This window comes from Pseudonocardia sp. N23 (genome assembly GCF_002583555.1).
Lineage (GTDB): Bacteria > Actinomycetota > Actinomycetes > Mycobacteriales > Pseudonocardiaceae > Pseudonocardia.
Genome location: NZ_BEGX01000029.1, coordinates 1 through 57,671 on the forward strand (window position 1 = coordinate 1; position 57,671 = coordinate 57,671).

A 57,671-nucleotide genomic window follows, 5' to 3' on the forward strand; every position below is an offset into this window, starting at 1 on the left:
GACCACGACCGGTCGAGCTGCCACCGGCGCGTCAGCACCGGGGTCAGCGGATCGACGGCAGGGGGCGCGGTGTCCGTGGTTTCGGTCATCACTTCTTCTCCGGAAGCGGCGGCAGCGCGGGGTGCTCGGCGGGCCGGGCGGGTGCCGCCCAGCCGCGCTCGTCGGCCAGCACCGCGCCGCGGACGGTCTCGACCGCGATCGACGGGCCCTCGGCGACGGCAGCCAGGTCGGGGTGGAACCCCGCCAGCTCCAGCTCGACGGTCCGCAGGTCGGTCAGCGGGGCGCCGCGCGTCGGGTGCGGCTTCTCGCCGCGCCGCAGCGCGTCGACGAGCTCCTCGGCCGACTCGACGGACTGGTTGTCGAAGTACTCGTAGTTGACCTGGATGACCGGCGCCAGGTCGCACGCCGCCAGGCACTCCGCGTGCTCGAGGGTGATCGAGCCGGGGCTGCCGGGCTCGCCCACGGTCTCCTCGTGGCCGAGCGGGCGGCCCTCGGTGCCCAGACGCTCCTGCAGCCGGGCGTAGATGGCGTCGCCACCCATTGCGGCGCACAGGGTGTTGGTGCACACGCTCACCAGGTGCTCACCGCACGGGTTGCGCTTGTACATCGTGTAGAAGGTCGCGACCGCCGAGACCTCGGCCGTCGTGATCTCCAGCATCTCCGCGCAGAAGCGGATGCCGTCCTGGCTGACGTGGTTCTCCACCGACTGCACCAGGTGCAGCATCGGCAGCAGCGCCGACCGCGACTGCGGGTAGCGGGCGATGATCTCCTTCGCCTGCTGCCTTGTCACCTCGCCGAACGACGGCGACGCGATCGGCCCGTCGGCGGCCTCGGGGTTCCAGGTCACCTCGTCGGGCCCGGTCACCTCGCGCGCGTTCATCTCCGGGTTGCCCTCGGGGAGCGTCATCGATCAACACCTCCCATGACGGGGTCGATCGACGCGACCGCGGCGATGACGTCGGCGACCATGCCGCCCTCGCTCATGGCGGGCATCGTCTGCAGGTTCACGAAGCTGGGCTCGCGCAGGTGCACGCGCACCGGCCGGGTGCCACCGTCGGACACCAGGTGGACGCCCAGCTCGCCGCGGGGTGACTCGACGCAGGAGTAGACCTGCCCCGCCGGCACGTGGAAGCCCTCGGTGACCAGCTTGAAGTGGTGGATCAGCGACTCCATCGACTGACCCATGATCTTGCGGACGTGCTCGAGCGTGTTGCCCATGCCGTCCGAGCCGATCGACAGCTGCGCGGGCCAGGCGACCTTGCGGTCCTCGACCATCACGGGGCCGGGCTCGAGCCGGTCGGCCGCCTGCTCGATGATCTTGAGCGACTCGTGGATCTCGGCGACCCGCACCAGGTAGCGCGAGTAGCAGTCGGCGCCCGTCTCGGTCGGCACCTCGAAGTCGTACGTGTCGTAGCCCCAGTAGGGCTCGACCTTGCGCTGGTCCCACGCCAGACCGGCCGACCGCAGGATCGGGCCGGTCGCGCCGAGGGCCAGGCAGCCGTCGATCGGGAGGTAGCCGACGCCCTCGAGGCGCTGCTTCCAGATCGGCTGCCCGGTGAGCAGCTTGTCGTAGTCGCCGAGGCGCTCGTGGAAGACCTTGATGAACTCGTCGATCTTCTCGCGCCAGTCGTCCGGGAGGTCCTGGGCGAGCCCGCCCGGCCGGAAGAACGCGTGGTTCATCCGCAGCCCGGTCAGGTACTCCAGCAGGTGGAGCACCTCCTCGCGCTCACGGAAACCGGCCGTCATGCCGGTCAGCGCGCCGAGCTCCATGCCGCCGGTGGCCAGGCACACCAGGTGCGAGCCGATCCGGTTGATCTCCATGAGCATCACGCGGATCGTCTGCGCCCGCTGCGGTGCCTCGATGCCCAGCAGCTTCTCGACGCCCATCACGTACGCGGCCTCGTTGAACAGCGGTGCCAGGTAGTCCGCACGCGTCACGAACGTGACGCCCTGCGTCCACGTCCGGTACTCGCAGTTCTTCTCGATCCCGGTGTGCAGGTAGCCGATCACGGACCGGGCCTGCGTGACGGTCTCGCCCTCGAGCTCCAGCACGAGCCGCAGCACGCCGTGCGTCGACGGATGCTGCGGGCCCATGTTGATGACGATGCGGTCGTCGTGCTCGGAGTCGACGATCGAGTCCCAGTCACCGCCGGTGACGGTGTAGATCGTGCCCTCGGTGGTCTCGCGTTCCGGGGCGTAGGCGTCGGTCTCGGGAGTCGTCACGAGTAGGCCCGCCTCTCATCGGGCGGAGGAATCTCCGCGCCCTTGTACTCCACGGGAATCCCGCCGAGGGGGTAGTCCTTGCGCTGGGGGTGGCCGTCCCAGTCGTCCGGCATGAGGATGCGGGTCAGCGCCGGGTGGCCGTCGAAGACGATCCCGAACATGTCCCAGGTCTCGCGCTCGTGCCAGTCGGCCGTCGGGTAGACCTCGACGACGCTGGGCAGGTGCGGGTTCTCCGCCCCGCCGTCCCAGTCGAGGACGACCTCGAGCCGGACGCGCCGCCGGTAGGTCATCGACAGCAGGTGGTAGACGACGTGCATCCGCTCCGGCACGTCGACCCCGTAGTCGACCGCCGACACCGCCGAGCACAGCTCGTAGCGCAGCGACGGGTCGTCGCGCATCGTCCGGCAGACCTCGAGGATCTTCTCGGCCGCGATGTAGAAGGTGATCTCGCCGCGGTCGATCGTCACCTGCTGGATCGCGCCGCGGGTGCCACGCTCGTCGAGGGCCGCGACGAGGTCGTCGGCCACGTCGTCGAACCAGCCGCCGAAGGGGCGCTCGGCCGGTGCCGGCACGTGGGCGGGCAGCCGCAGGCCGCTGAAGCCGGAGGTGTCGCCGCTGCCGCGGACACCGAACATGCCCTGGCGCGCACGACCCGCAGGGGCCGAGCGGGTGCCGCCCTCGACGGCCTGGTCGCCCAGCCCCGCGAGCTCGGTCGTCCCGGCCTCGGGCTCGGTGCCGCCGTTGGCGACGTGCGCCTCCTCGTCGGTACCGCTGCGGTCGGCCGACGACTGCTCGCCGCCGGTCGGTTCCGCACCGCCCTTGTCGTCCTTGGAGGTGCCGGCGGTTCCGCCGGGACCCGTACGTTCGGTCATCGCCGGCTCACTTCTTCTTCGTCGTCGCGTACTTGATCGACGACGGGATCATCGGGGTCTTGTACCCACTGGCGGCCAGCTCTGCGGCACGCTTCGGGCCGAGGGGCTCGTCCATGATCTTCGCGTGGATCTTGAGGATCGCATCCATGAGCATCTCCGGGCGCGGCGGGCAGCCCGGCAGGTACATGTCGACGGGCACGACGTGGTCGACGCCCTGCACGATCGCGTAGTTGTTGAACATCCCGCCCGACGACGCGCACACGCCCATCGCCAGCACCCAGCGGGGCTCGGGCATCTGGTCGTAGATCTGGCGCAGCACCGGCGCCATCTTGTTGCTGACGCGACCCGCGACGATCATCAGGTCGGCCTGTCGCGGGGAGGCCCGGAAGACCTCCATGCCGAAGCGCGCCAGGTCGTAGCGGGGCGCGCCGGTGGTCATCATCTCGATCGCGCAGCACGCCAGCCCGAAGGTGGCGGGCCACAGCGACGACTTGCGCGTCCAGTTGACGAGCTTCTCGACGCTGGTGAGCAGTACCCCGCTGGGCAGCTTCTCCTCGAGTCCCATGTGTTTCGCCTCAGTTCCAGTCCAGGCCGCCGCGTCGCCACACGTACACGTAGGCGAAGCCGACCGTGACGATGAACAGCACGATCTCCACCAGCCCGAACAGGCCGAGCAGGTCGGCGCTGACGGCGAACGGGTAGAGGAAGACCATTTCGATGTCGAAGAGGATGAACAGCATCGCCGTCAGGTAGTACGCGACGGGCATCCGGCCGGCCCCGACCACGGGCTGGGGCGACGGCTCGATCCCGCACTCGTACCCGTCGAGCTTGGCGCGGTTGTAGCGCCGGGGGCCGATGAGCGGAGCGGAGGCGACGGATCCGACCGCGAACGCGCCGGCCAGCACGGCCAGCAACACGATCGGGAGATAGGGATCGAGCATCGGTAACACCCTCGCCGTTGGTGATGCGGTGACTTTTGCGTGGTGGGAGATCTACGTCTTCGGGATCGATACCGCCGCCCGGACCTTATGGTGCGGTGGATCACCCCTCAGAAGTCAGGACAGCCTTACTTCAAGGTCCCGACCACCTGTTCCTCGTGGTCGCGGGCCGGTCGACACGGCCGCTCCCGGACGGAGTCCTCGTCCCGTCCCGCCGCCGTGTCCTGTCGATCTCACGGACCGCCGCCGCAACGGATCGGGGGGACCAGAACCCGGCCGGAGCCGGTCGACGTGCTCCCGCCGCCCCCGCGCACGCGCCATCCGCACCCGGGCGGGCGACTGCGCCGGCACCGGGCGCTCCTCGCCGCGCCGAGGCGCGAGTGGTGGGGCCGAGGGCGACCATGTGGCTCCTTGTGAACGGATTCACGAAGTCCGGACGAGAGTCTATGCTCCGCGTCCAGCCCTGGACGCGGCACCATGGCCAATGGGTGGCCGAGTGCTCGGACGACCGTCGAAAGTCACGCCAGCGTGCCCGCTCCGGCCCCGACCGGCCTCCCCCGCTGAGGGGGGAGAAGCGGTCATAACGAAACGGTGTCGCGGAGCCCTCGCGCTGCTACGACCAGGGCTGAACCCCGTTCGACCGGCCCGGGGGCGGCGTGCGGCGGGTCCCCCGGGCGGGGGGACCGCGTCAGACGCGGCGGGCGCGGTGCAGCGCGACCGCACCGAGAGCGAGATCACGCCACGCCACGTCGGTCCAGCCGGCACCGGCGATGATCCGCGCCAGATCGGGCTGCGCGGGCCAGTCCCGGATCGACTCCGCGAGGTAGGTGTAGGCCTCCGGGTTCGACGACACCCGCCGCGCCACCGCCGGCAGCACCGCAGCCAGCACCACGTCGTGATAGGCCACCCGGAACGGCCTCCACGTCGGCGTACCGAACTCGCACACCACCAGGCGGCCGCCCGGCCGCGTCACCCGGGCCATCTCCCGCAGGGCCGCCGCGGTGTCGACGATGTTGCGCAGCCCGAACGAGATCGTCACCGCGTCGAAGACGCCGTCACCGAACGGGAGGCGCATCCCGTCGGCCGCGACCTTCGGCACGTCGCGGCCGGCGCCGGCGCGCAGCATCCCCAGCGAGAAGTCGGCCGCGACGCACCAGGCGCCCGAGCGGGCCAGCGACACCGTCGAGACGGCGGTGCCCGCGGCGAGGTCGAGGACCTTCTCCCCCGGGCGGGGGTCGAGCGCGGCGCGGGTGAGGTCGCGCCAGCGGCGGTCCTGCCCGCCCGTCAGCACCGTGTTGGTCAGGTCGTAGCGCTTCGCCACGCCGTCGAACATCGCCGCGACGTCGTCGGGTCGCTTGTCCAGGTCCGCACGTGCCACACCGGAAACGCTACGCGGCGACGGAACCGACGGCACCGAGGGTCGCGAGCATCGACGTCACCGACGCGGGCCAGCCGTACTCCTCCGCCCTCTCGCGCGCCGCGCAACGCCCGGCCTCGGCGTCCGCATCGAGCAGGTCCGCGACGGCTGCGGCGAACGCGCCCGCGTCATCGGCCGCCGCCGCCCCGGCCGGCCCGGCCACGATCTCCGGCAGCGCCGACGACGCCGACACCACCACCCGGGTGCCGCTGGCCAGCGCCTCCAGGGCCGAGAGCCCGAACGTCTCGTGCGGTCCCGGTGCCAACGACACGTCGGCCGACGCCAGCAGCGTCGCCAGCCGGGACCGGTCGGGCACGAAGCCGAGGAACGTCACCGGCAGGCCCGCCGCCCGCCGCGCCATCGCCGCACGCCGCGGCCCGTCGCCCGCCACCACGAGCCGCGCGTCCACCCCGTCACGACGCAGCGCGGCGACGGTGTCGACGCTGCGCTCCGGGTGCTTCTCCGGCGACAGCCGTCCGCAGTGGACGACCAGGGCCTCCGCGTCCCCACCGAGACGGTGGCGCAGGCCGCGGTCGTGCCGGTGCGGGGTGAACGTCGTCAGGTCCACGCCCAGCGGCACCTGCGCCACGTTGCACGCCCCGATGCGGTCGAACTCCGCGCGCGCGAACGCGGTCGTGCACACGACAGTGTCGTAGGCCGCCGCCATTCGCGCGTTCGCCGCGTCGGCCACCGCGACCGCTGCCCGGCCGGGCAGCAGGAACTGCCCCAGCAGCCGGTCCAGCCGCTCGTGGGAGACGACGACGCTCGGGACCCCGCGCCGCGACGCCCACTCCCCCAGACCGCGCAGGGTCAGCCGGTCCGACACCTCGATCGCGTCCGGGTCCAGCCGGTCCAGCAGCCGGCGCACCCGCCACGGGTCCACCGCCCGGTAGCCGCCCGTGCCCGGCAGCTGCGGTGCCGCGACCGTCACCCGCCGCACACCCGACGGGAGCAGCTCGTCGGCCGCCGCGGGACCCGGCACGACCAGCACCACCTCGTGACCCCGCGCCACGTAGCCCGCGCCCAGGTGGTGCAGCGCCGTGCGCAGCCCACCCGAGCGCGGCCCGTAGAAGTTGGCCAGCTGGGCGATCCGCACGTCAGGCCGCCCGCCGGTCCGCCGCCGCCCCGACGACGTCGGAGTAGTGGACCAGCAGCTCGTCGCACACCGTCGTCCAGGTGCGGCGCAGCACCGACCGCCGCGCCGCGGCGCCGTACACCGCCCGCAGCCGCGGGTCGCACAACGCCTCGACGGCCGCCCGCAGCTGCGCGTCCGCCTCGTCGGCGGACGGGTCGCCCACGTCGGTGCCGTCGGGGCGCGGCGGCACCAGCATCCCCGTCCGCCCGGGGAGCACCAGGTCACGCGGGCCGCCCGCGTCGGGCGCGACCACCGGCAGCCCCGAGGACAGCGCCTCCTGCACCGCCTGGCAGAACGTCTCCGACGGGCCGGTGTGCACGAACACGTCCAGCGACGCGTAGATCGCGGCGAGCTCGTCGCCACCACGGAACCCGAGCATCGCCGCGCCCGGCAACGTCGACCGCAACCGCTCCTCGCTCGGCCCCGACCCCACCACCACGACCCGCACCCCGGGCATCCCGGCCAGCGTCGCGAGCCGCTCCACCTGCTTCTCCGGGGCCAGCCTGCCGACGTAGCCGACGAGGATCTCCCCGTCCGGCGCCAGCTCGTCGCGCCACCGCTGTGACCGTTTCGACGGGGTGAACCGGCTGGTGTCGACGCCACGCGCCCACTGGTGCACCCGAGGCACCCCGCGCTCGCGCAACGCCTCCGTCGCCCAGCTCGACGGCGCCAGCGTCCGGTCGGCCTGCGAGTGCAGCCGGCACGTCCACCGCCACGCCGCCCGGGCCGTCAGCCCCAGCCCGTACGACGAGGCGAACCCCGCCACGTCCGTCTGGTAGACCGCGACCGTCGGGATGTCGAGCCGCCGCGCCGCCGCCAGCCCGCGCGCACCCACGACGAACGGCGCCGCCAGGTGCACCACGTCCGGGGCGAACCGGCGCAGCGCCGTGAGGATGCGCCTGCTCGGCACCCCCACGGGCATCGAGTTGACGACGGGCAGGTCCACCGCGGGCACCCGCACGACCTCCACGTCGCCGTGCCGGCCGGACTCCCCGGTCCCGGGGGCGATGACGAGAGCCTCGTGCCCGCCCTCGGCCAGGTGCTCGAGCACCCTCAGCACCGAGTTCGTGACACCGTTGACGACCGGCAGGAAACACTCGGAGACGATCGCGACGCGCACCCCCCGACGGTGTCGCAGCCGGTCCCCCGCAGCCCGACGCCCGCGCGTCGCGCCACGGAACACCCGCCGAACACCCGGTGCGCCCGCTCGACCTCGCGGGACCGCCCGACCGGAGCGGACACGATTGGCCGGGTGCTCCACGTCACGTCATCCGCACGTCGCGCCCGGGACACCCTGATCCACGACCCTCCGGTGGCATGACCGTCGTCGACCGAGACCACCTCCCCCGGGCGAAGATCCAGATGCCAGTCCCGGCACCCGCCGATCCCGGGCTGCTGTCCCGGGCGCTGGACGTCGCCGGCCGGCTCGCCAACGACGCCGCCGAGGTCATCGCGGCGACGTCCGGGCGCTCCGCCGGCGGAGTCCCGCCCGGCGCGACCGGCAAGGCCAACCCGTTCGACTGGGTGACCGACACCGACCGCACCCTCGAACGGCACACCCGCCGCGTGCTCGCCGCCGAGTTCCCCGGCGTCCCCGTCGTCGGCGAGGAGTACGGCGCCGACGCCGGGGCCGAGCACGCGCCGCTGCGCTGGGTCGTCGACCCCGTCGACGGCACGGCCAACTACGTCGCCGGGTTCCCCTGGTGCGCCTACAGCCTCGCCCTCGTCGACGCCGACGGCCCCGTCGTCGGCGTCGTCGCCGACCCCAGCCGCGCCCACCTCTACGCCGCCGCCCGCGGCCGCGGGGTCCGCGCCAACGGGACCGTCGTGCGCGTCGCCGACCGCGACGACGCCGCCGGTGGCCTCGTCTGCGCCGAACCCGCCACCGAGCCGCTGCTGCGCGCCGCCCGGGCCGGGCACGCCGGCGTCCGCGTCCTCGGCTCGTCCGCGCTCGCGATCACCCAGGTCGCGACGGGCCGGGCCGTCGCCGCCGTCCTCGAGGGCTACCAGGTGTGGGACGTCGCCGGCGCCCTCGCCCTCGCCCTCGGCGCCGGCGCCGTCGTCCTCGACCGGTCCGGGCGACCGGACCCGATGCCCACCGGGGCCATGCTCGTCGCCGCACCCGGTGTCGCCGACCAGGTCATGAGCTGGTGGACCGGCTGACGTAGCGTCGCGGCATCGCCGCCACGTCCCTCGCGGTCCGGGCCACCCCGTTCCTGTTCGTCCTCATCTGGTCGTCCGGGTTCGTCGTCGCCCGGCTCGCCGCCCCGCACGCCGACCCGCTGACGTTCCTCGTCGTCCGTTATGTCGGCGTCGTCGTCCTGATGCTCGTGCTCGCGCTCCTCGCCAGGGCCGCGTGGCCGTCGTGGCGCCGCGCGGGACACCTCGCCGTCGCCGGGATCGGCATCCAGGCCGGCTACCTCGGCGGCGTCTGGGTGGCGGTCGCGCAGGGGATGCCGTCGTCGGTCACCGCGCTCGTCGTCAACCTGCAGCCCGTGCTCACCGCGCTCGCCGGCTGGGCCGCGGGCGAACGGATGGGGCCGCGCCGCGCCGCGGGGCTGGTCCTCGGCTTCCTCGGCGTGACACTCGTCGTCGCCGAGAAGCTCACGACCTCCGGCATCACCACGGTCACCCTCGCCCTGTCCGGCGGGGCGCTGCTCGCCATCACCGCGGGCACCCTCTACCAGAAACGCTTCTGCCCCGACTTCGACCTGCGCACCGGGCAGGTCGTGCAGTTCGTCGCCTCGATCGTCGTGACCGCGCCGTTCGCGCTCGCCTTCGAGGACCTCCGCATCGACTGGACGCCCGCCGTGATCGGGGCGCTCGTCTGGTCGGTCGTCGTCCTCACCGGCGGCGGCATCTCACTGCTGTTCCTCATGCTCCGCCGCGGTGCGGCATCCCAGGTGACGACGTACTTCTACCTCGTCCCCGCCATCACCGCGGTCATGGCGTTCCTGATGTTCGGCGAACGGCCCGGCTGGGTCGCCGTCGCCGGCATGGCGGTCACCGTCATCGGGGTCGCGCTGGCCGCACGGTCACCGGTCCGCACGCGCGACGCACCGCCCGGCTGACCCGTCAGACCCGCGCCGCGTCGACCGGCCGGCCGGCGTCGGCCGCGGCGACGTCGCGCTCGGCCCGGCGCCTGCGCAACCACCACGCCCACGCCCCGAACACCACCCACACCCCGGCCGCCGTCCCGAGCAGCACCGGCAGCCGGTCGAGCGCGCTGCGGCCTGCGACCCGCACCAGCGACGGCTTCTCCGTCGAGTACTCGACGATGATCGTCGACCCCGGCTCCAGCCCCCGCGGGTACATGACGCCGCGCTCCGGGACCACCGCCTGCCCGTCGGGCAGCGTGAACCGCACCAGGGTGCGGCTGAAGTTCGAGCCGTCGAGCACCGTCGCGGCGGTGAACGCCCGGTTCGACGCGATCGCCCGATCGTCCAGCAAGGCCCCCACGAACGCCAGCGCCACCAGCACCGTGACCAGCACCGCGAACCCCGTGACGCACTCCGGCTTGTGCCTGCGCAGCCACGCCCCGGCGGCACGGAGCGTCGATCCGACCGCTTCGATCAGCTCGCTCCCGCTGCCCGACACGAGAGCCGAGTCTAGGTCGATCCGCGCGTGTGGCGTCCCCCGCACCTGCCGGGGCCCGCGCGCATCACCGCCACGAGCCGCCTACCCTCGGGTGATGTGACCGTCGCACCGTCCCCGTCGCCGCTGCGAGTGCGGACCCGCCCGGTGGACGACGTGGGCCGCCTCCTCGACCTGCTGCCCGACGACCGCCCCCTCTCCTGGGTGCGAGACGGCGAGGGGCTCGTCGGGTGGGGTGAGGTCGCCCGCTTCACCGGCACCGGCGCGGGCCGGTTCGCCGAGGCCGACGCGTGGTGGCGCTCCTTCGCCGCACGTCTCGACGTCCACGACGACCTGGAGATCCCCGGCACCGGCGCGGTCGCCTTCGCCAGCTTCACCTTCGCCGACCGCTCCCCCGGGTCCGTGCTGATCGTGCCCCGGGTCGTCGTCGGCCGCCGCGACGGACAGACCTGGATCACCGAGTTCGCGGGCGACGGTGTGCCCGCCGCCATGCGCCGCGCCATGCCCGTCCGCGCCGGCGGCGCCCTGCGCTACGACGACGGCAACATGACCGTCGCCCGCTACCGGCGTGCCGTCGCCGAGGCCGTCTCCCGGATGCGGGCCGGCGAGCTCGACAAGGCGGCGCTGGCCCACGACCTGCTCGCCGTCGCCGACGAGCCGCTCGACCCCCGCTACCTCCTCGCAGGCCTCGCCCACCACTACCCGACCTGCTGGGCCTACTCCGTCGACGGGCTCGTCGGCGCCACCCCCGAGCTGCTGCTGCGCCGCGAGGGCGACGTCGTCTCCTCCCGGGTGCTGGCGGGCACGATCTGGCCGGGCTCGCAGGACGGCGCCGACATCGGGGCCACCCTGCTGGCGTCGGCGAAGGACCAGCGCGAGCACGCCTTCGCCGTCGACTCCCTCGCCGCGACACTGCGCCCGCACTGCACGACCCTCGACGTCCCCGACGAACCCTCGATCCTGGCGCTGCACAACGTGTCGCACCTGTCGTCGGACGTGCGCGGCGAGCTGCGCGACGGCGCCTCGCTGCTGACGCTGGCCGCCGACGTGCACCCCACCGCCGCCGTCGGCGGCACCCCCCGCGCCGCCGCGCTGCGGGTCATCGCCGAGCTGGAGCGGATGGACCGTGGCCGCTACGCGGGTCCCGTCGGCTGGCTCGACGCGGCGGGCGACGGCGAGCTGGGCATCGCCCTGCGCTGCGCCCAGCTCGACGGCCGCACCGCCCGGCTCTTCGCCGGCTGCGGGATCGTGGCCGACTCCGACCCCGACACCGAGGTCAGCGAGGCCGCCGCCAAGCTCGTCGCCGTCCGCGAGGCCCTGGAGGGCAGCGTCACCGACTGACGCCGGACCCGGGCGCCCCGCGCGACCGAGGCTGCGACCCCACAGCCGCGCGCAACCTCACTGGCGCCGGCGTCGTTCTCCGAGGTCGCCACGGTCGACCCACGTGCGCGCCGGTGGGACGCCGGCACCGAACGCGGCCGGGGTACCGGTTCGTTCCTGATCCTGGGGACGTCGGGCGACGACACGGTCGTCGGTTCCGGGCGCGGTGGCTGCATCGCGGGCGGCGCCGGCGACGACACGGTGTCCGGCGGCGCGGGTGCCGACCGGCTGCGCGGCGGCGCGGCGCGGACCGGTTGCCCGGAGGTCCGGGTTGCGGCGACCCGTCGGCGGTGACGGGTGTGGGTCAGAGGGCGGTCAGGGCCTCGTCGACGACGGCGCGGAGGCGGGCGTGGCCCGCGCGCAGGCCGGCGCGTTCGGCGCGCACCTCGACCAGCATCCGGCCCGCGGGCTCGCCCAGGACCTCGGGAAGCTTTGCGGGGTCGTCGACGGCGGTGTGGGCGATGCCGACCGCCGCGCAGAGCGCCGCGACGTCGACGGTGTGCGGGGTCCCGAAGACCCGCTCGAACGACGCCGAGTGCGCGGGGGCACCCTGCTCCAGCAGGCTGAAGATGCCGCCGCCACGGTCGTTGAGCACCACGAAGGTCAGGTCGGGGTCCGGTTCGCCGGGGCCGAGGACGAGGCCGGTGGTGTCGTGCAGCAGCGTCAGGTCGCCGAGCAGCGCGAAGGTCGGGCCGCCGTGGGCCAGCGCGACACCGGTCGCAGTGGACACGGTGCCGTCGATCCCCGCGACCCCCCGGTTGGAGACGACGGTCGTCCCCGCCCGTGGGATGGCCGCCAATGCCATGTCGCGCACCGGGTTCGACGAGCCCAGGACGAGCGCGGACCCGTCGGGGACGGCGGCGGCCAGCGCGCGGGCGAGCCGCAGGCCGGTGGGGGCGTCGTGGTCGTCGAGGGCGGCGTCGAGGGCGGCGGAGGCGATGCGGTCGGCGACCCGCCACCGGTCGAGCCACCCGGGCACCGGGGTCGTCGCCGGCAGCGAGCCGATGCCGCGCACGGTGGCGGCGACGTCGGTCCAGGGGGTGCCGTCGTCGATCGCGTACACGGCGACGTCCGGGTCGGCGAGCAGGCGCTGGACGGGCCGGTGCAGCGTCGGCCGGCCGGCCACGACGACCTGCGCGGGCCGCAGGCCCGCGTCCCCGACGAGCCAGGGCCCGGCGCGCAGCCCGGCGTCCCAGTAGCCCGACGACGGTTCGGCGACGACGGGCAGGCCGTCGAGCCGTAGCCCCTGTGGCGCACCGGGTCCGGCAACGACGAGCGTCGGCGCTGCGGGGTCGAGCGGCAGCGGTTCGGCGACGGCGGGCACCCGCGCGGGCATCGCCGTCCAGGGGCGGGCGCCGGGGCGGCCCTCGAGGGTCTCCGCCCAGCCGGGATCGCCGTCGGGCACGAGGGGTTCGGCGAAGGGCACGTTGAGGTGCACGGGCCCGGGACGGACGCCGACGGCCGCGGCGACGGCTCTGTCGACGGCGGAGCGCCACCGCGCCTGCTGGCCCTCCTCGGCCCGGGCGACGGCGACGACGGCGGAGTGCCGCACCGCCGTCCCGAACACCCCGTCCTGGACGACGGTCTGGCTGGCGCCGGTGCCGACGAGCTCGGGCGGGCGATCGGCGGTGAGCGCGACGAGCGGCACCCCCGAGTAGGAGGCCTCGAGGATCGCGGGGTGCAGGTTGGCGACGGCGGTGCCCGACGTCGTGCAGACGGGGACCGGACGTCCGGAGCGCAGCGCGAGGCCGAGGGCGAGGAAGGCCGCGGTGCGTTCGTCGATGCGGACGTGGAGCCGCAGCGTTCCGGCGGCGTCGGCCTGCTGGAGGGCGATCGCGAGGGCGGCGTTGCGCGAACCCGGGCACAGCACGGCGTCGACGACGCCGCACCTCACCAGCTCGTCGACGATCACCCGTGCCTGGGCCGTCGAAGGGTTCACCGGGTCCATTCTACGAACGGACGAATCCCGGACGCCTGCCCGCCGCCTACTGTCGAGAGCCGGATCACCTGGGCGGAGGCGCGCATGGGCACGGACGGGTTCTGGGACGACGCCGAGCGGCACCTGGTCCGCTACGGGGGCGCGTTCGCCCCGGTGGTGGTGGAACGGGCGGCGGGATCGTTCGTGTACGACTCCGCGGGACGGGCGATCCTCGACTTCACGTCGGGCCAGATGAGCGCGGTGCTGGGGCACTCGCACCCCGACGTCGTCGCGACGGTCCGGGAGTCGATCGGCACGCTCGACCACCTGTTCAGCGGCATGCTGTCGCGGCCCGTCGTCGACCTGGCCCGTGAGCTCGCCGCGAGCCTGCCGGACCCGCTGGAACGGTCGCTGCTGCTCACCACGGGCGCGGAGTCCAACGAGGCCGCGCTGAAGATGGCGAAGCTCGCCACGGGCGGCTGGGAGATCGTGAGCTTCGCGCAGTCGTGGCACGGGATGACGGGCGGTGCGGCGTCGGCGACCTACAGCGCGGGTCGTCGCGGCTACGGCCCGCCGATCCCCGGCAACCTCGCGATCCCGGCGCCGTACCCGTACCGGAGCGTGTTCGGCGACGACTGGCGCACCGAGCTCGACGTGGCCTGGGACCTCGTGGACCGGCAGTCGGCCGGGGCGTTGGCGGCGTGCCTCGTGGAGCCGATCCTGTCGTCGGGCGGAGTGCTGGAGCTGCCCCCGGGCTACCTCGCCGCGTTGCGCGCCAAGTGCGACGAGCGCGGCATGCTGCTGATCCTCGACGAGGCGCAGACCGGCATCGCCCGCACCGGCACGATGTACGCCTTCGAACGCGACGGCGTCGTCCCCGACATCCTGACCCTGTCGAAGACGCTCGGCGCGGGCCTGCCGCTGGCCGCGGTGGTGACGTCGGCGGACATCGAGCAACGCTGCCACGAACGCGGCTTCCTCTTCTTCACGACGCACGTCTCCGACCCGCTGCCCGCCGCCGTCGGGCTCACGGTGCTCGACGTCGTCCGCCGCGAAGGTCTCGTCTCGCGGGCCGCGGAGCTGGGCGGACGCCTGCGCACCGGCCTGACCGAACTCGCGAGCCGGCACGACTGCATCGGCGAGGTCCGCGGCCGCGGCCTGCTGCAGGGCATCGAGCTCGTCACCGACCGGACCACGAAGGACCCCGCCGACGACCTGGGCCGCGCCGTCACCACGGAGTGCCTGGACCTGGGCCTGCACATGAACGTCGTGCAGCTGCCGGGGATGGGCGGGGTGTTCCGGATCGCGCCCCCGCTGACCGTGTCGGACGCCGAGGTCGGCCTCGGGCTGGAGATCCTGGACCAGGCTCTGACGAAAGCCGTTGCCCCGTGACGTAGTTTCGGCGTCGTCATGAGCGCCACCATGCAGGCCACCGATCTCGCCGCCGGCCACGGCGCCCGCGTCCTGTTCTCCGGACTCGACCTCGTCGTCGCACCCGGCGACGTCGTCGGACTCGTCGGAGCCAACGGCGCCGGCAAGTCGACGTTGCTGCGCCTGCTGGCGGGTGAGGACCGGCCCGAGGAGGGCACGGTCGCGCTCAGCCCACCGGACGCCACCGTCGGACACCTGCCGCAGGAGCCCGAACGGCGGGCGGGCGAGACCGTCGCCGCGTTCCTGGCCCGGCGCACCGGCGTCACCAGCGCCCAGGAGCTGATGGACGCCGCCGCCGCGGCGCTGTCCGACGGCACCGCCGGGGCCGACGACCTCTACGCCGGCGCGCTCGACCGCTGGCTCGCCCTCGGCGGCGCCGACCTCGACGAGCGCTCCGGCGCCGTGTGCGCGGAGGTCGGCCTCGGCGTCGACCTCGACACCGCGATGACCGCGCTGTCGGGCGGCCAGGCCGCGCGGGCCGGCCTCGCCGCGCTGCTGCTGTCGCGCTACGACGTGCTGCTGCTCGACGAGCCCACCAACGACCTCGACCTCGACGGTCTGGAGCGGCTCGAACGGTTCGTGACCGGCCTTCGCTCGCCTGCCGTGATCGTCTCCCACGACCGGGAGTTCCTGGCGCGCACCGTGACCCGCGTCGTCGAGCTCGACCTCGTCCAGCAGCAGGTCGGCGTCTACGACGGTGGCTACGACGCCTACCTCGCCGAGCGTGAGGTCGCCCGCCGGCACGCCCGCGAGGCCTACGACGAGTACGCCGACACCGTCGGCGGGCTCAAGGACCGCGCCCAGATGCAGCGCAACTGGATGGCCCAAGGCGTGCGCAACGCCCGCCGCAAGTCCACCGACAACGACAAGATCGGCCGCAACAAGCGCGCCGAGACGTCGGAGAAGCAGGCCGCGAAGGCCCGGCAGACGCAGAAGATGATCGAGCGGCTCGACGTCGTCGAGGAGCCCCGCAAGGAGTGGGAGCTGCGCATGACGATCGCCGCCGCGCCCCGCTCGGGCACCGTCGCCGCCTTCGCGGACTCCGCCGTCGTGCAGCGTGGGTCGTTCACGCTCGGGCCCGTCACCGTGCAGGTCGACTGGGCGGACCGGGTCGTCGTCACAGGGGCCAACGGCTCGGGCAAGTCGACGCTGCTCGCCGCGCTGCTGGGCAAGCTGCGCGTCGACTCGGGCGTCGCCGGGCTGGGCTCGGGGGTGCGGGTCGGGGAGGTCGACCAGGCCCGCGGGCTGTTCCTCGGCGACGCGTCGCTCGTGCGGGCGTTCGGCGAAGCCGTCCCCGACTGGGCCGACGCCGACGTCCGGACCCTGCTCGCCAAGTTCGGCCTCACCCGCGAGCACGTGCCGCGGCCCGCGTCGTCGCTCTCACCCGGTGAGCGGACCCGTGCGGCGCTCGCGCTGCTGCAGGCCCGCGAGGTCAACCTGCTGGTGCTCGACGAGCCCACCAACCACCTCGACCTGCCCGCCATCGAGCAGCTCGAGGAGGCCGTCGAGAACTTCCCCGGGACCGTGCTGCTCGTGACGCACGACCGCCGGATGCTCGGCACCGTCCGCGCGACGCGGCGCTGGCACGTCGAGGCCGGTCGGGTCACCGAGACGTAGAACGGCGCCGACCCGGAGGCCGGCGCCGTTCGTCGTGTGGTCGGTGGTCAGGACTCCGGGGTCGGTTCGGCCTGCGGGCCGATGGCGAAGCGCAGCTCCTCCCCCTGCGGGGTCTCGACGGGCTGCACGTCCAGGACCTTGTCGTCGAGCACCTGCGCGGCGGCTGTCTCCAGGAACACCGTCACGCCGTCGCCTGTCAGGACCGTGTCGCTCTCGATCGGCTGAGCCGCCAGCGAGAGCTCCAGGCCCTGGTCCTCCTCGGTGGACGCGATGCGCAGACCACCGCCGTCGGGGAGTTCGGCATCAGCCGTCAAGGACTTGATGGCCTCTGCCGCTGTCTCGGTGATTGCCAACATTCGACCCACAGTAGGCACGTCCCCGCGACCACGCACCCCTGCTGCGCGGCCGGTCACGTCGATTCAGCCGAACCGGTCCGGGTCCGGCCCCAGGCGCGTGCCACTGTCCAGGGCGCTCACGGCAGCCATCTCCTCGTCGGACAGGGTGAAGTCGAAGACGTCGATGTTCTCCCGGATCCGCGACGGCGTCACCGACTTCGGGAACACCACGTTGCCGAGCTGCACGTGCCAGCGCAGCACCACCTGGGCGGGCGACTTCCCGTGCGCGCGCCCGATCTCGACGAGCCCCGCGTCCGACAGCAGCTCCCCACCCTTCGCGATCGGGGCCCACGCCTCGGTGACGATGCCGTGGTCGGAGTGGTAGGCGCGCAACGCTTCCTGGTTGAGCAGCGGGTGCAGCTCGATCTGGTTGACCGCGGGCACGGTGCCCGTCTCGGCCGCGAGGCGCTCCAGGTGCGGGACCTGGAAGTTGGAGACGCCGATCGCCCGCGCCGTGCCGTCCTTCGCGCAGCCCTCCATGCCCTCCCAGGTCTCGACGTAGACGTCGGCCTGCGGGCGCGGCCAGTGCACGAGATAGAGGTCGACGAAGTCCAGTCCCAGCTTCTCCAGGCTCTCCCCCAGCGCGCTCGCCGCCGAGTCGCGGCCCTGCCGGTCGTTGGCGAGCTTGGTGGTGACGAAGACCTCGTCGCGGGGCAGGCCCGAGTCGGCGATCGCCCGTCCCACCTCGGCCTCGTTGCCGTAGGCCTGTGCGGTGTCGATGTGCCGGTAGCCGGCGTCGAAGGCCTGACGGACGGACTCGACCGTCTCGCCGGGGCCGACCTGGAAGACGCCGAAGCCGAACTGCGGGATCACGACGCCGTTGTTCAGGGTCAGGTTCGGGACAGAGCTCATGCCCCGGTTCTACCCCCGCCCCCCGGGACCCGCAGTCGCGAGTGTGCGGGATCGCCGGACGATCCGCCGCGCTCCGCCCGCGCGATCAGCGATCAGCTCGGGTCGCCGCTACGAGCCGACCCCCTCCCGCCGCGACGGCGACGGCACGTCCCGCCGGGTGAGCGGCCCGGGCGGCGGGCCCGTCCGGGGCTCGACGTAGGGTCCGAACCGTGAGCGACGCCGTCTCCGAGCTGTTCGATCCCGAGGCCTGGACGGCCGTCCCGGGGTTCGACTTCACCGACATCACCTACCACCGCGCCGTGTCGACGGGCGCCGTGCGGATCGCGTTCGACCGGCCGGAGGTGCGCAACGCGTTCCGCCCGGGCACCGTCGACGAGCTCTACACCGCGCTCGACCACGCCCGGCAGAGCTCCGACGTCGGCTGTGTGCTGCTCACCGGCAACGGCCCGTCCCCGCGCGACGGGGGCCGGGCGTTCTGCTCCGGCGGTGACCAGCGCATCCGCGGCCGCAGCGGCTACCAGTACGCCTCGGGCGAGACGGCCGAGACCGTCGAGCCGGGTCGCGCCGGGCGGCTGCACATCCTGGAGTGCCAGCGGCTCATCAGGTTCATGCCCAAGGTCGTCATCGCCGTCGTCAACGGCTGGGCCGCGGGCGGCGGGCACTCGCTGCACGCGGTCGCCGACCTGACGCTGGCCAGCGAGGAGCACGCCCGCTTCAAGCAGACCGACGCCGACGTCGGCTCCTTCGACGGCGGCTACGGCTCGGCCTACCTCGCCAAGCAGGTGGGCCAGAAGTTCGCCCGCGAGATCTTCTTCCTCGGCCAGCCCTACACCGCCGAGCAGATGCACCGGATGGGTGCGGTCAACCGGGTCGTTCCGCACGCCGACCTGGAGAAGGTCGCGCTGGAGTGGGCGACGCTGGTCAACGGCAAGTCCCCGCAGGCGCAGCGGATGCTCAAGTACGCCTTCAACCTCACCGACGACGGGCTCGTCGGCCAGCAGCTGTTCGCCGGCGAGGCGACGCGCATGGCCTACATGACCGACGAGGCCGTCGAGGGCCGGGACTCGTTCCTGGAGAAGCGCGACCCCGACTGGTCGCCCTACCCCTGGCACTACTGACCGGTCCGGCAGCCGTCGGGACCAGGCTGGTGTCGGCTCGGCGGTGGGGCGGGGTCAGCAGGTCGGGGCGGGTCAGCAGGTCGGGGCGGTGCCGCCGGCGCGGATCGTGTCGAGGTCGGAGACAGCATCGGTCAGCCGCTCGACCTTCACCAGCGTGATGCCCTCGGGTGCCGACTCGCGGGCCTCCGTGCAGTTGGCGGCGGGGACCAGGAAGACGGTGGCGCCGGCGTCCTTCGCGGCGATCAGCTTGAGCGGGATGCCGGCGATGGCACCGACCTCGCCCGTCGCGGCGATCTCGCCGGTGCCCGCGATGAAGGTGCCGCCGGTCAGCTCGCCGGGGGTGAGCCGGTCGACGACGGCCAGGGAGAACATCAGCCCCGCCGACGGCCCGCCGACACCGGTCAGCGAGATCGTGATCTTCTCGTCGCCTGCCGGGCGGGCGACGGGGGCGATGCCGAGGCCGCCCTGGGTGTTGCCGCCGCCGAGCTGGATGAGGGTGACGGTGACGGCCTGCACGGGGCCGTCGTCACGGACGATCTCGACAGGGATCTGCTGGCCGGGGGTGGTGCCGGCCAGCGCGGCGCGGATGTCGCCGATGCGCCCGATCTCCTTGCCCTGCACCGACACGATGCGGTCGCCGGGGCGGAGGACCGGGTTGACGGGCAGCCCGGCGATGTCGGGGCCGACGACGACCTGCGAGGGCAGGTCGAGGTAGGTCAGCGCCGCCGAGACCGCGGAGGTCTCGGATCCGGAGAAGTCGGCGTCGTTCTTGGCGTCGATCTGCTGCTGGGTCTGCCCGGCCGGGAAGACGGCGTTGCGGGGCACGACCTGCTGGTCGGGGTCGAGCCAGGCGCGCAGCACCTGGAACGTCGTCAGGCCGTCGGTGACCGACACCGTCGTCATGTTGAGGTGCCCCGACGTGGCGTAGGTCGGCAGCCCGGTGACGTCGACGACCGGCTTGCCGTCCTGGTCGTCGAGGGTGTTGAAGGTGGGGCCGGGGCCGAGGGTGACCAGCGGGACCGGCACGGTGGCGGCGAGGACGCACACGGCGAGCAGCCCGACGACGGCCAGGACGAGGCGCATCGTGGCGGGCGAGGGGCGACGCGGGCGCGGCGGCGCGCTCGTCTCTGTCTCGCCGGTCGTCTCTGTCTCGCCGGTCGTCCCCGTCATCGGGGACCGCCGAGGTGGGCAGCCGTGGTGTCACCGTGCACGTGCGAACTCCCTGGGTGCATGCGTTCCGGCGGCGCCCCCGACCGCCTGATCACCCCGGACGATACGACGCGAACCTGTGCGCGCCCGCGCAGGCCTCAGGTGCGGCGGCGCGGGCCCCGGGACGGGGTGGCGGTGAGCGGGTCGGCGGGCCAGTCGTGCTTGGGGTAGCGGCCGCGCAGCTCGGCGCGGACGTGAGGGTAGCCGTTGGCCCAGAACGACGCGAGGTCCGCGGTGACGGCGGCGGGCCGCCCGGCGGGCGAGAGCAGGTGCAGCAGCACCGGGAGCCGGCCGTCGGCGACCGTGGGGCTCGCGGTCCAGCCCAGGACCTCCTGCAGCCGGACGGCGAGGACGGGCTGGTCGCCGGACCAGTCGAGGGTGATGCGTGAGCCCGTCGGCACCTCGATGCGTTCGGGGGCGAGCGCGTCGAGACGGTGGGCGACCGACGGGTCGAGCAGCCCGCGGAGGATCTGCCCGGCGTCCACACGGGCCAGGTCGGAGCGGCGCCGGGCGCGGTCGAGCGGGCCCGTCCACCAGCGGTCGGGGTCGGTGAGCAGGGCCTCGTCGGACACGTCGGGCCACCGGTCACCGAGGACGCGGTGCAGGGTGGCGACGCGGTCGCGCAGCGCGCGGGCGTGCGGGGTCCAGTGCAGCAGGCCGAGGCCCTCGGACCGCAGCCCGTCGAGGAGCGCGGCCCGGACGGCAGCCGGGTCGGGGTTCCGCAGCAGGCGCTCGTCGAGGACGATCGCGCCGAGCCGGTGCACGCGGGTGGCGCGCACGTCGCCCTCGGCCCAGGCGATCTCGTCGGCGACGGCGAGCAGCGGGGCGCCGACGCGTTCGGCCAGCTCCTGGTCCGCGGCCGCGGCGAGCCGGACCCGTCCGTGCTGCGCGCCGGGGGCGCGGTCGGCGACCGCGACGGCGAGCCACTCGTGGGCGGCGAGCCCGTCACCCGCCGACAGCTCGACGGCGGTTCCGCCCGCCATCAGGAAGACGGGTCCACCGCCGGGGCGGCGCCGGGCGAGCCGTTCCGGGTGGGCGAGCGCGACGACCTCCGCGGCTCCCGCCCTCCCCTTCCCCCGCGCGACGAGGCGTTCGAGCCTGCGCACCTCGGCCTTCCACCGGCCGGTGCCGGGCGCGGTGCCCGACCGCAGGGTGCGCAGCACGTCGTCGACGTCGGTGCCGGCACCGAGGGTGTCGTCGTCGAGGAGGGCGACGGTCTCGGCGGCGACGCGGGTCCCGGCGGCGGGGGCGCCGTCGAGCAGCGCGCGGGCGAGCCGCGGGTGCAGGCCGAGCCCGGCCATGGCCCGGCCGCGGGCGGTGATCGCGCCGCCGGCGTCGACGGCCCCCAGCGCGCGCAGCACGGAACGCCCGGCGGCGAGCGGGCCCTCGGGCGGCGGGTCCCACCAGGTGAGGCCGGTGCCGTCGGGGGTGCCCCAGTCGGCGAGGTCGAGGGCGAGACGGGTGAGGTCGGCGGTACGGATCTCGGGCTCGGGGAAACGGTTGAGCACCTCACCGGCGGGCCAGCAGCGCACGGCCCGGCCCGGTGCCTCGCGGCCCGCGCGGCCGGCGCGCTGCTCGGCGACCGCCGCCGACACCCGCACCGTGACGAGCCCGGCCATCCCGCGGCGGTGGTCGACGCGCGGGACCCGGGCGAGCCCGGCGTCGACCACCGCGCGCACCCCGGGGACGGTGAGGCTGGACTCGGCGACGGCCGTCGACAGCACGACGCGCCGCCGCGGTCCGGGGGTGAGCGCGCGGTCCTGCTCGGCGGCGGACAGGCGCCCGTGCAGGGGCAGGACGTCGGCGTCGACGCCACCGAGGGCCGTGGCGGTGCGGCGGATCTCGGCGACGCCGGGCAGGAACGCGAGCACGTCGCCGTCCGCCGGCAACGTCCGCACGGCGCGGGCGACGCACGCCTCGATCCGCTCACCCCGCGTGGGTGGGGCGTACGTGACGTCGACGGGGAACGTGCGCGCCTCGATCGACCGCACCGGCGCGCCGCCCAGCACGTCGGCCAGCCGGGTGGCGGCCACGGTCGCCGACGTGGCGAGCAGCCGCAGGTCCGGCCGCAGCCCGGCGCGGGCGTCGAGCAGCAGGGCGAGCAGGAGATCGGCGTCGAGACGGCGTTCGTGGCACTCGTCGAGGACGACGGTCGTGACGCCGGCCAGCTCCGGATCGGCCGCGAGCCGGCGCAGCAGCAGCCCCGAGGTCACGACCTCGATCCGGGTCGCCGCCGACCCCTTCCGGTCCCCGCGCACCGAGTACCCGACGGTCCCGCCGACCTGCTCGCCCAGCAGCGACGCCATCCGCGCCGCGGCCGCCCGGGTGGCCAGCCGGCGCGGTTCGGCCACGACGACGCGGCCCTGCGATGCCGCGGCGAGCGCGAGCGGGACGAGCGTCGTCTTGCCCGTCCCCGGCGGGGCGACGAGCACCGCGGTCCCGTGCGCGGCCAGGGTCGCGACGACGTCGTCGAGGTGGTCGCGGACCGGGAGGTCGGGGAGCTCTGGCAGGCGCATCACCGCGGAGTCTGCCCGGAGACACCCGCGCCGCGCGTGACAGGCTGGCGCTGCCCGGCCCCGAACGGAGAGAACCCATGCCGTCCCTGCGCACCGTTCCCGTCGACGGCTCCCCCGAGTCGGTCGCCGACCTGGCCGACGCGCTGGCCGCGGCGATCGACGGGACCGGCCCCGCGGTGCGCCCCGTCGCCGCCGCCGGCCCGCCCTCGCCCGACCCCGAGGGCACGCTCCCCGACGGCGCGGCCGTGGTGGTCTCGACGTCGGGTTCCACGGGCGAGCCCAAGCACGTCGTACTGACCGCCGCGGCGCTGGTGGCCTCGGCCCGGGCCACCGAGGCACGGCTCGGCGGGCCTGCGCGCTGGGTGCTCCCGCTGCCGGCGGAGCACGTCGCCGGGGTGCAGGTGATCGTGCGGGCGCTGCTCGCGGGGACGCCGCCGCAGGTCCAGGACATCCGCGACGGGTTCCGTCCCGCCGGGTTCGCCCGCGCGACCGCGCGGCTGCCGCACGGTGCCCCACGCTGCACGAGCCTGGTACCGACCCAGCTGCTGCGCATCCTCGACGCCGGCAGCGCCCCGCTCGCGGCCCTGCAGGGGTACGCGGCGGTGCTGATCGGCGGGGCGGCCCTCGATCCCGCGCTGCACCAGCGCGCGCTGACGGCAGGCGTCCGCGTCCGCACCACCTACGGGATGAGCGAGACCGCGGGCGGCTGCGTCTACGACGGCGTCCCGCTCGACGGGGTGACCGTCGAGATCGACGACGACGACCGCGTCCTGCTCGGCGGCCCGACCATCGCGGAGGGCTACCTGGGTGACGCCGCCGCGACGGCGGAGGCCTTCCGCGACGGCTGGTTCCGCACCGGCGACCTGGGCCGGCTCGACGACGGCAGGCTCACCGTCCTGGGCCGTGCCGACGACGTCGTCGTCACCGGCGGGAAGAAGGTCGCGCCCGTCGCGGTCGAACGGGTCCTCGCCGCGCAGCCGGGGGTCTCGGACGCGTGCGTCGTCGGGCTGCCCGACCCGGAGTGGGGCGCTGTCGTGGCGGCGGCGGTCGTCGTCGACCGGGACCTCGGGCCCGAATGCGACCGGCTCGCGGCAGCGGTGCGCGCCGAGCTCGGCCGGGCCGCGGTCCCCCGCCGGTGGCTCGCGGTCGACGCGGTTCCGTTGCGCGGCATCGGGAAACCCGATCGCACCGAGGTCCGGCGGCTGCTCAGCGCGACCACGTTCACGGAGGACACGTCCCCGATCCGGTGACGATCTCCGCCACACCTTCGGTTGTCGTCACTCTCCGTCGGTTGACCCGGTCCCGTTCATCCGGTCTGCTTCGCCTCGAACGACACACGCACACCGGCCGTCACATCAGTCACACGACTGGCAGACGTCGGCAACGGGTTCGGGGGACGCGGAATGCGAACGGGACTGCGGGCAGCGGTGCTGGCCACTGTGACGGCGGCACTCGTCGCCGGAACCGTGACACCGGCGGGGGCGGCCGAGTCGTCGTCAGCGGCGGCCACGACCAACCGGTCCTGGATCGCCGACCTCGCCTCGGGCGACGGCACCGGCGTCGACACCACCTCCGACGGCGTGACGCTCGACGCGAGCGCCGCCCACGATGCCCCGCGCGACGCCCAGACCCCGCGCGGCACCGAAGGTGGCGCCGACGCACCCGGCACCGGCTTCCTGACACTCGCGCCCCGCACCCTCGACCGGCCCACCGACCAGGTCGACTCCACCCTCACCGCCGACGTGCCCGACGGCGGTGACGTCACCGTCGACGTCCGCGGCCGAAGCGCCAACGGCGGCTGGACCGAGTGGATCCCCAGCACCGCGACCTCCCCCACCGGGAGCAGCGCCCAGCTGCCCGAGGCGACGTCGGTCGTGCAGAGCAGGCTCGTCCTCACCGGCACCCCGGGCGCGGAGCCCGCCGTCACCGGCCTGGAGCAGGAGGCCCGCCCCACCGCACTGCCCGAGGGCGCGGAGGACGCCACCACCGAGACGGCCCCGCTGAGCTACTCCGTGTTCGCCACCCGCGAGGGACTCGTCGGCGGCACCACCGCCAACGGCCACGTCATCGTCGACCGCGACCACTTCGTCGCCCTGCCGTCGCGGCGCGCCCTCTCACCCCGCAACACCAACGACTACTCGGTGAAGGTCTGCGCCTCCAACGGCCGCTGCTCCTTCGCCCCTGTCTGGGACATCGGCCCCTGGAACACCCGCGACGACTACTGGAACCCTGGCAACATCCGGCAGAACTGGGGCGACCTGCCCCAGGGCGTCCCACAGGCCCAGGCCGCCTACCGCGACGGCTACAACGGCGGCAACGACCAGTTCGGCCGCAAGGCCCTCAACCCCGCCGGCATCGACCTCGCCGACGGAGTCTTCTGGGACGACCTCGGCCTCAAGGACAACGCCACCGTGACCGTCGACTACCTGTGGACCGGCTCGACGAAGCTGTCCGAGGTCGACGCCACCGCCGCCGCGGGCGACGCCGAGGCGAGTGCCGGATCGGTGCGCGTCCACTCCGCCCCGAGTGCCGACGCCACCGTCGTGGGCGGGGCCGCAGACGGAGCCGCCGTCCCCGTGATGTGCGCCACCGGGACCGGCTGGCTGCAGATCGGCGCCGGCCAGTTCCTGCCCGTCGCCGCGGTCCCGGGAGCCAGGGCTGCGAGCACCTGCACGAGCGCCGGATAGGTTTCACGGCGTGGCGACAGCAGCGCAGTGGATCGAGGGAGCCCGTCCACGGACTCTCCCGACGGCGGTCTCCCCGGTCCTCGTCGGCACCGGTGCCGCGCTCGGCGCAGGCGTCGTCACTCCCGGGCGTGCCGTCCTCGCCCTGGTCGTGGCGGTCAGCCTCGTCATCGCGGTGAACTTCGCCAACGACTACTCCGACGGCATCCGCGGCACCGACGACGAGCGCGTCGGCCCACTGCGGCTCGTCGGGTCGAAGGCCGCGGCGCCGGCCCAGGTGAAGCGGGCCGCGTTCATCGGGTTCGGAGTCGCCGCCGTCGCCGGGCTGACGCTCGTGGCGATCAGCGGGCAGTGGTGGCTCCTCGGCGTCGGCGCCGTCTGCATCCTGGGCGCCTGGTTCTACACCGGCGGCTCGAAGCCCTACGGCTATGCGGGCCTCGGCGAGGTCGCGGTCTTCGTGTTCTTCGGTCCTGTCGCCGTGCTCGGCACCGTCGTCACCCAGAGCGGTGCGCCGAGCCCGCTCGCGATCGTCGCGACGGTCGGCGTCGGCCTGCTGACGTGCGCGGTACTCGTCGCCAACAACCTGCGCGACATCCCCACCGACGCCCGCACCGGCAAGCGGACCCTCGCCGTCGCACTCGGCGACGCCGACACCCGCAAGCTCTACGCCGGGCTGATCCTGGTCCCGCTCGTGCTCTCGATCGGCGCCGGGACGCGTAGCTGGCCGATGCTCCTCGGGCTGCTGGCGGCGCCGCTGGCCGTGCCGCCGGTGCGCCGCGTGCTACAGGGCGCCGACGGGCGCAAGCTCATCAAGGTCCTGCAGGAGACGGGCGTGGTGCTGCTCGTCTGGTCAGTCGCGACGGCCGTCGGTCTCGCCCTGGGCCGCGTCGTCTGAGCTCTCCGCGCGCGGAGCCGCCGCGCCGCCGTCGACCTCGTCGCCGCGCAGATGGGCGCGGACGTCGGCACGCCGGACGCGGGAGGCCTCCACGGCCGCGTCGAGACGCGTACGCAGGCCGCGGAACAGCACCATCGACAGTGGCAGCGCCACCACGAGACCGATGAGCAGCGCCAGCAGGAACGGCACCCCTGCGAGGGCGAGCAGCGCCGTCACGACGGCGACCACTGCGATTCTCGCCACAGCGTAAAGAGCGATGGTGCCGGCGAGGCCGGGACCGTCGCCCGGAGTGCCTGCCTCCGGGGGCGTGGGCGCGGGCGTCGACATGCCGCGAGCCTACGACGCCCGGAAGCTGCCCGCGCACACCAGCGCCGACCTGCGGAAACGCAGCCGACTCCGGCAGGGAACTCGACGACGTCCCCGAACGTTGACCTGACAGCTCCTTGACGAGGCCGGGCCGTAACGTCCGATTAGTCCTTTAAGAGCCCTTTACCTCCCGAGAACCGTTCGAGTACCCGGTATCCCAGGTGTCACGATGGCCCGGTAATCGACGAATGTGGGAGGTACGAATGTCCACCCCGACTCAAGGCCAGAGCGAGCGGTTGCTGACCCCTGGCGAGGTCGCAACCCTGTTCCGTGTCGATCCGAAGACCGTGACCCGTTGGGCGTCCGCCGGTCGTATCGGCTCGATCCGGACCCCCGGCGGCCACCGCCGCTTCCGCGAGTCCGAGGTCCGCGGAATGCTCGCCGACCTCACCAGCGAGGCCACCGTTCCGCACTGAGTCGCCGTCCGACCGGCCGTGCGAGGCGATGCCCGATCGAGCGTCGCCTCGCACGGCCGGTCGCCCGGCCGACTCACCGGATTCTCACGAGGTCTTCGCCCGTCCTCCGCTAGTCTCGGAGGAGGAGGTGGTTGTGGTGCTGGTCTTTCTCGTCGCGTTCGTCGGTGCCGCGGTGATCGCGCTGCTGATGTGGCGGGCGATGAACACCGAGCGGACCTCCGATCGTGCCGGAGTGCCCGGCCCGACCCGGTCGGCTCCCGTACGTCCGGCGCAGCGCCGGGCCACCGGCCCCGACGACGATCCCGACTTCCTCCGCAAGCTCGACGAGGCCGTCAAGCGCCGTGAGGACCCACCGCGCGGCGACCAGCAGAGCTGAGCCGCCCCGCCCCAACGGGCGCGAGGCGGTCAGGACGGGAAGCCGTCCGCCACCGACGCCGCGAGTTCCAGCAGGCTCATCTTCGTCGCCGGCTGCAGCCGGTCGAGATCGATCTCCGCGCCCTCCTCGAGGTGCCCGTCGAACGGGATGCGCACCACGGCCCGGCAGCGCAGCGCGAAGTGCTCGGCCACCCGGTCCAGGTCGACACCACCCGACGACCGGTGCACACAGTTGATCACCGCCACCGCGTTGGCGACGAGGTCCGTGTGCCCGTGGGCGTCGAGCCAGTCCATCGTCGCCGAGGCACTCCGGGCGCCGTCGATCGAACCCGACGACACGATGATCAGCTGGTCGGCCATCCCCAGCACCCCGTACATCGCGGAGTGCATCAGTCCGGTACCGCAGTCGGTCAGGACGATGTTGTAGAAGTGCTCCAGCAGGTTCACCGTGCGCCGGTAGTCGTCCTCGCTGAACGCCTCCGACACCGCCGGGTCCTGCTCGCTGGCCAGGACCTCCAGCCGTGACGTCCCCTGCGACGTGTACGCGCGCACGTCCGTGTAGCGGCGCACCCGCTGCGCGTCACGCAGCAGGTGACGCACCGTCGCCGTCGTCTCCAGCGGAATCTTCTGGCTCAGCGTCCCGCGGTCCGGGTTCGCGTCGACGGCCACCACGCGGTCGCCGCGCAGCGACGCGAACGTCGACCCCAGCGTCGCCGTGACCGTCGTCTTGCCGACGCCGCCCTTGAGGCTGAGCATCGCGATCTTGTAGCAGCCGAGCAGCGGCTGGTTGACCCGCGCCGTGAGCTCACGACGGCGGACGTCCATCGGGCTCTCGCCCGGGTTGATCAGCTTCCCCGACAGCATGTAGACGGCGCGGCGCCAGCCCGACTGCGGCGGCCGCTTGCTCGGACGCAACAGACGTGCCGACGACAGGTCGCCGCCGCCCAGGTCCATCTGCTCCCCCATGCGGGCGCGCTGCGCCTCCTGCGCCGCAACGGCGCCCGGCTCGGTCCAGCCGACCGGCCGACGCGGGTTGTCCTCCCGTGGGGGCCGCGGCCACGACGGAGGCGGCGGGGGCGGCGGCCACGGCTCCTCGACGCGCGACCCACCCGTCCGGGCACCGGTGCCGCGCGCATCGGCGCCGCGCGCATCGGTGCTGTGGAGGTCGGTGCTGTGGAGGTCGGTGCTGTGGAGGTCGGTGCTGTGGAGGTCGGTGCCGCGGGGGGCGGTGCCGGGTGCCGGGATCGGGCCGGTGCGGGGCCTGCCGGGGTCGGTGTGCGGACCCGCGGGCGTGTCCGGGCCCTCGTGCTCCGCCGACGTGCGCAGGTCGGGACCGGTGCGGGGGTCGTGACCTGTGCCCGGGTCCAGGGGGCCGCGGGCGGACGCCGGGTCGGCGGGTCGGCGGACCGCAGCCGCCCCGGCCGCCACTGCTCCTGCCGCTGCTCCGGCGGCCGCTGCTCCGGCCGGGTGTGCGGGGTCGTCCGGGCGGCCCGCGGTGCCTGTCGTCGGGTCGGCTGCCGCGGCGCCGCGGGGCGGGGTCAACGGGTGCCGGCGGGCCGCGCCGTCCGGCATGTCCTCCCCCGCCGGTCGGCGGTTGCCGCGGGCGGGGGTCGTGGGCAGGCCGTCCGCATCCGGGGTGCCGGCCACCGGCGTCCGCGGCGCGCGAGCTGCCGTGCTGTCCGACCGCGCGACGTCGGCCGAGCGGGCGCCGGCAGGTCCGGCCGGATCACGCCGATCGGGACCCCGCTGTTCGGGACCATGCTGCTCGGGGTCACGCTGCGCGGGACCATGCTGCTCGGGGTCACGCTGCGCGGGATCGGATGCGCGGTCGGGTGCGTCGCGGGCCGAACCTCGCGACTCTGCGGTCGCCGGGTCCTGCGTGGGCGGAGCGGATCCTGCGACGGCAGGTTCTGAGCGGGGTGCGGTCGTGCGGTCGGCGCGGCGCGAGCCGGTCGGGATCGCGGTCGACGCGGGCTCGGAGCCGCTCGCGGGGGTGCGGTCTCGGTTCGTGGCAGGCTCGGCGTCCACCTCCGCCGTGCCGCCCGCCGGGGTGTCCGGATCGGCCGTGCCGCGGGCTCCGCGCCGATCGACGGGTCGACGTTCGTCCTCCGTGGCACGGTTCCATGCCGCGGCGGCACGCTGGGCCGCGGTCGTCTGGGCTGCTGTGTTCTGGGCTGCTGTGTTCTGGGCTGCTGTGTTCTGGGCTGCCGTGTCCTGGGCTGCCGTGTCCTGGGCTGCTGCGCCCTGAGGCCCGGCGGTCCGGGTGTGGGTCGGGCGGTCCGGTGGTCCGTCCGCGGCACCGACGCGCTCGGCCGTCGGGTCGGCGCCTCGACGGTCGGTTCGCCCGTCGCCCGCGGGGTCGCGCGGGGCCGTCACGCCGGGCGGTGCCGGCGCAGGAGCCGTCGGACCAGGAGCCGTCGAGCTTCCGGTCGTCGGGTCGGGGGCCGGCGGGTCGACGGTCGTGGAGCCGGCGGTCGTCGAGGCGGCAGCCGGGCCCGGGGGCGGCGACGCCGGGGCCCGGCGCCCAGCGGCGTCGCCGATGTCCGGTCGCCGGCCGACGGCTCGGGCGACGGCGGCGTCGATCGCGGGGTCGTCGCCTCGGCGCGTACTGCCACCGCCCGTGTCGGCGGCAGCAGGAGCGTCGGTGTCCCGGGCCGCGCGACCGGCAGCGGCGGCGCGAGCGTCGGCGGCGCTGCGGGCGACTTCGGCAGCACGCGCCGCGGCAGCGACCCGGTCGGCACCCGCCTCGGTCCTGACATCGGCCCGGTCCGTCACCGACCGGTCCGCGTCCGGGCGCTCTGCGGCGGCGGAGTCCGGGGTCCGCCCGGGTGTGGTCCCTCCGAACGTGCGGGACGTGCGGGTGTCGCCGCTCTGCAACGTCGATGCGGGTGGGCGCCGGGTCGAGGCCAGCCGTGCGGCCTCGGCGGCGCGGCGGGCCGCCGCGACCCGGGCCGCGGCGGCGTCACGGTCGGTCCCGCCGTGCGTCGGCGCCGCCCTGAGGTGCGAGGCGGCCCCGCCGGCGGAGGTCCGTCCGACGTCCCCGGCCCCGGACCCGGACCGGTCGACGTCACGGCGGTCGACGTCACGGCGGTCGGGGCGTGGGGTGTCGTCGGGCCTGCTGGTCGTGTCACCGGCCCCGAGGCTCGGCAGGCCGTGCCCCGGCGTCGCGGGGTCGATCTCGGACTCGAGGTCCTCGTCGGGGAGGTCGGGGATCGCGCTCCCCCAGGTCCCCGGCGCGCTGTGCCCCGTTGCATGTGTGGGCACGTCGGTCCCGCGGGCCGTGGCACCCGCCGATGTCCCGTGCGTGCCCGTCCCGGGGACGTCGGACGCGGACGGTCCTGGCTGCGCCGGTTCCGCGCGACTGCCCCACGTGTCGCGGCCGCTCTCGCGCCGGACGGGCTGCTGCGGCTCGGCGGGCGCACGATCCGCGGCTCCCCACGTGTCCTGGGTGCCGCGCGTGACGTCGCCACGCGCGGCATCGCCGGCACGGGACACGGTCGCGGCCTCGCGCCGGACGGACCCGGCGGCATCCGTCGCGGGCTCGGGGTCGTGCCTCGCAGGCTCGGGGTCACGGGTGTCCGGGTCGGCCCCACGTCCGGTGGGAACGGCTGCAGCGGGCCCCGCAGGGTCAGGCACGGCCTGGTCCTCGGCCGGGGCCTCCTCGTCGGGGCCGGCGGCGTGCTGCCCTCCGCCGGATGCGATCTTTCCCCAGCGCTCCTGGACATAGCGGCCCACGGAACCGTCCGGGTACTCCGACGCTGCCTTGCTCACGCGCACCGACGGTAGTCGCGCGTACGTCCCTGGTCGAGGTGACGTAGAGGGACGTGCTCAGCCCAGCCCGGCATACGAGTGAAGCCCGGCCACGACCATGTTGATGAAGAAGAGGTTGAACACGATCGTCGCGAAGCCGACGACGTTGATCCACGGGGCGCCGGTGGTCCGCCAGCCCGAGGTGGCGCGGGCGTGCAGGTAGGCGGCGTAGACGACCCAGGCGACGAAGGCGACGGTCTCCTTGGGGTCCCAGCCCCAGAAGCGCCCCCAGGCGGACTCGGCCCAGATCGCGCCGGCGATGACGGCGAAGGTGTAGATCGGGAACCCGACGACGGTGACGCGGTAGGCGAGCCGGTCGAGGGCCTCGGCGTCGGGGAGCTTGGCGGTGAGCTTGCCCGCCTTGCCGGCCTTGACCAGCAGGTACAGGATGCTGGCGACGCCGGCGACCATGAGCAGGCCGGACGCGACGGTGACGGTCGTCACGTGGATGGCGAGCCAGTACGACTGCAGCGCGGGCACCACGGGCGCGGCGTCGGCGTAGAGGACCGTGCCACCCAGGAACATCAGGATCAGGACCGGTGTCAGCACGAACGCGCCGACGGGCCGCAGCGCGGGAGAGCGCCGCAGCACGACGAGCCAGCACACGACCGCTGCGAGGCAGATGGCCGAGGTGAACTCGTACATGTTGCCCAGCGGCCAGCGCTCGGTGGCGAAGCCCCGCAGCACGATCGCACCGACGTGGACGGCCAGGCCGACGATGGTGACGGCGACGGCCATCCGGCCGAACCTGTCCGACCGGGTCCGGCCGGTCGGGGCGGCGGGGACGTCCGCGCCGGAGGAGGCGACGTCGTCGCCGGTCGTCGCGACCAGGGACTTGACCCGCACCGGCTTCCGCGACCCGACGAACTCGAACGCGTGCAGGAACATCGCCAGCACGTAGACGGCGACGGCCCCGATGTAGAAGTCGTCGCTGTACGCGGCGAGGACCGGGTCGATGGGCATCAGGTGTCTCCCCTGTCGGTGGCGCCGGTCGGGTCGCCGGTTCCCGGCGTTCCGGACGATTCTGGCTGGTGGTGCGGGTCGGACGGCTCCGAGGGCGGGTCGGCGACGCCGAGGATCGCGGCGCGTAGCCGGTCGAACTCCTCGCCGTAGCCGGCCTGGTCGGTGCGGGCCAGGCCGCCGAGGCGGACCTCGGTGCGGCCGTCGGCCGCGGGGACGAGCCGGACCCAGAACCGGCGACGCTTCACGGCGAGCGAGGTGCCGAGCCCGGCGAGCAGCAGGATCGCGAAGACGAGGACGGTGTCCTGCCCGGGGTCGTGACTGACCTGCAGCGACACCCAGGGGGTGACGTCGTCGAAGCGGACCCGGGTGCCGTCGTCGAGGGTGACGGACTCGCCGGGCAGCAGGTTGGAGCGGGCGACGCGGGTGAGCGCGCCGGAGTCGATCTGGGTCTGGTCGACGCTGAAGATCGACTGGCCGCGGCCGTCGTCGAGGCCGAGGTCGCCGCGCAGGACGTCGACGGCGACCTGCGGGTTGCGCAGGTCCGGATAGACCGAGGTGATGACCTGCCCGCCGGAGCTGGTGGGCGCGAACAGCCCGGTGACGGCGATCTGGCTGGTCTGGCGCTGCGCGGGGTCGGTGACGCCGGGGCGTTCGAACTTGGTGGCGCCCTCGGACAGCATCGTCGTCATGTCGACGGGCCGCCACTGGATCTGACCGGTGCGCTGCTGCCCGTCGGGCCAGGTGACGGTGAAGCGCGGCGCGTAGCCGTGCCCGAGCAGGTATACCCGGGCGCCGTCGACGCGCAGAGGGTGGTTGACCTGCAGGTCGTAGGGGGTCCAGCGAGTGGTGTCGCCGGCCTCGACGTCCTCGGCGGTCTGGTACCCCAGCTGCGCGCGGAAGGACTCGGGCTGGCCGTTGGGCAGGTAGTCGGCGGTGAAGTCGTCGACGCGGACGCAGAACGGCTCGAGCTGGGTGCCGTCGACGCGCAGCCCGGCACGGAAGGAGTCGTAGCCCAGGATCGAGGAGTTGCAGAACTGGCTGCCGCCGGACAGGACGATGACCTGGCCCTCGTAGCCGAACAGCTTGCCGACGGCGAGGCCGACGAGCAGACCGACGAGGCTGAGGTGGAACACCAGGTTCCCGGCCTCGCGCAGCCGTCCCTTCTCCGCCGACACGGTCCGGACGCCGCCGGCCTCGTCGCGTTCGGCGCGTTGCCAGGCCCGCAGCCGGTTGCCGCCGAGCAGGCCGCGGACGCGGGCGAGGACGGCGTCGGCGTCCTCGTCGAGGGTCGCGGTGGCGTGGTGGGGCAGCCGGGCGAGGTTGCGGGGCGTGGCAACGGGGTCGCTGCGCACGGCGCGGACGAAGTCGAGGTTGCGCGGCACCAGGCAGCCGATGAGCGAGATCATCAGCAGCAGGTAGATGGCCGCGAACCAGGGGGTGGCGAAGACGTCGAAGAAGCCGCCCTTGTCGAGGATGGGCGCGAGCGTCGGGTAGTCGGTGAAGTACTGGTCGACGAGCTGCTGGTTGAGCGAGCGCTGCGGCAGCAGGGCGCCGGGCAGTGCAGCGAGCGCCAGCAGGAACAGCAGGATGAGCGCTGTCCGCATGCTCGTGAGGCCGCGCCAGGTGTTGCGCAGCAACGCCAGCACCCGCAGTGGTGCGGACGGCCCCGGCGGCCTGCCCTCGGGCTCGGCGACGGGGGCCTGCGGCGGCGCGGTCGGCGGGGAGGAGGACATCACAGCGCCGGGGTGAATCCGGCGACGGTGGTCTGCAGGCCGACGAGCAGCCCGTTCCAGACGCCGGTGAGCAGCAGCACCCCGACGACGACGAGCAGCGCACCGCCCGCGATCTGGATGCCGCGGGTGTGGCGGCGCAGCCAGCCCAGTGCCCGCACGGCCGAGGACGCGCCGAGCGCGATGAGCACGAACGGCAGCCCGAGACCGGCGCAGTAGGCGAGGGTGAGGACGACCCCGCGCAGCGACCCGCCGCCCGTTCCCGCCGCGACGGCGACGACCCCGGCGAGTGTCGGCCCGATGCACGGCACCCAGCCCAGCCCGAAGACCGCACCCAGCATTGGCGCGCCCCAGAGGCCTGCGCGCGGCACCCAGTGCACGCGACGCTCACGTTGCAGCACCGGCACGAGCCCGACGAACGCGAGCCCCATGACGATCATGACGACGCCGCCGATGCGTTGCAGCAGCTCCATGTTGCGCACGAGCGCGTCGGACAGCCAGACGACGCCGACGAGGATCGCGCCGAACACGACTGTGAAGCCGGCGACGAACAGTGCCGCCGCCCCGGCGACGCGCACCCTGCCGCGGCGGTCGCCCGCGTCGGCGGGGGTGACGGCCGGGGTGTCGGCGCCGACCAGGCCCGCGAGGTAGGCGAGGTAGCCGGGGACGAGCGGGACCACGCACGGGGACGCGAAGCTGACCGCTCCGGCGAGCACGGCGACCGCCGCTGCGACCAGCAGCGGTCCCGATATCGCGAGGGCGGTAGACGCGTCCATCACCGATCAGGGTAAGTCTGCGGGTGCCCGGCTGCCCCACCGGGTTCTACAGCGTGTAGTGCGTGTGTGGCGGCGCCCACCGGTCAGGCCGGCGGTTCGGCTGCGACCCGCAGGAGCAGCGGGATCAGGTCGCTGGGCTGCACGCGCGTCAGGAACACCGCGGCGACCCTGTGCTGCCGGTCGAGCACGATCGTCGACGGGACCGTGTTGCGCGGGTAGCCCGAGAGCGCGGCGAGGGTCCTGCCGGGCGGATCGAAGATCGACTGGTACTTCAGTCCCCGGTCGGTGACGAAGTCGGTGGCCGCGGCTCGGTCGTCGCGCACGTCGATGCCGAGCATGTCGACGCCCTGCGGACCGGTCTGCTCCAGCGCGAACTCCAGGTCAGGCGCCTCCGCGCGGCACGGCCCGCACCACGACCCCCAGATGTTGACGACGAGCACCTTGCCCTCGTAGTCGTCGGTGCCGATCGTCGTGCCCGGCTTGAGCAGGCTGTCGCCGTTCAGCGGGGGCAGCGCACTGCGGGAGGACGGCGGGTCGTAGAGGATCGTCGTCTTCCCGCCGGGCGCCACGAACTGGAACTCCTGGCCGGTGACGACGGCGTCCTTGCCGGTGGTGCCGCAACCGGCGAGGACGAGGACCGCGAGCAGCGCCGCGACCGCGGGGAGGAGCCGTCTCATGCGCCGGTCACGGTGGGGTCGCTCGACCCGGCGGGCTCGCTGTAGTGCAGGCCGCTGAGCTCCTGGCCGGTGAACTCCAGCGTCGTCAGCGACGCGAGCGCACACTGCCGGCGACGCGGGTCGTGCCAGAGCCGCTTGCCCTGCAGGTAGCGGCGCAACGTCCAGATGGGCAGCTGATGGGACACGCACACCGCCTCGCGGCCCTCGGCGAGCTCGCGGGCGTGGTGCGCCGCGCCGAGCATGCGGTGCGCGATGCGCAGGTACGGCTCGCCCCACGACGGGGTGAAGGGGTCGCGCATCAGCGGCCAGTTCGCGGGCCGGCGCAGCGCCCCGTCGCCGACGCCGAACGTCGTGCCCTCGAACCGGTTCTCCGACTCGATGAGCCCGTCCTCGGTGACGATCTCGACCCCGTGCGCCGCGGCGATCGGCGCCGCAGTCTCCTGCGCCCGCAGCAGCGGGGAGGCGACGACGACGGCGATGTCGTTGTCCACCAGCGTCTTCGCGACGGTCTCGGCCTGCTCACGACCGCGCTCGGACAGGTGGTAGCCGGGGAGCCGCCCGTAGAGGATCCCCTCGGGGTTGTGCACCTCGCCGTGGCGCAGCATGTGCACGAGCGTCCGCACCCCGGTGGTCATGCGGCGGCCGCCGCCGCGGCCGCGGCGGGCAGGGCGTCGGCGATGACGGCGAACGCGTCGTCGTCGAGGGCCGCGGAGACGAACCAGGCCTCGAACGCGCTCGGCGGCGGGTAGACGCCGCGTTCGAGCAGGGCGTGGAAGAACGGCGCGAACCGGTGGGTCTGCGCGGCCTTGGCGCCGGCGTAGTCGATGACGAGGTCCTCGCTGAAGAACACCGACAGCAGGTTGCCCGCGTACTGCACGCGGTGGGTGACCCCGGCGGCGGCGAGCGCGTCGGTGATCAGGCCGCCGAGGCGGCGGGAGTTGGCGTCGAGCGCGCGGTAGACGTCGGCGTCGGCGAGCCGCAGCGTCGCCAGCCCGGCCGCGACGGCCACCGGGTTCCCCGACAGGGTGCCCGCCTGGTACACCGGCCCGGCGGGGGCGAGGTGGGACATGTGCTCGCGGGAGCCGCCGAACGCCGCCGCGGGCAGCCCGCCCGACATGACCTTGCCGAACGTGTACAGGTCGCCCGCGACGCCGTCGATGCCGTGCCAGCCCGACGCGCTCACCCGGAAACCCGTCATGACCTCGTCCATGATCAGCAGCGCGCCGTGCTCGCGGGTGATCTCACGCAGGCCCTCGTTGAACCCGGCGACCGGCGCGACCGCGCCCATGTTGCCCGCGGCGGGCTCGGTGATCACGCACGCGATCTCGGGCCCGCGGGCGGCGAACACCGCGCGGACCGCATCGATGTCGTTGTAGGGCACGACGACCGTGTCGGCCGCCTGCGCACCGGTGACGCCCGGGCTCGTCGGCAGGCCGAGCGTCGCGACGCCGGAGCCCGCTTCGGCGAGCAGCGCGTCGACATGGCCGTGGTAGCAGCCCGCGAACTTGACGATCACCGTGCGGCCGGTGATGCCCCGGGCCAGCCGGATGGCGCTCATCGTGGCCTCGGTGCCGGAGTTGACCAGCCGCACCTGCTCGACGGGGCCGACCCGTCCGATGATCTCCTCGGCCAGCTCGATCTCGGCCGGCGTGGGCGCGCCGAACGACAGCCCGCCCGCCGCCGCGGCCTGCACGGCGTCGACGACCTGCGGGTGCGCGTGGCCCAGGATCATCGGACCCCACGACGACACGAGGTCGACGTAGCGGTTGCCGTCGGCGTCGGTCAGCCAGGGGCCGGTGGCGGAGACCATGAACCGCGGGGTCCCGCCGACCGCGTTGAACGCCCGCACCGGCGAGTTGACCCCGCCGGGGATGGCGGCGCCCGCCCGCTCGAACAGCTGGGCCGAGACCTCGGATACCTGCGCGGCGTGCGTCGACGAGCTCACGACCTCCAGTCTGGCAGCCGCCCGCGTCCCGTGCGGGCGGCCCCCTCCCGGATCAGCGTCGTCGTGACCGGTACCACGCCGACGCGTTGCCGACGAACAGCAGGATCACCCCGATGATCGAGAGCACGAGCGGGCCGAAGCCGATCAGCAGCGACAGCGGGTCGGACGAGACGGTGAGGCTCACGTTCTGGCTGCCCGCCCCCACGAACAGGACCACGAGCCCACCGACCACGACCAGCGTGTACAGCACGACGAGCGCCGTGATCGAGATCCGGCCACCGTTCTTCCCGAGGAAAGCGGCGACGGCCAGCGCGATGTGGATCAGCGCGAACACGATGAACACGACGCCCACGACCAGCGCGATCTGGGCGAGATTGATCCCGACCTGCTGCAGCTTCGCGAGGTCGTCGGTCGAGATCCGCGACGTGATCTGGTTGCTCGCCACCGCGATGACGACGCCGCCCGCCAGGTAGGGCAGCGCGCTGATCACGAGCAGGATCATCCCGATCCACACCGGCACGGGACGCTTCACGTCACGCGCCGGCTCCTCGCCCCCGCCGCCGTAGGCCGGTCCGGCGTCGGCGTACGGGTTGTAGATGTTGTAGCCCTGCTGCTGCCCGTACTGCGGCTGGCCGCCGTAGGGCTGCTGGCCGTACTGCTCGCTGTACCGGGGCGGCTGCTGGCCGTACTGGCCGTACTGCTGCTGCTCCTGGCCCGGCGGCGTCCACGGCTGCGGCTGGCCGTACTGCGGCTGCCCGCCGTAGGGCTGCTGGGGGTACTGCGGCTGCGGGTACTGCTGCCCGACGTACTGCTGCTGGTCCCAGCCGCCCGCCGCGTGCCGGCCGCCGCCCTCGTGGGTCGGGCCGGGCGCGGGACGGTCGTCGGCCCCGGAGTCGCCGTCCTTGCGCAGGTCGGGGCCGGGCTCCTGGTCGTTCTGACGCTGGTAGCTGCCCGGGAGGTAGCCCGTCGGCTTGTCCTCGCCGCGGTCGGGCGGAGTGCTCACATCGCCCACCGTATGACCGACCGGGAACGCTGTCCACGAACCCCCCGCCCCGGACGGTGCCGGGGCGGGGACGCGGACACGGAAGCGCGGACGCTCACGGCCAGCGGCGGTGGTGGATGTCCTCGGACATGCGCACGACCGCGTAGTAGAACTCCAGGGTCACCCGGAACAGGATCAGGTAGAACAGCGCGACGACGGCACCCAGCACCAGGGCGAGGATGCCGCCCAGCAGGCCGTTGCCGATGAAGCCGGTGACGATCGCCGCCAGCCAACCGAGCCCGATCACCACCATGCCGATGATGTAGAGCACCTTCACCACGACCGGCGTCGCGAAGAAGTTGAAGTCGAAGTCGAACAGGGCGCCGACGAAGTTCTTGCCCGGGGGCAGCCCTGCCGACGGGCCTGCCGGTCCGCCAGGTCCACCGGGGCCGCCGTACCCGGGAGGCGGGCCGCCGTAGCCCGGCGGCGGGCCGGTGGGTGCGCCGTAGCCGGGGCCGCCGGCCGGCGGCTGCTGGGCCTGCTGGCCCCAGTTCTGGGCGGCGCTGGAACCGGTGCCGTAGTCCGGGGCGGCGTTGTACTGGGTGGGCTGGTCCTGCCAGCTCTCCGGGGGCGGAGGCTGCTGGCCCTGGTTCTCGGGGTGGCCCGGGTCCTGGCTCATGTGGCTCCCATCACGAACGGATTCGTCGGATCGGTGCCTGATCATGCCGCCATCACGTGCGTCCGGCCGGATGAAACGGACGCCCGCCCGGGTGACGCGAGCGCCCCGGTCCGCCGACGACCAACCCCCCGGACGTGTCACCGGCGCGACCGGCCCGCGCTCGTCACACGTTCACGACCGCCCCCGACGGCGAACGTGTCGCGGCGCGGGCCCGCTGCGCTCGTCACACGCTCGGCGCGGAGCGCGTTCGGGCTCGTCCGGACACGACACGGCCCCTGCACCGTGAGGGTGCCGGGGCCGCGAGGCAGGAGCGGACGGGCCTACTGGGACTTGATGACGATCGTGTTGGCCCACTTGTCGTGCAGCGCCCGGCGCAGCGGCACCTCGGTGATGACGAAGATGCCGTCGATGAGCGTGAAGATGCCGACGGCCAGCGAGATGATCGTGTAGCTGCCGACGTCGAGGAACGCCAGCAGACCCGTCAGCGCGAAGACACCCGGGTAGATGGCGGACCGCTTCATCAGCGTCGCCTGGGTGGGCTTGCTGCCGTCGGGCGCGACCAGGCGGGTCTTCATGACCATCTTGCCGAGGGTCTGACCGTTGCGGGAGTGCATCAGGAAGTCGTAGACCGCGTAGAGCAGACCCGAGAGGACCCCGGCGATGACGACGATGATGACCGCGCCGCCGTAGCTGTACGAGCCACCGATGCTCGCGCTCGAGATCGCACTGGAGATCGCGATCGAGACGGCGATGCTCATGATGATGCCGGCGACGACGCCATAGATGATGTTGTCGATGATGCGGCCGACGAGCCGCTCCCACCACTCGGGGATGGGTCCGGGCGCACCCGGCGGCACCGGCTTCTGCTGCCCGTAGCCGGGCTGCGCGCCGTAGGGCTGCTGACCGTACGGTTGCTGTCCGTAACCGGGCTGACCGTAACCAGGCTGGCCGTAGCCGGGCTGGCCGTAGGGCTGCTGCGGCTGCTGCGGGTACCCGGGCTGCTGGTAGGGCTGCTGCTGGTAGCCGCCCTGCTGGGGGTAGCCCGGCTGTTGGTAGCCGGGAGGCGGGTAGCCACCCTGCTGCGGATCCCCCTGACCGGGGGGGCGGACCGTAGCCCGGGGCGGGCTGACCCTGCCACTGAGGGTCGGAGGGTGACGTCATGCGCCGAAAGGTATGCAGACGCCCGATCCCTGTCCAGATGCCTGCACGAACCGTGACGTCGAACGTCAGTTCTCACCCAGCCGAGCGGCGATTTCCGTCGCCCAGTACGTGAGGACGATGTCGGCGCCCGCTCGTCGTATTCCGGTGACGGTTTCGAGGACGGCGCGGTCGCGGTCGATCCAGCCGTTGGCGGCGGCGGCCTCGATCATCGCGTACTCCCCCGACACCTGGTAGGCCGCGACGGGGACGTCGGCGACATCGGCGACCGACCGCAGGACGTCGAGGTAGGCCATGGCGGGCTTGACCATCACCATGTCGGCGCCCTCCTCGAGGTCGAGGGCGAGCTCGCGCATCGCCTCGCGGAGGTTGGCGCCGTCCTGCTGGTAGGTCTTGCGGTCGCCCTTGAGCTGGGAGTCGACGGCCTCGCGGAACGGGCCGTAGAACGCCGAGGCGTACTTGGCGGTGTAGGCGAGGATGCCGGTGTCGGCGAACCCGGCGTCGTCGAGCGCCTCGCGCAGGACGCCGACCTGGCCGTCCATCATCCCGCTGGGTCCGAGCAGGTCGGCGCCGGACCCGGCCTGGGCGACACCCATCTCGGCGTAGACGGCGAGGGTGGCGTCGTTGTCGACGCGGCCGCTGTCGTCGAGGACGCCGCAGTGGCCGTGGTCGGTGAACTCGTCGAGGCAGGTGTCGGCCATCAGCACCGTGTCGTCGCCGACCTCGGCCTTCACCTCGCGCAGGGCGACGTTGAGGACGCCGTCGGGGTCGGTCCCGGCGCTCCCGCGGGCGTCGCGGACCGCGGGCACGCCGAACAGCATCAGCCCGCCGACGCCCGCCGCCACGGCCTCGGCGGCGGCCTTGCGCAGCGAGTCGCGGGTGTGCTGGACGACCCCGGGCATCGACGCGATCGGCACCGGCTCGGTCGCGTCCTCCTTGACGAACATCGGGAGGACGAGGTGGCGCGGGGTGAGGTCGGTCTCGGCGACGAGCCGGCGCATCGCGGGGGTCGTGCGGAGCCGGCGCGGACGCTGCGCGGGGAAACCCATCACCCGAGCCTACGACCGCCCGCAGACGCCCGAGCACGCCCCCGACCCGGCCCGGCACACGCGGGCCCCTGCTCGCTGAACCCCACGTGCGCGGACCCCGGGACACCGGGCAGGACGCCCCGGGAACGACCGCGGGCGGCCACCCCCGGAGGGAGTGGCCGCCCGCGGACGGTGACGACGGGTCAGCGCCTGCGCGCCTTGGCCTTCTTCGGCGGCGGCAGGGCACCCTCGGCGCGCAGCTTGGCGGCGTGCGCGGCCAGGGCGTCGACCAGCGACGGGACCAGCGCGTGCTCGGGCTGCACGTCGACACGCAGTCCGAACTCGCGGGCGGTCTCGGCGGTGGCCGGGCCGATGCAGGCCACCAGCGTGCGGGCGTGTGGCTTGCCCGCGATGCCCACCAGGTTCCGGACGGTCGACGACGAGGTGAAACACACCGCGTCGAAGCCGCCGGTCTTGATGGCCTCGCGGATCGGCGCGGGCGGCGGGGCCGCCCGGACGGTCCGGTAGGCGGTGACGTCGTCGATCTCCCAGCCGCGGTCGCGCAGACCGGCGGCGAGGGTCTCGGTGGCGATGTCGGCCCGCGGGAGCAGGACCCGGTCGACCGGGTCGAGCACGTCGTCGTACGGCGGGAAGATCTCCAGCAGGCCCTCGGAGGTGGACTGCTGGGACTCGTCGATGTCCGGCACGATCTCCGGGACGATGCCGAACGCGCGGACCTTTGCCGCGGTCGCGGCGCCGACGCAGGCGATCTTGACGCCGGAGAACGCGCGGGCGTCGAGACCGAACTCGGCGAACTTCTCCCAGACCGCACGCACCGCGTTGGTCGAGGTGAAGACGACCCACTGGTAGCGGCCGTCGACGAGGCCCTTGACGGCGCGCTCCATCTGGGTGGGCGAGCGGGGAGGCTCCACCGCGATGGTGGGGACCTCCTCCGGGATCGCACCGTGCACGCGCAGCCGGTCGCTCATGGCGCCCGCCTGGTCCTTCGTGCGCGGGACGAGGACGCGCCACCCGTAGAGGGCGCGCGACTCCCACCACGACAGCTCGGCGCGCTCGGCGGCCTCCACCCCGATCGACAGCACCAGCGGGCCCTCGAGGTCGCCGGCCTCGCCCGCCATGGCGGCGAGCGTGGAGTCGACGGTCCGCTGGGTGTTGCGCGTGCCACCGGCGGTGACGGCGACGCGGGTGTCGGCGGGCACGCCCTGGTCGGTCAGCCCGACGGCGACCTCGGACAGGTGCGCGGCCGTGGCGTGCAGCACGAGCGGTCCGGGGACCGACGCGATGCGCGCCCAGTCGACGCCCGCACGCACGTCGGCCTCGACGTGGCCGGAGCCGAGCGGGACACCCGCGTAGGCGGGGACCGCGGTGCCGGCGGGGACGCCGGGCACGACGTCGAAGGGGATGCCGGCGTCGGCGACGGCCCTGGCTTCGGCGATGACCGCGTCGGTGGTCAGCGGGTCCCCGCTGACCAGCCGGATCACGGCCCGGCCCGCGCCCGCCTCGGTGACGAGGTCGGCCGCGACGTCGGCGGGCTGGCCGACGGCGGGACGCACCTCCGCACCGTCGGCGATGAGTGCGGTGATCTCCTCCGGCACGTCGGGGTCGGCGACGACGAGCGGCGCCGCCGCGATGGCGTCACGCGCCCGTACGGTCAGCAGCCCGGGGTCGCCCGGGCCGCTGCCCACGAAAGCGATCCGGCCGGGGGTTGGTGTGGCCTTTGTCATTCGGAACTCCCGATCCAGCGGTTCTCCTGGCGCCCGGCCGTTCCCGGCAACGTGTCGGCGCCCATGTCGAGCAGCTCGGCGGCGAGTGCCGCACCGAGCTTCTCGGCGTCGTCGATCTCTCCCTGGACGGAGGCGCGCAGGAGCTCGCCGTCCGCCGTGCCGACCACCGCTCGGAGCGACAGCCGGTCCACCACCCGTCCTGCGTCATCGATGTCGGAGACGACGTCGGCCAGCGCACCGATCGGTGCGCTGCAGCCGGCCTCGAGGGTTGCGAGGACGGCGCGCTCGGCGGTGACGGCCGCACGGGCGGCCGGGTCGTCGAGCAGTGCGGTGAGCATGGTTGCGAGCTCGTGCTCGGTACTGCCGAGCTCGCCGGCCCGGCATTCCACCGCCAGCGCGCCCTGGGCGGGCGCGGGCAGCATCTGCACGGGTTCGAGCAGTTCGGTGGCCTCGTCGATGCGACCGAGGCGGCGCAGTCCGGCGGCGGCGACGACGACGCCGTCGAGCTCGCCGGAGCGGACCTTGCCGATCCGGGTGTCGACGTTGCCGCGGATCGCGACGACCTCCAGGCCGAGGCCGAGGGCGTCGAGCTGGACGGTGCGGCGCGGGGACCCGGTGCCGATGCGCGATCCGGACGACAGCTCACCGAGGACCTTGCCGTCGCGGGCAACGAGGGCGTCGCGGGGGTCCTCGCGGCCGGGGACGGCGACGAGGACGAGCCGGGGGTCGGGCGCGGTCGGCAGGTCCTTGTAGGAGTGGATCGCGATGTCGACCTCGCCCGTGGCGACTGCGTCGCGCACGGCGGAGACGAACACCCCGACGCCCAGCTCGGCGACGGGAGCGCTGGAGCGGTCGCCCGGTGTGGACACGGGGACGAGCTCGACGGTGTGCCCGGCGGCCCGCAGCCGGTCGGCGATCAGTCCGGACTGGGCCATCGCGAGCGCGCTGGGCCGGGTGCCGATGCGCAGCACCCCGGAGGTGGCGGCGGTCATCGGGTCGCCTCCTCGTCGGCGCGGGGCTCGCGGAGCTCGACGCCGAGCGCGGCGACGACGTCGTCGCCCGGGCGGGCGGACGTGCCGGTCACGCCGGGGGTGGCGACGGCCGCGGTGGTCTGCGGGTCGAGCTCGAACAGCAGCCGCAGCGCCTGGGCGTAGCTGTCGCCGTCGGGGCCTTCCGCGAGGCGCTTGACCTGCACCGTCGGCGTGTGGAGGAGCTTGTCGACGACGCGGCGCACCGAGCGGACGAACTCGTCGCGGACGGCGGGGTCGATGTCGGGCAGCCGGGAGTCCAGGCGCAGCAGCTCGGCGTCGACGACCTCGGAGGCGCGGCGGCGCAGTGCGGTGACGGTCGGGGTGACCTCGGCGGAGCGCTGCGAGGCGAGGTAGGACTGCGCCTCGTCGGCGACGATGGTGCGGGCCGCGGCCACGACGTCGGCGTCGGCGGTGTCGACCCGGTCGGTGAGGCGGCGCTGCAGCGTCTCCAGGTCGACGACGGTGACGCCGGGGACGTCGACGACGGCCGGGTCGACGTCGCGGGGCAGCCCGAGGTCGCAGACGACGAGTGGCGCACCGGTGGTGGCGCGGGCGGCGGCGACGGGTTCGCGGCCGACGACGATGCCGACGGAGCCGGTGCAGGTGACGAGGACGTCGGCGTCGGCCAGCTCGACGGGCAGCAGGTCGAGGGTGCCCGCGCGGGCGGGGGTGCCGGCCTCGGAGGTCTTGGCGGCCAAGCGTTCGGCGCGATCCACCGAGCGGTTGAGGACGACGACCTCGCCGGCCCCGGCGCGGCGCAGGTGCGCAGCGGCCAGCGCTCCCATGGCACCGGCGCCGACGACGACGGCCTTGGTCCCGTGGAGGTCCCCGGGTTCGCGGCCGAGACTGCGGGAGGCGTCGGCGAGGGCCTCGGAGACGACCGAGGCTCCTGCGGCGTCGATCCCGGTGCTCGCGTGGACCCGCTTGCCGACGCGCAGCGCCTGCTGCGACAGCTCGTGCAGGACGCGGCCGACGGACCCGGTCTCGTCGGCGACCGCGTAGGCGGACCGCAGCTGGCCGAGGATCTGGGACTCGCCGACGACCATCGAGTCGAGCCCGGCCGACACCGAGAACAGGTGCTGCACGGCCGACGCCGCGTAGTGCACGTAGAGGTGGTCGGTGAGGTCGGTCAGCGGGAGCCCGGAGTGGCGGGCGAGGACACCGGAGACGTCGGTGAGGCCGCCGTGGAAGGCGTCGACGACGGCGTAGATCTCGATCCGGTTGCACGTGGTGAGCAGCACGACCTCGCTGACGTGCTCGGCACGCAGCATCTCGTCGAGCAGCTTGGGCACGTCGTCGGGCCCGACCGTCGCCTCTTCGAGGAGGGCGACGGGCGCGGTCCGGTGGGACATACCCACGACCAGCACACTCACCTCTATGACACCGCCGATCCGTTGACCGCCCCGTGGCCGTTGGTGGCCACCGGGCTGTTCGGGACGGCCGCGAGGTGACCGGCGGCCGCTCCGTCGAGCGAGGCCCGTACCGTGTCCTCGGCCGTACGGCGCCGGGCGACGTGGAAGGCCAGGACCTGCAGCTCGACGGCCAGGTCGACCTTGCGTACCTCGACCTGCGGCGGGACCTGCAGGACCACGGGGGCGAAGTTGAGGATGCACCGCACGCCGGCGGAGACCAGCTGGTCGCACACCGACTGCGCGGCAGGGCCGGGCGTCGCCACCAGGCCGATCGTCACACCTCGCTCGATGCACACCCGCGCGATGTCGCGGACGTGGTCGACGAGGATGCCGTTGATGTGGATCCCGACGAGGTCGGGGTCGATGTCGAACAACGCGGTGACGGGGAAGCCGCGGCCGCCGAAGCCGCCGTACCCGGCGAGCGCGTGGCCGAGGTTGCCGATACCGACGACCGCGACGGTCTGCGGCTCGTCGAGCCCGAGGGTGCGTTCGATCTGGTGGTGCAGGGAGCGGACCTCGTAGCCGACGCCACGGATGCCGTAGGAGCCGATGTAGGAGAGGTCCTTGCGCAGCTTCGCCGAGTTGACCCCGCTCGCGGTGGCCAGCTCCTCGCTCGACACGGTGTCCGCGCCCTGTTCGGCGAGCTCGCCGAGCATGCGCAGGTACACCGCGAGCCGGGCGACGGTGGCCTCCGGGATGGCGCGCACGACGGGTGCGGCGGCCGCGGGGGCGGCGCCGTCGACAGGGCCCGTGCCGTTCGCACCGGACTGTGGGTCACCGGCGTGCGGCGGCAACGTCACGCTGGGTTCTCCTCGAATTCACCCGGTCCCACGTTCGGCGACCGGCTCCGGCTCGCCGAGCCCAGCACGGGAGACCCGGATTCCCGGGACCGGCGGGCGGCGATGTCGACACGGTAGCCGCTTGTGAAGGCCCGCACAAAGTTGCGATCTTGGTCGATGACGTGCTCATCCGTGCGGTTCACGGGACCGACCGGTGGGCGTGCCTGGAGCGCCGCTCACCGCCCGTGTCCGGGTCGTTCCGCTGTGGGGGACGACCCGACGTGACCTGGCTCGCACCGGCCGACGACGATCGGCGCGACCGCGACGGGCGGCGTCACGACGCGGGCGTCAGCACCTTGTCGATCACGAAGACGGTGGCGTTGGCGGTGGGGATGTTCCCGCAGAGGACGGTGGCGACGTCCCCCTTGCCGTCGGTGACGGTCGGGTCCTGCGGGGTGCCGCCGATCGTCAGCACGCCACCCGTGAGCTCGCCGCTGGTGCGGGCCGCGACGAGCGTCGCGGCGTCGTGACGGGTGCCGGCGACGTGGTACTGCAGCAACGCACCGAGCTTGTTCGGGTCGGCCAGCAGGGCGTCGTACGCGGCCGCGCCCAGCTGCCCCCGCAACGCGACGAACGCGGTGTCGGCCGGCGCGAACACCGTCAGGCCCGGCTGGGCGTCGAGGCTGTCGCCGAGCCCGGGGACCGTGCCGATGGCGGCGGCCAGCGTGGTGAGCAGCGGGTTGGTCGCCGCCGCCGCGACGACGCGCAGCGGACCCATGGCGGTCGGCGACCCGGGGGCGCTGCCCTGCGGCAGCTGCGAGCACCCCGGGCCGAAGACGTCGGCGGTCGTGGTGACGCCGTCGCTCACCGGCGCGGGCACCGAGCTGGGGGCCGCCGTCGAGGACGCGGGCGGCGGACCCGTCCCGGTCGAGGGGGACGTGCCGGTGCAGGCGGCGAGCGCGACCGTCAGGGTGGCCGTGACGGCGACGGCGGCGATCCGGGTGGGCGTGCGCACCGGGACCATTCTCCCCGGCCGTCCGGAGGCCGCGTCCGCCGCGGGGCCTCAGCGCACCGTGAAGATCGTCGCCGGCCAGCCGGTGGCCCCGTCGGGGACCGGGTCGGCGCGCCGCTCCACCTGGGTCTCGCCGTCGGCGTCGGTGGCCCGGCACTGCACGGTGTGGCTGCCCGCGGCCAGGTCGAAGGTCGTCCGCCACATCCGCCACGTGCTGCCCGACACCTCGGTGGCCAGCTCCGCGACCTGCCACGGGCCGCCGTCGACGTGCACCTCGACCTTCGAGACACCGCGCGGCTGCGACCACGCGAGCCCCGCGACGGTCACCCGGCCGGCGGGGACCGTGCCGCGGGGCAGGTCGATGCGCGCCTCGGTCTTGATCGGGGCCTCCTGCGCCCAGCCGTTGCGCAGCCAGTAGGACTGTCGCGCGGAGAACGTCGTCAGCTCCATGTCGGTGATCCACTTGGTGGCCGAGACGAAGCCGTAGAGCCCCGGCACTACCATCCGCACGGGGAAGCCGTGCTCCGGAGGCAGCGGCTCGCCGTTCATCGCGATCGCGAGCATGGCGTCGCGGTCGGCCTCCATGACCACCTCGGTCGGGGTGCCCGCGGTCCAGCCGTCGTTGCTCGTCGTGAAGATCTGCTCGGCGCCGCGCGCGACACCCGTCTCGGCGAGCAGGTCACGCAGCGGCACCCCGACGAACGTGGCCGTCGAGATCAGGGAGCCGCCGACCTCGTTGGAGACGCACGCCAGCGTGACGGTCTTCTCGATCATCGGCCGGGCCAGCAGGTCGTCGAAACGCAGCGTCCGCTCGGCGCCGACCATCCCGTGGATGCGCAGCGACCAGTCCGCGGCCCGTTGCGCGGGGATCCGCAGCGCCGTGTCGATCCGGTAGAAGTCGCGGTTCGAGGTGAGGAACGGTGTCGTCCCCAGCTCGGCGGCCCAGTCGACCCCGGGCGGGACGGCAGGCGCGCGGCGCACCACGTCCAGCCCGGCCAGCCGGGCGGCGACCTGTGCCCGCGACTCCTCGATGCCGCCCGACAGGGCGATCCCGCCGGCGCCGGCCGCGAGCGCGCCCAGCCCGACCGCGGCCGAGGTGCCGACCAGCACGTGCCGCCGCGACACCCGGCCCGGGGGCGTCCCCGGCACCGGCCGCGCCGGGGCGGCCGCGGCCAGGGCGAGCTCGTGCAGCGTGCGGAAGACCAGCACGCCCGCAGCGACCGACACGGCCGGCGCGACGATGTCCAGCGGCGAGAAGGTCGGCGCCACCGTGACGGCGGCCAGGCCCAGCACGCCCAGGACCACGATCGTCACGACGCCCGCGCGCGGTGTCCGGCGCGACGCCAGGCCCGCGGCGACAGCGGCGACCACCAGCACGACGGCCATCCCCGCGAGCAGGACCGGCTTGTCGGAGGTGCCGAACGCCGACTTCGCGAACTCGACGACCGGCTGCGGCGACAGCCGGATCGCCACGTCGCCGACCGCCACGTACGGCGACGACGCCGGCGACACGAGACCGGCGACGAGGTGCCCGGCCCCGACGGCGGCGCCGACGGACAGCACGCCCAGCAGCGCCGCGAGCGCCCGCGGGATCACCGTCGGCGCTGTCGTCGTCACGACAGGTCGTCCGGGCGCGGGGTGACCCGCGGTTCGACGCGCCGGGACCGCCCCATGCCGGTCAGCCGAGCGCGGCGCGCAGCGCGGGCTCGTCGACCTTCCACGTCGTGTGCTCGGCGCCGTCGACCATGACCACCGGGATGCGGTCGCCGAACTCGGCACGCAGCTCCGCGTCCCCGTCGACGTCGACGGCCGACCAGGCGACGCCGAGCTCGTCGCAGATCCGCGCGACGTCGGCCTCGGCCCGCTCGCACGCCGAGCAGTTCACCCGCGTCAGCACCGTCACCCGCGCGTCGGTCATCAGTGCACCTTCTCCATGTAGGGGTGGGAGTCGCGCGCGGTGGTCCGCGCGCCCGGATCAGAGTCTGCGCCGGGCGACCTTGCCGGTCGGTGTCCGGGGCAGGGCGTCGACGAACTCCACGACGGCGGGCACCTTGAACCGGGCGAGCCGCGCCCGGCAGTGCGCGACGACGTCGTCCTCGGTGAGCTCCGCGTCCCCGGCCCGGACGACGACGGCCTTGACCGCCTCGCCGCTGCGGTCGTCGGGGACGCCGACGACCGCAGCCTCCGCCACCGTGTCCAGCTCGGCGAGGACCTGCTCGACCTCACGCGGGTAGACGTTGAAGCCGTTGACGATCACCAGGTCCGACGAGCGGTCGACGAGATGGAGGTCGCCGTCGGCGTCGAGGTAACCGACGTCGGCGGTGCGGAACCACCCGTCGGCGTCGGGGCCGCCGTGCCCGTCGGGCCAGTATCCGGAGAAGAGGTGGGGGCCGCGGGTGGCGACGAGTCCGGTGTCCTCGTCGTCGGAACCGTCCTCCATCTCCTGCTCGGCGTCCTCGGGGGTGGCACGACCCGAGATCGGGACGCCCTCGATGTCGACGAGGCGCAGCTCCACCCCGGGCAACGGCGCGCCCACGGACCCCGGCTTCGCGCGCCCGCCGACGAGCGCGCTGGTCAGCACGGGCCCGCACTCGCTGAGGCCGTAGCCCTCGTACAGGTCGAGCCCGGTCGCCTCGCGGAACGCGGCGAGCCACTCGCGGGGCAGCGGCGCGCCGCCCGAGGTGCACAGCCGCACCCCGGCGAACGCGTCGCGCAGCCGGTCGGCGGGCAGGTCGAGCAGCGCCCGGTACATCGACGGCACCCCGCCGACGACGCTGATCCGCTCGTCGGCCAGCAGCGCCGTCGACTGCTCGGGGTCGAACCGCCGGGTGAGGACGACCGTCGCGCCGGCGTGGCAGACCTGCAGCAGGCCCGCCGCCAGCCCGAAGACGTGGAACAGCGGCAGGGACAGCAGGACACGGTCGACGGGTGTGACCGGCGCGGGGCGGACGGCCCCCTGCTGCACCCGGTTCGCGAGCAGCGCCCGGTGCGACAGCATCACTCCACGCGGCGTCCCGGTGGTCCCGGACGTGTAGACGACGAGCGCGATCGCCTCGCCGCCGTGCCCCGTCTCCGGACCGTCCGCGACACGCTCGACACCCTTGCCGCTCACCGATCGTTCGCGACCGCTGCGCGCACCTCCCGCCGACGACACGTCGGGCGGCGCGAGCGACACGATCGTCGAGCGACCGTTGATCGACTCCGCGATGCGGCCATCCGAGGCCGCCACGACCACGCTCGGTGAGCAACTGGTGAGCACTGCGTCGAGCTCTCGCGGAACCGACCGGGGTGCGACGGGCACCGCGACGGCGTCGATGCGCAGCGCCCCGAACAGCGCGACGCACAGCGGCGCGCCGTTGTCGAGGGCGATGACGACACGGTCCCCGGGGCCCGCTCCGGCGGTGCGCAGGCGGTCGGCCTCGTCGTCCACGGCGGCGTCGAACTCGGCCCAGGTCAGCGACGTCCCCGCCGACACGTCGACGATCGCCGTCGCGTCCGGGGTCCGGCGCGCCGCCCGCCGGACGAGATCGGCGAGGTGCGTCGGGGCATCGGCCCCGCCCGCTGCGAAGGCCTCGTCCTGCTGGCTCTGCACGGCGGTTCTCCCTCGGTCTCGGGACGGTCGGAACAAGCCCCGGCGAGTGTGGCACGGGTGGCCACCGGGTCCCTCCCGGAACGGCGCAAGAGGCGACACCCAGAGTGACCATCACCACTCGACGAGGCGAGAACCGTTCACCGTAAGTAGTCGTCCGCTCACCGGATACCGGCGTGGGCGACCGGCGATGCGCCGTTGGGGGGCCCTCGATCGGTCGTATGCTCCGCCGCTACAAACGACTCAACGCCGGACCGAACGGTTCGACGCGAAGACTCACCCGAGGGAGTGGCATGCAGCTCGTCACCAGCGCACCGCCGGCCTCAACGCCGAGCACTGCCTGGGGGTCCGCTGCGGCCGGTGAGGCGCGCAGCGCCTCATGACCCGTTCGATGCGACCGCCGCGGCTCGTCCGCGCGGACCCGGTCGGCCCCCCGGCCGCCACGGTCCCCGCGCCCTCCGTCCCGCGGCCGACCGAGCCGGACCCGGCCGGGTGCCCCGACACCCGGCCTGCCGGCGGCCCGGCCCCCATGCCCGTCCAGCGACCCGGGGACGCCCCGGCACCGCAGGGCGGCGGCGCCGGACCGGGACGCACCGTCCCGGGCGACACGACCCGGCACCCCGGGCCCGACGCCCACCCGTCGACGCAGCGGGAGGAACCTCACGTGACGGCAGCCGCCGAGCTCCTCGAACCCGACGAGGACGGCGAGGGCTCGTGGGCGTTGGTGAAGGCCAGCCAGAACGGCGACACCGCGGCGTTCGGCCGCCTCTACGAGCGCTACCACGACGTCGTGTTCCGCTACATCGTGTATCGGATGGGTGATCGCGGAACCGCCGAGGACCTGACTCACGAGACGTTCCTGCGGGCACTGCGGCGCATCAACTCCGTCACCTATCAGGGTCGCGACATCGGGGCCTGGTTCGTGACGATCGCTCGCAACCTCGTGTTCGACCAGGTCAAGTCGAGCCGCTACCGCCTCGAGTCGACGACCGACAACATCGTCGACATCGCGCCCCCCACCACAGAGGGCCCCGAGCAGCTCGTCCTCGAGGGCGCCACCCGCGACGCCCTGCTCCGCGCCATCGACATGCTCAACCCCGACCAGCGCGAATGCATCATCCTGCGCTTCCTCAACGGCCTCTCCGTCGCGGAGACCGCGGTGAAGATGGACCGCAACGAAGGTGCGGTGAAAGCCCTCCAGCACCGGGCCGTGAAACGGCTCGCGCAGCTGATGCCGGACGGTGTCCGATGACACCCTCGCCGGTGGCGCGCCATATCGCCGACGCGCCTCCCGTTGTTACAGGTTCGGCGAGTGACCCCCTCGATGCGGTGAACGGTCTGAGCGACGTAACCACCTGCGCTTCCGCTCGTTGTGCTTGTCAACGTCGGGAAAGCGCAGCGATGTGCGACAGCGCAGGGATGCAGTGAGGACGGCCAACATGCCCGCCGGTCAGGGCAAGGACCCACAGCGGTACGCCGCATGGGGAGAGTCGGGGTCACCCCTCGGCCCACCCATGGACGACGAGTTGGAGCACGAGCTGGCGCTGGCCGCCGCGCTCGACCGCAGCCTGCCGTCGCTCTCCCCCACGGCCGACGAGTCCGCGCGGATGAAGGCCCGGATGGAGGCCATGCTCGCGCAGCTCGGCAACGGCCCCTCTGGCCCGCCGCCGGGTGCTCGTCCCGGGCCGCCACGGGCGGCCGCGCCGACGCCGTTCCCCGGAGCGTTCCCGGAGGCCGACACCGAACGCACGATGCGCTTCGAACGCATCCGTGACGACGCCCCCGCCCCGCGTGGCGCGGCGTCCTCCGGGGTTCCGGCCCGCGACGCCGCCGACCTGGTGGCCGACCTGGCCGCCGACGGCATCGTCGAGGACTCCGCGGACCACGCCGCCGGCACCGCCGACACCGCCGGTGCCGTGCAGGCCGAGACGGTCGACGCCCGCGCCGGCCACGCCCCCGGCGTCGCGCGCCGCCGCCGGGCCCGCCACACCCTTCCCCGCGGCTACCACGACCGGCCGGAGAACGCGAGCGGGTCGACCCGGCCCGCGCGGCCCTCGGGCCGCAAGCGGATCTCCATCGTCGCCGGCGCGGCACTGTTCGTGATGGTCGCGCTGACCGGTGGCGGCATGCTCGTCAGCCAGAACGCGCTCCCGGGCGACTCGCTCTACGGCGTCAAACGCGCCGCCGAGTCGTTCGGCTCGGTGTTCGCCTTCGGCTCCGACGCCAAGGCCCGCCGTCAGCTCGACATGGCGTCGGCCCGGCTCACCGAGATCGAGCAGCTCGCCGCCCGCGGCAGCAGCGACCCGGCCGTCCTCGCCTCCGCGATCGACGACTTCGACAACGCCACCAGTGAGGGCTCCCGGCTCGTGCTCACCGGCGCGGAGGGCTCCAGTGCCTCCGGCCTCGGGGACCTGCACACCTGGGCCACCCAGTCCTCGGCCCGGTGGTCGTCGCTGAAGGCGGCGCTGCCCGAGCCCGACGACGCCGACCGGTCGATCGCACTCCTCGACCGGGTCGCCGACCGCTCCGCACAGATGCAGACACGGATGTCGTGCGGCGACGTGTCCGACGGCTCCGACGACCTCGGCCCGATCCCGGCGAGCGGGGTGTGCACCCCGCGCACCGAGTCCAACGGGTCCGCGAACGGCTCGTCCCAGTCGGCCCGCGCCGGCTCGTCGCAGACGCAGAGCAACAGCGGCTCGACCCCGCAGACCGCGAGCGCCACGCCGGAGTCGGGCGCCGTCACCACCGAGAACGGTGGCAACGGGCTCCTGCCCGAACTGGGCACCGACGGCCTGCCGCTGGCGAATCCGTCGGCGTCCTCCGGCGGTCAGGGCGACGGCAGCGCGAGCACCACGACGTCGGCACCCGCACAGCGCGGGCTGCTTCCGCCCATCACGCTGCCGCCGCTGCTGCCCGGGACCTCGGGCATCACCCTCGGCGGCTGATCGGGCCCGCCCCCTCCCGCGGGCCGTCCAGCCACCCCCGTCCAGGCACGAACGTCCGGCGAGGCCGTCGCGAACTCCGCGGCGGCCTCGCCGCATACCGGACGTCCTGTGCAGGCTCGTGCCGCGGCCGGTGATCGGCCCGGCCACACGTCGCGACCGGCCGACGACGCTACGCTGAGCACTGACCGTCCATGCCGCGACCCGGAGGCGCACGAGTGGTTGCACAGCCTGACGCCGAGGTGGACGGCGGTCGGCCGGAGGTGGCCGGGATCGCCGAGTCGCACGCCGTGATCGACCGGGTCACCGCGCTCGATCCCGCCCGGCGCGCCGGGGAGGCCGCCGCGGCGGCCGCCGTCGCCGCCGGCACCGATCCCGATCTCGACACCCCCACGACCGACCTCACCGCGGCCGCGTTCTTCGACGTCGACAACACGATGATGGTCGGCGCGTCGATCTTCCACTTCGCCCGCGGGCTCGCCGCCCGCAAGTTCTTCACCACCTCCGACCTGCTCGGCTTCGCCTGGCAACAGGTGAAGTTCCGGGTCGGCGGCCGCGAGACCGACGTGTCCGGCCACCGCGACACCGCGCTGTCGTTCGTCGCCGGGCGGCCCGTCGCCGAGGTCATCTCACTCGGTGAGGAGATCTACGACGAGCTGATGGCCGACCGCATCTGGTCCGGCACCCGCGCGCTCGCCCAGATGCACCTCGACGCCGGGCAGCGCGTCTGGCTGGTCACCGCCACCCCCGTCGAGCTCGCGCTGATCATCGCGCGCCGTCTCGGCCTCACCGGCGCACTCGGGACGGTCGCCGAGAGCGTCGACGGCCACTACACGGGTCGGCTCGTCGGCGAGATCCTGCACGGCCCCGCGAAGGCCCACGCGATCCGCGCCCTCGCCGTCTCCGAGGGGCTCGACCTGCGGCGCTGCAGCGCGTACTCCGACTCCGTCAACGACGTGCCGATGCTCTCGGCCGTCGGTACCGCCGTCGCCGTCAACCCCGACTCCGAGCTGCGCGACACGGCCAAGGAGCGCGGCTGGCAGATCCGCGACTTCCGCACCGGTCGCAAGGCCGCGCGGATCGGGGTGCCGTCGGTGCTGGGGGCGGGCGCCGTCGCCGGGGCGATCGCGGCGGGCGTGGCCTACCGCAAACGCTGACCGGAGCCGCGCCGATCAGCCGAGGAACGCGTTGCGCCGCTGCGAGAGCAGCCGGTACAGCGTGTGCTGGATGGTCTCCCGGACCTGGTCGGTCAGGTTGAACACCAGCATCGGGTCGTCGGCGTCGGCCGGGTCGTAGGCGTCCGTGCGGATCGGCTCCCCGAACTCGATGTACCACTTCGACGGCAACGGCACCGCCCCCAGTGGCCCGAGCAACGGGAACGTCGGCGTCACCGGGAAGTAGGGCGCGCCGAACAGCCGCGCCAACGGCTTGATGTCGCCGATCTTCGGATAGATCTCCTCCGCGCCCACGATCGAGCACGGGATGATGGGCACGCCCGTCCTCAGCGCTGCCGACACGAAGCCGCCGCGACCGAACCGCTGCAGCTTGTACCGGTCGCGGAACGGCTTGCCGATCCCTTTGAACCCCTCCGGCCACACGCCCACCAGCTCGCCCGACGACAGCAGCCGCTCGGCGTCCGGGCTGCAGGCCAGGGTCGCACCCTGCTTGCGGGTCAACGCCCCGACGACGGGCAGCCGGAACACCAGGTCGGCGCCCAGCATGCGCATGTGCCGCCGTGCCGGGTGGTCGTCGTGCAGCGCGACCGCCGTCATCAGCGAGTCCAGGGGCAGCGTGCCCGAGTGGTTGGCCACCACCAGCGCGCCTCCGACGTCCGGCACGTTGTGCATGCCGATCGTCTCGACCCGGAACCACGACCGGTACAGCGGGCGCAGCGCCGGGATCAGCACGTTGTCGGTGAGGTCGGGGTCGAAGCCGAACTCGTCGACGGTGTACTCGCCGTCGAGACGGCGGCGCAGGAACGCGAACAGCCGCTCGACCGCCTCCTCCGCCGCCGAGGGGCCCTCGTCCGGTTCGCCTCCGCTGGGGTGGGCCGCCATCGCCTCCTCGACCGTCGCCGACGGCTCCGTGGCGTTGCGCGCTCGCCGTGCCTGGGTGCGCAGCGGGATGACCCGGGCCCCGCTGCCGGCGTCAGGGACGGGCGGCCGGGCGTCGGGACGCTCCGCCGCGTCGTCGGCGGGCGCGCTGCGCGCCCGCCGGGTCCGGCTCCTGTCGTCGGCCACGTTCCCGCTTCCCGCTCGCGTCCCTCCGGTCGCGTGGCTGTTGCCCCGCGCCCGTCCCGCAGTGCTGTTCCCCGCAGCCACCTTCGGCACACGGCCGGTCCCACCGGCGTCCACCGGGTTCGACGTGGGGCCGCCTCGATCATGGTCGGGAGCAGTCCCCCGCCGGGCTCGGCGCTCGGTCTTCTGCTCGACGCCACCGGCACGGGCCCTGCTCGCCCGCGGGGGCGGACCGGGCCGGCGGCGCTCGCCGGTGGGCTCGGCGTCCGCGGGGGTGCGGGGCGGCGGCACGTCGTCGCTCATCCGAGAGCCTTCACCGCGGCCAGCGCACCACGCTCGACGGCGTCGACCCAGCCGTCGCCCACCACGGGCCGCAGCGCGCGGCCGCGGACGTAGTCGTCGAAGGCCTGGGTCGTGGTCCAGCGCGGCGTGAAGCCGAACTCCTCGCGCAACCGCCGGGTGTCGACGACCCGGCCGAAGTTGAGGAACCGCATCTGTTCCGGGGAGAAGTCGACGATGCGGGCCGACCGGAACAGCTTGCCCACCGGTCCGACCGCGGGCTGCGGCACCGGCAGCGGGACCCGGCCCGCGCGGCGGATCGCCTGCGACAGCAGCAGCACCCCGTCGGCGGCGACGTTGAAGACGCCGGGCAGCTTCTCGGTGGCCGCGCGCTGCAGGACGACCAGCGCGTCCTCCTCGTGCACCAGCTGCACACGGGCGTCGTAGCCCAGGACCGTCGGGATCACCGGCAGCGCGAAGTACCGGGTCAGGACGGTCTCGATCCGCGGGCCGATGAAGTTGGCGAAGCGCAGGACCGTGACGTCGACGTCGGGGCGGCGGCGGGCGAACCCGCGCAGGTAGCCCTCGATCTCGGCGGCGTCCTTGCCGTAGCCGCCCGAGGACATCTCCTTCGGCGTCATGGCCTCGTCGAACAGTGCCGGGTCACGTGAGCTCGAGCCGTAGACGGCCGTCGTCGACTTGAGAACGACGCGCGTCACCGACGTGGCCTTCTGGCACGCGGCGAGCAGCTGCATCGTCCCGATGACGTTCATCTCCTTCATCGCCGTGCGCCCGCCGACGCGGGCCGGGCCCGCCGAGACGGACGCGTGCACGACCGTGCTCACGGAGGTACCGGAGATGACCTTGGAGATGAGCGGGTTACGGATGTCCGCGCGGACGAACTCGGCGCGGCCCATGCGGCGCAACAGATCTCGGGGCGGCGGGACCGTGTCCACGCCGAGCACCCTGTCGATCGAGGGATCCGCGGCCAGCCGGGCGGCGAGATGCCCACCCAGGAAGCCACTCACACCAGTGACCAGAACGACGGAAGGTGCCACGGGGCCTCACAGAAAGCATTCGGAGAGCCCCGATGCTAGACCCACCCGGCTGACTCGGGGGGAGCACTCAGGAAAAGGCTGCGTGACGGACGGGAACCGACCCGTCACCGGCCGCCCGGGAACCGGGCGACCGGCGGGAGGTCACTTACCGAGCTTGCGACGCTGGACGCGGGTCTTGCGCAGCAGCTTGCGGTGCTTCTTCTTCGACATACGCTTGCGGCGCTTCTTGATGACCGAGCCCATACGGGTTCCTTCCTGATACGACGTGCGGGGTGCACTGCGCGACGCCCAATGAGTTCCCTGGGGCCACGCCAGCCTGGCGTACCGGGGCACGCCGACATCGAGACGACCCGGAGGGCCGACGACGCTTGACGGTCATCGTACCTGCCGGGGTCCGGGGGGCGGTGCGCCGGTCGAGGCCGGTGGGTGGTTAGCCCGCGTCGAAGTACGCGGAGCGCAGGTACTCCTCCACGGCGCGTTTGGGC

53 protein-coding genes (1 of these 53 running past the window's edge) are annotated in these 57,671 nt (G+C 74.0%); 15 read left to right on the top strand and 38 right to left on the bottom strand.

What is annotated here, in order from left to right:
• Window positions 1–88: 88 nt before the first annotated feature.
• The 8 genes from nuoE to TOK_RS09210 all read right to left on the bottom strand — a co-directional run bounded on the left by nuoE (window position 89) and on the right by TOK_RS09210 (window position 7,705).
• Complete coding sequence (gene nuoE / locus TOK_RS09175) at window positions 89–907, bottom strand: NADH-quinone oxidoreductase subunit NuoE (RefSeq protein ID WP_098957387.1); 819 nt, start codon at window positions 905–907, stop codon at window positions 89–91.
• Window positions 904–2,223: an NADH-quinone oxidoreductase subunit D gene (locus TOK_RS09180; protein ID WP_098957388.1), complete on the bottom strand. Its 1,320-nt coding sequence runs from the start codon at window positions 2,221–2,223 to the stop codon at window positions 904–906. The genes nuoE and TOK_RS09180 overlap by 4 nt, the downstream gene beginning before the upstream one ends.
• Entirely contained in the window at window positions 2,220–3,095 is an 876-nt protein-coding gene (locus TOK_RS09185) for an NADH-quinone oxidoreductase subunit C (RefSeq protein ID WP_098957389.1), read from the bottom strand. The genes TOK_RS09180 and TOK_RS09185 overlap by 4 nt, the downstream gene beginning before the upstream one ends.
• A 7-nt stretch (window positions 3,096–3,102) precedes the next feature.
• Window positions 3,103–3,660: an NADH-quinone oxidoreductase subunit B family protein gene (locus TOK_RS09190; RefSeq protein WP_098957390.1), complete on the bottom strand. Its 558-nt coding sequence runs from the start codon at window positions 3,658–3,660 to the stop codon at window positions 3,103–3,105.
• A gap of 10 nt (window positions 3,661–3,670) precedes the next feature.
• On the bottom strand, window positions 3,671–4,036 hold the full coding sequence (locus tag TOK_RS09195) for an NADH-quinone oxidoreductase subunit A (protein WP_098957391.1): 366 nt from the start codon (window positions 4,034–4,036) through the stop codon (window positions 3,671–3,673).
• A 685-nt stretch (window positions 4,037–4,721) separates the two neighbouring features.
• Window positions 4,722–5,411: a demethylmenaquinone methyltransferase gene (locus TOK_RS09200; protein WP_098957392.1), complete on the bottom strand. Its 690-nt coding sequence runs from the start codon at window positions 5,409–5,411 to the stop codon at window positions 4,722–4,724.
• Window positions 5,412–5,421: 10 nt separating this feature from the next.
• Complete coding sequence (locus tag TOK_RS09205; protein WP_098957393.1) at window positions 5,422–6,546, bottom strand: glycosyltransferase; 1,125 nt, start codon at window positions 6,544–6,546, stop codon at window positions 5,422–5,424.
• Window position 6,547: 1 nt separating this feature from the next.
• Window positions 6,548–7,705, bottom strand: a complete 1,158-nt coding sequence (locus TOK_RS09210) for a glycosyltransferase family 1 protein (RefSeq protein ID WP_098957394.1) — start codon at window positions 7,703–7,705, stop codon at window positions 6,548–6,550.
• Window positions 7,706–7,902: 197 nt separating this feature from the next.
• Here TOK_RS09210 and TOK_RS09215 point away from each other — a divergent pair, with 197 nt between their 5' ends.
• Both TOK_RS09215 and TOK_RS09220 read left to right on the top strand, forming a co-directional pair.
• Window positions 7,903–8,748: an inositol monophosphatase gene (locus TOK_RS09215; RefSeq protein ID WP_253258276.1), complete on the top strand. Its 846-nt coding sequence runs from the start codon at window positions 7,903–7,905 to the stop codon at window positions 8,746–8,748.
• Between the two features lie 53 nt (window positions 8,749–8,801).
• Window positions 8,802–9,656, top strand: a complete 855-nt coding sequence (locus TOK_RS09220) for a DMT family transporter (RefSeq protein ID WP_374754878.1) — start codon at window positions 8,802–8,804, stop codon at window positions 9,654–9,656.
• Window positions 9,657–9,660: 4 nt separating this feature from the next.
• On the opposite strand, the gene TOK_RS09225 is transcribed toward TOK_RS09220, so the two are convergent.
• Complete coding sequence (locus tag TOK_RS09225) at window positions 9,661–10,182, bottom strand: DUF3592 domain-containing protein (RefSeq protein WP_098957396.1); 522 nt, start codon at window positions 10,180–10,182, stop codon at window positions 9,661–9,663.
• A gap of 96 nt (window positions 10,183–10,278) precedes the next feature.
• Here TOK_RS09225 and TOK_RS09230 point away from each other — a divergent pair, with 96 nt between their 5' ends.
• Complete coding sequence (locus tag TOK_RS09230) at window positions 10,279–11,520, top strand: isochorismate synthase MenF (protein ID WP_253258277.1); 1,242 nt, start codon at window positions 10,279–10,281, stop codon at window positions 11,518–11,520.
• Between the two features lie 213 nt (window positions 11,521–11,733).
• Entirely contained in the window at window positions 11,734–11,853 is a 120-nt protein-coding gene (locus tag TOK_RS35295) for a hypothetical protein (protein ID WP_374754879.1), read from the top strand.
• A gap of 10 nt (window positions 11,854–11,863) precedes the next feature.
• Here TOK_RS35295 and menD read toward each other — a convergent pair whose 3' ends face one another.
• The gene (gene menD / locus TOK_RS09235; RefSeq protein ID WP_098957595.1) at window positions 11,864–13,498 is read right to left on the bottom strand and encodes a 2-succinyl-5-enolpyruvyl-6-hydroxy-3-cyclohexene-1-carboxylic-acid synthase; all 1,635 of its coding nucleotides are present in this window, start codon (window positions 13,496–13,498) and stop codon (window positions 11,864–11,866) included.
• An 84-nt stretch (window positions 13,499–13,582) separates the two neighbouring features.
• Between menD and TOK_RS09240 the strand changes: the two genes are divergently transcribed.
• Window positions 13,583–14,869 (top strand): aspartate aminotransferase family protein, encoded by a 1,287-nt coding sequence (locus TOK_RS09240; RefSeq protein ID WP_098957397.1) that lies wholly within the window; start codon window positions 13,583–13,585, stop codon window positions 14,867–14,869.
• Window positions 14,870–14,887: 18 nt separating this feature from the next.
• On the top strand, window positions 14,888–16,525 hold the full coding sequence (locus TOK_RS09245; protein ID WP_098957398.1) for an ABC-F family ATP-binding cassette domain-containing protein: 1,638 nt from the start codon (window positions 14,888–14,890) through the stop codon (window positions 16,523–16,525).
• Window positions 16,526–16,572: 47 nt separating this feature from the next.
• Here TOK_RS09245 and TOK_RS09250 read toward each other — a convergent pair whose 3' ends face one another.
• Both TOK_RS09250 and TOK_RS09255 read right to left on the bottom strand, forming a co-directional pair.
• A complete protein-coding gene (locus tag TOK_RS09250; RefSeq protein WP_098957399.1) occupies window positions 16,573–16,881 on the bottom strand; it encodes an adhesin in 309 nt (102 codons plus the stop codon).
• 63 nt (window positions 16,882–16,944) lie between these two features.
• Window positions 16,945–17,772 (bottom strand): aldo/keto reductase, encoded by an 828-nt coding sequence (locus TOK_RS09255; protein WP_098957400.1) that lies wholly within the window; start codon window positions 17,770–17,772, stop codon window positions 16,945–16,947.
• 209 nt (window positions 17,773–17,981) lie between these two features.
• Here TOK_RS09255 and TOK_RS09260 point away from each other — a divergent pair, with 209 nt between their 5' ends.
• Window positions 17,982–18,890: a 1,4-dihydroxy-2-naphthoyl-CoA synthase gene (locus TOK_RS09260; protein ID WP_098957401.1), complete on the top strand. Its 909-nt coding sequence runs from the start codon at window positions 17,982–17,984 to the stop codon at window positions 18,888–18,890.
• Between the two features lie 72 nt (window positions 18,891–18,962).
• On the opposite strand, the gene TOK_RS09265 is transcribed toward TOK_RS09260, so the two are convergent.
• The gene (locus TOK_RS09265) at window positions 18,963–19,973 is read right to left on the bottom strand and encodes a PDZ domain-containing protein (protein WP_172457500.1); all 1,011 of its coding nucleotides are present in this window, start codon (window positions 19,971–19,973) and stop codon (window positions 18,963–18,965) included.
• A gap of 224 nt (window positions 19,974–20,197) precedes the next feature.
• Complete coding sequence (gene hrpB, locus TOK_RS09270) at window positions 20,198–22,615, bottom strand: ATP-dependent helicase HrpB (RefSeq protein WP_098957403.1); 2,418 nt, start codon at window positions 22,613–22,615, stop codon at window positions 20,198–20,200.
• Between the two features lie 86 nt (window positions 22,616–22,701).
• Here hrpB and menE point away from each other — a divergent pair, with 86 nt between their 5' ends.
• The 3 genes from menE to TOK_RS09285 all read left to right on the top strand — a co-directional run bounded on the left by menE (window position 22,702) and on the right by TOK_RS09285 (window position 26,194).
• On the top strand, window positions 22,702–23,865 hold the full coding sequence (menE, locus tag TOK_RS09275; RefSeq protein ID WP_216361923.1) for an o-succinylbenzoate--CoA ligase: 1,164 nt from the start codon (window positions 22,702–22,704) through the stop codon (window positions 23,863–23,865).
• Window positions 23,866–24,018: 153 nt separating this feature from the next.
• Window positions 24,019–25,302, top strand: a complete 1,284-nt coding sequence (locus TOK_RS33945; RefSeq protein WP_098957405.1) for an SH3 domain-containing protein — start codon at window positions 24,019–24,021, stop codon at window positions 25,300–25,302.
• Between the two features lie 10 nt (window positions 25,303–25,312).
• Window positions 25,313–26,194: a 1,4-dihydroxy-2-naphthoate polyprenyltransferase gene (locus TOK_RS09285; RefSeq protein WP_098957406.1), complete on the top strand. Its 882-nt coding sequence runs from the start codon at window positions 25,313–25,315 to the stop codon at window positions 26,192–26,194.
• On the opposite strand, the gene TOK_RS09290 is transcribed toward TOK_RS09285, so the two are convergent.
• On the bottom strand, window positions 26,150–26,521 hold the full coding sequence (locus TOK_RS09290) for a DUF4229 domain-containing protein (RefSeq protein WP_098957407.1): 372 nt from the start codon (window positions 26,519–26,521) through the stop codon (window positions 26,150–26,152). The two genes, TOK_RS09285 and TOK_RS09290, sit on opposite strands and share 45 nt — an antisense overlap.
• Before the next feature lie 242 nt (window positions 26,522–26,763).
• Between TOK_RS09290 and TOK_RS09295 the strand changes: the two genes are divergently transcribed.
• Window positions 26,764–26,976 (top strand): BldC family transcriptional regulator, encoded by a 213-nt coding sequence (locus TOK_RS09295; protein ID WP_098957408.1) that lies wholly within the window; start codon window positions 26,764–26,766, stop codon window positions 26,974–26,976.
• A gap of 136 nt (window positions 26,977–27,112) precedes the next feature.
• Entirely contained in the window at window positions 27,113–27,352 is a 240-nt protein-coding gene (locus TOK_RS09300) for a hypothetical protein (protein WP_374754873.1), read from the top strand.
• Between the two features lie 29 nt (window positions 27,353–27,381).
• Here TOK_RS09300 and TOK_RS09305 read toward each other — a convergent pair whose 3' ends face one another.
• The 19 genes from TOK_RS09305 to TOK_RS09395 all read right to left on the bottom strand — a co-directional run bounded on the left by TOK_RS09305 (window position 27,382) and on the right by TOK_RS09395 (window position 50,670).
• Complete coding sequence (locus TOK_RS09305) at window positions 27,382–28,779, bottom strand: MinD/ParA family protein (RefSeq protein WP_374754880.1); 1,398 nt, start codon at window positions 28,777–28,779, stop codon at window positions 27,382–27,384.
• Window positions 28,780–31,179: 2,400 nt separating this feature from the next.
• Window positions 31,180–32,124 (bottom strand): c-type cytochrome biogenesis protein CcsB, encoded by a 945-nt coding sequence (gene ccsB / locus TOK_RS09310; RefSeq protein WP_098957409.1) that lies wholly within the window; start codon window positions 32,122–32,124, stop codon window positions 31,180–31,182.
• On the bottom strand, window positions 32,124–33,857 hold the full coding sequence (locus tag TOK_RS09315; RefSeq protein ID WP_098957598.1) for a cytochrome c biogenesis protein ResB: 1,734 nt from the start codon (window positions 33,855–33,857) through the stop codon (window positions 32,124–32,126). The genes ccsB and TOK_RS09315 overlap by 1 nt, the downstream gene beginning before the upstream one ends.
• Window positions 33,857–34,630, bottom strand: a complete 774-nt coding sequence (locus TOK_RS09320) for a cytochrome c biogenesis CcdA family protein (protein WP_098957410.1) — start codon at window positions 34,628–34,630, stop codon at window positions 33,857–33,859. The genes TOK_RS09315 and TOK_RS09320 overlap by 1 nt, the downstream gene beginning before the upstream one ends.
• Before the next feature lie 83 nt (window positions 34,631–34,713).
• Window positions 34,714–35,307 (bottom strand): TlpA disulfide reductase family protein, encoded by a 594-nt coding sequence (locus TOK_RS09325; protein ID WP_098957411.1) that lies wholly within the window; start codon window positions 35,305–35,307, stop codon window positions 34,714–34,716.
• Window positions 35,304–35,942: a histidine phosphatase family protein gene (locus TOK_RS09330; RefSeq protein WP_098957412.1), complete on the bottom strand. Its 639-nt coding sequence runs from the start codon at window positions 35,940–35,942 to the stop codon at window positions 35,304–35,306. The genes TOK_RS09325 and TOK_RS09330 overlap by 4 nt, the downstream gene beginning before the upstream one ends.
• Window positions 35,939–37,252 (bottom strand): glutamate-1-semialdehyde 2,1-aminomutase, encoded by a 1,314-nt coding sequence (gene hemL, locus TOK_RS09335; RefSeq protein WP_172457501.1) that lies wholly within the window; start codon window positions 37,250–37,252, stop codon window positions 35,939–35,941. Before hemL ends, TOK_RS09330 begins: the two co-directional genes overlap by 4 nt.
• A 52-nt stretch (window positions 37,253–37,304) precedes the next feature.
• Window positions 37,305–38,255, bottom strand: a complete 951-nt coding sequence (locus TOK_RS31585) for a hypothetical protein (protein WP_141566326.1) — start codon at window positions 38,253–38,255, stop codon at window positions 37,305–37,307.
• Between the two features lie 94 nt (window positions 38,256–38,349).
• Entirely contained in the window at window positions 38,350–38,913 is a 564-nt protein-coding gene (locus TOK_RS09345) for a DUF4282 domain-containing protein (protein ID WP_098957414.1), read from the bottom strand.
• 320 nt (window positions 38,914–39,233) lie between these two features.
• Window positions 39,234–39,770: an RDD family protein gene (locus TOK_RS09350; RefSeq protein ID WP_098957415.1), complete on the bottom strand. Its 537-nt coding sequence runs from the start codon at window positions 39,768–39,770 to the stop codon at window positions 39,234–39,236.
• A gap of 369 nt (window positions 39,771–40,139) precedes the next feature.
• Window positions 40,140–41,120, bottom strand: coding sequence for a porphobilinogen synthase (hemB, locus tag TOK_RS09355; protein WP_098957416.1), 981 nt, complete (start codon window positions 41,118–41,120; stop codon window positions 40,140–40,142).
• A 182-nt stretch (window positions 41,121–41,302) separates the two neighbouring features.
• Window positions 41,303–42,844, bottom strand: a complete 1,542-nt coding sequence (locus tag TOK_RS09360; protein ID WP_098957417.1) for a bifunctional uroporphyrinogen-III C-methyltransferase/uroporphyrinogen-III synthase — start codon at window positions 42,842–42,844, stop codon at window positions 41,303–41,305.
• Entirely contained in the window at window positions 42,841–43,836 is a 996-nt protein-coding gene (gene hemC / locus TOK_RS09365; RefSeq protein ID WP_098957418.1) for a hydroxymethylbilane synthase, read from the bottom strand. Before hemC ends, TOK_RS09360 begins: the two co-directional genes overlap by 4 nt.
• Entirely contained in the window at window positions 43,833–45,248 is a 1,416-nt protein-coding gene (locus TOK_RS09370) for a glutamyl-tRNA reductase (RefSeq protein WP_098957419.1), read from the bottom strand. The genes hemC and TOK_RS09370 overlap by 4 nt, the downstream gene beginning before the upstream one ends.
• 2 nt (window positions 45,249–45,250) lie before the next feature.
• Window positions 45,251–46,087: a redox-sensing transcriptional repressor Rex gene (locus tag TOK_RS09375; protein ID WP_098957420.1), complete on the bottom strand. Its 837-nt coding sequence runs from the start codon at window positions 46,085–46,087 to the stop codon at window positions 45,251–45,253.
• A gap of 313 nt (window positions 46,088–46,400) precedes the next feature.
• Window positions 46,401–47,090, bottom strand: coding sequence for a fasciclin domain-containing protein (locus tag TOK_RS09380; protein ID WP_098957421.1), 690 nt, complete (start codon window positions 47,088–47,090; stop codon window positions 46,401–46,403).
• A gap of 39 nt (window positions 47,091–47,129) precedes the next feature.
• Window positions 47,130–48,695, bottom strand: coding sequence for a molybdopterin-dependent oxidoreductase (locus TOK_RS09385; protein ID WP_253258278.1), 1,566 nt, complete (start codon window positions 48,693–48,695; stop codon window positions 47,130–47,132).
• Between the two features lie 61 nt (window positions 48,696–48,756).
• On the bottom strand, window positions 48,757–48,996 hold the full coding sequence (locus TOK_RS09390; protein ID WP_098957422.1) for a glutaredoxin family protein: 240 nt from the start codon (window positions 48,994–48,996) through the stop codon (window positions 48,757–48,759).
• A gap of 57 nt (window positions 48,997–49,053) precedes the next feature.
• The gene (locus tag TOK_RS09395; protein WP_098957423.1) at window positions 49,054–50,670 is read right to left on the bottom strand and encodes an AMP-binding protein; all 1,617 of its coding nucleotides are present in this window, start codon (window positions 50,668–50,670) and stop codon (window positions 49,054–49,056) included.
• A gap of 661 nt (window positions 50,671–51,331) precedes the next feature.
• On the opposite strand from TOK_RS09395, the gene TOK_RS09400 reads away from it, so the two are divergent.
• From TOK_RS09400 to TOK_RS09410, 3 genes are all read left to right on the top strand, one after another.
• Window positions 51,332–51,919: a sigma-70 family RNA polymerase sigma factor gene (locus TOK_RS09400; RefSeq protein WP_098957600.1), complete on the top strand. Its 588-nt coding sequence runs from the start codon at window positions 51,332–51,334 to the stop codon at window positions 51,917–51,919.
• A 187-nt stretch (window positions 51,920–52,106) separates the two neighbouring features.
• Window positions 52,107–53,615, top strand: coding sequence for a DUF5667 domain-containing protein (locus TOK_RS09405; protein WP_141566327.1), 1,509 nt, complete (start codon window positions 52,107–52,109; stop codon window positions 53,613–53,615).
• A 215-nt stretch (window positions 53,616–53,830) separates the two neighbouring features.
• On the top strand, window positions 53,831–54,769 hold the full coding sequence (locus TOK_RS09410; RefSeq protein WP_253258279.1) for an HAD family phosphatase: 939 nt from the start codon (window positions 53,831–53,833) through the stop codon (window positions 54,767–54,769).
• A gap of 15 nt (window positions 54,770–54,784) precedes the next feature.
• On the opposite strand, the gene TOK_RS09415 is transcribed toward TOK_RS09410, so the two are convergent.
• The 4 genes from TOK_RS09415 to TOK_RS09430 form a co-directional block, all read right to left on the bottom strand.
• Entirely contained in the window at window positions 54,785–55,852 is a 1,068-nt protein-coding gene (locus TOK_RS09415; RefSeq protein ID WP_253258280.1) for a lysophospholipid acyltransferase family protein, read from the bottom strand.
• A 296-nt stretch (window positions 55,853–56,148) separates the two neighbouring features.
• Window positions 56,149–57,186 carry an NAD-dependent epimerase/dehydratase family protein gene (locus tag TOK_RS09420; RefSeq protein ID WP_098957425.1) on the bottom strand — a complete coding sequence of 346 codons (1,038 nt, stop codon included), beginning with the start codon at window positions 57,184–57,186 and terminating at the stop codon, window positions 56,149–56,151.
• 141 nt (window positions 57,187–57,327) lie between these two features.
• Entirely contained in the window at window positions 57,328–57,429 is a 102-nt protein-coding gene (locus tag TOK_RS09425; RefSeq protein WP_010241351.1) for a 30S ribosomal protein bS22, read from the bottom strand.
• Window positions 57,430–57,616: 187 nt separating this feature from the next.
• Window positions 57,617–57,671 carry the end of a helix-turn-helix domain-containing protein gene (locus TOK_RS09430; RefSeq protein WP_013677658.1) on the bottom strand. It continues 158 nt past the right edge of the window, so the window shows 55 of its 213 coding nt (coding positions 159–213); its start codon lies off the right edge, out of view; it ends in the stop codon at window positions 57,617–57,619.

Bases quoted from the DNA above. Each gene is read 5' to 3' on its own strand.
- hemC (WP_098957418.1), bottom strand. From the start codon at position 43,836: ATGACCGCCGCCACCTCCGGGGTGCTGCGCATCGGCACCCGGCCCAGC.
- TOK_RS09360 (WP_098957417.1), bottom strand. From the start codon at position 42,844: ATGACAAAGGCCACACCAACCCCCGGCCGGATCGCTTTCGTGGGCAGC.
- TOK_RS09315 (WP_098957598.1), bottom strand. From the start codon at position 33,857: ATGTCCTCCTCCCCGCCGACCGCGCCGCCGCAGGCCCCCGTCGCCGAG.
- TOK_RS09320 (WP_098957410.1), bottom strand. From the start codon at position 34,630: ATGGACGCGTCTACCGCCCTCGCGATATCGGGACCGCTGCTGGTCGCA.
- TOK_RS09215 (WP_253258276.1), top strand. From the start codon at position 7,903: ATGACCGTCGTCGACCGAGACCACCTCCCCCGGGCGAAGATCCAGATG.
- TOK_RS09345 (WP_098957414.1), bottom strand. From the start codon at position 38,913: ATGAGCCAGGACCCGGGCCACCCCGAGAACCAGGGCCAGCAGCCTCCG.
- hemB (WP_098957416.1), bottom strand. From the start codon at position 41,120: ATGGGTTTCCCCGCGCAGCGTCCGCGCCGGCTCCGCACGACCCCCGCG.
- TOK_RS09245 (WP_098957398.1), top strand. From the start codon at position 14,888: ATGAGCGCCACCATGCAGGCCACCGATCTCGCCGCCGGCCACGGCGCC.
- TOK_RS09325 (WP_098957411.1), bottom strand. From the start codon at position 35,307: ATGAGACGGCTCCTCCCCGCGGTCGCGGCGCTGCTCGCGGTCCTCGTC.
- TOK_RS09390 (WP_098957422.1), bottom strand. From the start codon at position 48,996: ATGACCGACGCGCGGGTGACGGTGCTGACGCGGGTGAACTGCTCGGCG.
- TOK_RS09405 (WP_141566327.1), top strand. From the start codon at position 52,107: ATGCCCGCCGGTCAGGGCAAGGACCCACAGCGGTACGCCGCATGGGGA.
- ccsB (WP_098957409.1), bottom strand. From the start codon at position 32,124: ATGCCCATCGACCCGGTCCTCGCCGCGTACAGCGACGACTTCTACATC.
- TOK_RS33945 (WP_098957405.1), top strand. From the start codon at position 24,019: ATGCGAACGGGACTGCGGGCAGCGGTGCTGGCCACTGTGACGGCGGCA.
- TOK_RS09255 (WP_098957400.1), bottom strand. From the start codon at position 17,772: ATGAGCTCTGTCCCGAACCTGACCCTGAACAACGGCGTCGTGATCCCG.
- hrpB (WP_098957403.1), bottom strand. From the start codon at position 22,615: ATGCGCCTGCCAGAGCTCCCCGACCTCCCGGTCCGCGACCACCTCGAC.
- TOK_RS09265 (WP_172457500.1), bottom strand. From the start codon at position 19,973: ATGCGCCTCGTCCTGGCCGTCGTCGGGCTGCTCGCCGTGTGCGTCCTC.
- TOK_RS09195 (WP_098957391.1), bottom strand. From the start codon at position 4,036: ATGCTCGATCCCTATCTCCCGATCGTGTTGCTGGCCGTGCTGGCCGGC.
- TOK_RS09190 (WP_098957390.1), bottom strand. From the start codon at position 3,660: ATGGGACTCGAGGAGAAGCTGCCCAGCGGGGTACTGCTCACCAGCGTC.
- TOK_RS09250 (WP_098957399.1), bottom strand. From the start codon at position 16,881: ATGTTGGCAATCACCGAGACAGCGGCAGAGGCCATCAAGTCCTTGACG.
- TOK_RS09330 (WP_098957412.1), bottom strand. From the start codon at position 35,942: ATGACCACCGGGGTGCGGACGCTCGTGCACATGCTGCGCCACGGCGAG.
- TOK_RS09290 (WP_098957407.1), bottom strand. From the start codon at position 26,521: ATGTCGACGCCCGCGCCCACGCCCCCGGAGGCAGGCACTCCGGGCGAC.
- nuoE (WP_098957387.1), bottom strand. From the start codon at position 907: ATGACGCTCCCCGAGGGCAACCCGGAGATGAACGCGCGCGAGGTGACC.
- TOK_RS09240 (WP_098957397.1), top strand. From the start codon at position 13,583: ATGGGCACGGACGGGTTCTGGGACGACGCCGAGCGGCACCTGGTCCGC.
- TOK_RS09295 (WP_098957408.1), top strand. From the start codon at position 26,764: ATGTCCACCCCGACTCAAGGCCAGAGCGAGCGGTTGCTGACCCCTGGC.
- TOK_RS09380 (WP_098957421.1), bottom strand. From the start codon at position 47,090: ATGGTCCCGGTGCGCACGCCCACCCGGATCGCCGCCGTCGCCGTCACG.
- TOK_RS09185 (WP_098957389.1), bottom strand. From the start codon at position 3,095: ATGACCGAACGTACGGGTCCCGGCGGAACCGCCGGCACCTCCAAGGAC.
- TOK_RS09425 (WP_010241351.1), bottom strand. From the start codon at position 57,429: ATGGGCTCGGTCATCAAGAAGCGCCGCAAGCGTATGTCGAAGAAGAAG.